General features: G+C 48.6%; 43 protein-coding genes (1 of these 43 running past the window's edge). 26 read left to right on the forward strand and 17 right to left on the reverse strand.

The annotated features are described in order from the left end of the window. From B5X72_RS20860 to B5X72_RS18260, 10 genes are all read left to right on the forward strand, one after another. Positions 1-610: hypothetical protein (locus B5X72_RS20860; RefSeq protein WP_217698163.1), on the forward strand; the 610-nt coding region annotated here is incomplete at its 5' end. Further along, positions 607-2,223 carry an L-type lectin family protein gene (locus tag B5X72_RS18220; RefSeq protein WP_079718366.1) on the forward strand — a complete coding sequence of 539 codons (1,617 nt, stop codon included), beginning with the start codon at positions 607-609 and terminating at the stop codon, positions 2,221-2,223. The genes B5X72_RS20860 and B5X72_RS18220, both read left to right, overlap by 4 nt. Positions 2,224-2,282: 59 nt before the next feature. Then, on the forward strand, positions 2,283-3,806 hold the full coding sequence (locus B5X72_RS18225) for a T9SS type B sorting domain-containing protein (RefSeq protein ID WP_176146261.1): 1,524 nt from the start codon (positions 2,283-2,285) through the stop codon (positions 3,804-3,806). Between the two features lie 17 nt (positions 3,807-3,823). Then, entirely contained in the window at positions 3,824-4,831 is a 1,008-nt protein-coding gene (locus tag B5X72_RS18230) for a PorP/SprF family type IX secretion system membrane protein (RefSeq protein WP_079718368.1), read from the forward strand. A 53-nt stretch (positions 4,832-4,884) separates the two neighbouring features. Beyond that, complete coding sequence (locus B5X72_RS18235; protein ID WP_233632769.1) at positions 4,885-5,343, forward strand: VOC family protein; 459 nt, start codon at positions 4,885-4,887, stop codon at positions 5,341-5,343. Between the two features lie 170 nt (positions 5,344-5,513). Next, positions 5,514-6,071, forward strand: coding sequence for an RNA polymerase sigma factor (locus tag B5X72_RS18240; protein WP_176146262.1), 558 nt, complete (start codon positions 5,514-5,516; stop codon positions 6,069-6,071). Beyond that, positions 6,068-6,886 (forward strand): hypothetical protein, encoded by an 819-nt coding sequence (locus tag B5X72_RS18245; protein ID WP_079718370.1) that lies wholly within the window; start codon positions 6,068-6,070, stop codon positions 6,884-6,886. The genes B5X72_RS18240 and B5X72_RS18245 overlap by 4 nt, the downstream gene beginning before the upstream one ends. A gap of 29 nt (positions 6,887-6,915) precedes the next feature. After that, complete coding sequence (locus B5X72_RS18250) at positions 6,916-7,848, forward strand: DUF4097 family beta strand repeat-containing protein (RefSeq protein ID WP_079718371.1); 933 nt, start codon at positions 6,916-6,918, stop codon at positions 7,846-7,848. A gap of 343 nt (positions 7,849-8,191) precedes the next feature. Then, positions 8,192-8,443 (forward strand): hypothetical protein, encoded by a 252-nt coding sequence (locus tag B5X72_RS18255; protein WP_079718372.1) that lies wholly within the window; start codon positions 8,192-8,194, stop codon positions 8,441-8,443. 41 nt (positions 8,444-8,484) lie between these two features. Next, the gene (locus B5X72_RS18260) at positions 8,485-9,381 is read left to right on the forward strand and encodes a DMT family transporter (protein WP_217698164.1); all 897 of its coding nucleotides are present in this window, start codon (positions 8,485-8,487) and stop codon (positions 9,379-9,381) included. A gap of 9 nt (positions 9,382-9,390) precedes the next feature. On the opposite strand, the gene B5X72_RS18265 is transcribed toward B5X72_RS18260, so the two are convergent. Together B5X72_RS18265 and B5X72_RS18270 are read right to left on the reverse strand one after the other, a co-directional pair. Next, positions 9,391-9,861 (reverse strand): DUF7004 family protein, encoded by a 471-nt coding sequence (locus B5X72_RS18265; protein ID WP_079718374.1) that lies wholly within the window; start codon positions 9,859-9,861, stop codon positions 9,391-9,393. 9 nt (positions 9,862-9,870) lie between these two features. After that, positions 9,871-10,371 (reverse strand): GNAT family N-acetyltransferase, encoded by a 501-nt coding sequence (locus B5X72_RS18270; protein WP_079718375.1) that lies wholly within the window; start codon positions 10,369-10,371, stop codon positions 9,871-9,873. 203 nt (positions 10,372-10,574) lie between these two features. Here B5X72_RS18270 and B5X72_RS18275 point away from each other — a divergent pair, with 203 nt between their 5' ends. After that, the gene (locus B5X72_RS18275; protein ID WP_079718376.1) at positions 10,575-10,901 is read left to right on the forward strand and encodes a hypothetical protein; all 327 of its coding nucleotides are present in this window, start codon (positions 10,575-10,577) and stop codon (positions 10,899-10,901) included. Between the two features lie 130 nt (positions 10,902-11,031). On the opposite strand, the gene B5X72_RS18280 is transcribed toward B5X72_RS18275, so the two are convergent. From B5X72_RS18280 to B5X72_RS18315, 8 genes are all read right to left on the reverse strand, one after another. Continuing rightward, positions 11,032-12,792: a hypothetical protein gene (locus B5X72_RS18280; RefSeq protein ID WP_079718448.1), complete on the reverse strand. Its 1,761-nt coding sequence runs from the start codon at positions 12,790-12,792 to the stop codon at positions 11,032-11,034. Next, positions 12,785-14,041: an MFS transporter gene (locus B5X72_RS18285; protein ID WP_079718377.1), complete on the reverse strand. Its 1,257-nt coding sequence runs from the start codon at positions 14,039-14,041 to the stop codon at positions 12,785-12,787. Before B5X72_RS18285 ends, B5X72_RS18280 begins: the two co-directional genes overlap by 8 nt. Before the next feature lie 19 nt (positions 14,042-14,060). Continuing rightward, on the reverse strand, positions 14,061-15,110 hold the full coding sequence (locus B5X72_RS18290; protein ID WP_079718449.1) for a glycoside hydrolase family 130 protein: 1,050 nt from the start codon (positions 15,108-15,110) through the stop codon (positions 14,061-14,063). Between the two features lie 5 nt (positions 15,111-15,115). Then, positions 15,116-16,609, reverse strand: coding sequence for a RagB/SusD family nutrient uptake outer membrane protein (locus B5X72_RS18295; RefSeq protein WP_079718378.1), 1,494 nt, complete (start codon positions 16,607-16,609; stop codon positions 15,116-15,118). A gap of 22 nt (positions 16,610-16,631) precedes the next feature. Continuing rightward, positions 16,632-19,715 (reverse strand): SusC/RagA family TonB-linked outer membrane protein, encoded by a 3,084-nt coding sequence (locus B5X72_RS18300; protein WP_245827014.1) that lies wholly within the window; start codon positions 19,713-19,715, stop codon positions 16,632-16,634. A gap of 122 nt (positions 19,716-19,837) precedes the next feature. Next, positions 19,838-23,950, reverse strand: coding sequence for a hybrid sensor histidine kinase/response regulator transcription factor (locus B5X72_RS18305; RefSeq protein WP_079718379.1), 4,113 nt, complete (start codon positions 23,948-23,950; stop codon positions 19,838-19,840). A 187-nt stretch (positions 23,951-24,137) separates the two neighbouring features. Next, positions 24,138-25,034: a hydroxypyruvate isomerase family protein gene (locus tag B5X72_RS18310; protein ID WP_079718380.1), complete on the reverse strand. Its 897-nt coding sequence runs from the start codon at positions 25,032-25,034 to the stop codon at positions 24,138-24,140. Between the two features lie 343 nt (positions 25,035-25,377). Beyond that, positions 25,378-28,161, reverse strand: a complete 2,784-nt coding sequence (locus tag B5X72_RS18315; RefSeq protein ID WP_079718451.1) for a M14 family zinc carboxypeptidase — start codon at positions 28,159-28,161, stop codon at positions 25,378-25,380. A 510-nt stretch (positions 28,162-28,671) separates the two neighbouring features. Here B5X72_RS18315 and B5X72_RS18320 point away from each other — a divergent pair. From B5X72_RS18320 to B5X72_RS18330, 3 genes are all read left to right on the forward strand, one after another. After that, positions 28,672-29,280, forward strand: coding sequence for a DUF4833 domain-containing protein (locus B5X72_RS18320; protein WP_079718381.1), 609 nt, complete (start codon positions 28,672-28,674; stop codon positions 29,278-29,280). Next, the gene (locus B5X72_RS18325) at positions 29,277-29,969 is read left to right on the forward strand and encodes a protein-L-isoaspartate(D-aspartate) O-methyltransferase (protein WP_079718382.1); all 693 of its coding nucleotides are present in this window, start codon (positions 29,277-29,279) and stop codon (positions 29,967-29,969) included. Before B5X72_RS18320 ends, B5X72_RS18325 begins: the two co-directional genes overlap by 4 nt. Positions 29,970-30,073: 104 nt before the next feature. Continuing rightward, a complete protein-coding gene (locus tag B5X72_RS18330; RefSeq protein WP_079718383.1) occupies positions 30,074-31,393 on the forward strand; it encodes a PepSY-associated TM helix domain-containing protein in 1,320 nt (439 codons plus the stop codon). Between the two features lie 14 nt (positions 31,394-31,407). Here B5X72_RS18330 and bshC read toward each other — a convergent pair whose 3' ends face one another. The 6 genes from bshC to rpmB form a co-directional block, all read right to left on the reverse strand. Beyond that, complete coding sequence (gene bshC, locus B5X72_RS18335; protein WP_079718384.1) at positions 31,408-32,997, reverse strand: bacillithiol biosynthesis cysteine-adding enzyme BshC; 1,590 nt, start codon at positions 32,995-32,997, stop codon at positions 31,408-31,410. 48 nt (positions 32,998-33,045) lie between these two features. Then, positions 33,046-34,380 (reverse strand): 30S ribosomal protein S12 methylthiotransferase RimO, encoded by a 1,335-nt coding sequence (gene rimO / locus B5X72_RS18340; protein WP_079718385.1) that lies wholly within the window; start codon positions 34,378-34,380, stop codon positions 33,046-33,048. Between the two features lie 21 nt (positions 34,381-34,401). After that, positions 34,402-35,364: a signal recognition particle-docking protein FtsY gene (ftsY, locus tag B5X72_RS18345; RefSeq protein WP_079718386.1), complete on the reverse strand. Its 963-nt coding sequence runs from the start codon at positions 35,362-35,364 to the stop codon at positions 34,402-34,404. A gap of 87 nt (positions 35,365-35,451) precedes the next feature. Beyond that, complete coding sequence (locus B5X72_RS18350; protein WP_079718387.1) at positions 35,452-35,637, reverse strand: DUF4295 domain-containing protein; 186 nt, start codon at positions 35,635-35,637, stop codon at positions 35,452-35,454. A gap of 45 nt (positions 35,638-35,682) precedes the next feature. Further along, positions 35,683-35,865 carry a 50S ribosomal protein L33 gene (gene rpmG / locus B5X72_RS18355; protein WP_079718388.1) on the reverse strand — a complete coding sequence of 61 codons (183 nt, stop codon included), beginning with the start codon at positions 35,863-35,865 and terminating at the stop codon, positions 35,683-35,685. Positions 35,866-35,916: 51 nt separating this feature from the next. Beyond that, positions 35,917-36,150: a 50S ribosomal protein L28 gene (gene rpmB, locus B5X72_RS18360; protein ID WP_079718389.1), complete on the reverse strand. Its 234-nt coding sequence runs from the start codon at positions 36,148-36,150 to the stop codon at positions 35,917-35,919. Between the two features lie 222 nt (positions 36,151-36,372). On the opposite strand from rpmB, the gene rbfA reads away from it, so the two are divergent. Together rbfA and aat are read left to right on the forward strand one after the other, a co-directional pair. Then, a complete protein-coding gene (gene rbfA, locus B5X72_RS18365) occupies positions 36,373-36,744 on the forward strand; it encodes a 30S ribosome-binding factor RbfA (RefSeq protein ID WP_079718390.1) in 372 nt (123 codons plus the stop codon). A 5-nt stretch (positions 36,745-36,749) separates the two neighbouring features. Next, positions 36,750-37,379 (forward strand): leucyl/phenylalanyl-tRNA--protein transferase, encoded by a 630-nt coding sequence (aat, locus tag B5X72_RS18370; RefSeq protein ID WP_079718391.1) that lies wholly within the window; start codon positions 36,750-36,752, stop codon positions 37,377-37,379. Between the two features lie 31 nt (positions 37,380-37,410). On the opposite strand, the gene B5X72_RS18375 is transcribed toward aat, so the two are convergent. Further along, positions 37,411-38,154, reverse strand: coding sequence for a segregation and condensation protein A (locus B5X72_RS18375; RefSeq protein WP_079718392.1), 744 nt, complete (start codon positions 38,152-38,154; stop codon positions 37,411-37,413). A 210-nt stretch (positions 38,155-38,364) separates the two neighbouring features. Between B5X72_RS18375 and dxs the strand changes: the two genes are divergently transcribed. From dxs to B5X72_RS18425, 10 genes are all read left to right on the forward strand, one after another. Further along, positions 38,365-40,293 (forward strand): 1-deoxy-D-xylulose-5-phosphate synthase, encoded by a 1,929-nt coding sequence (gene dxs / locus B5X72_RS18380; RefSeq protein WP_079718393.1) that lies wholly within the window; start codon positions 38,365-38,367, stop codon positions 40,291-40,293. 101 nt (positions 40,294-40,394) lie between these two features. Next, the gene (gene pafA, locus B5X72_RS18385) at positions 40,395-42,044 is read left to right on the forward strand and encodes an alkaline phosphatase PafA (RefSeq protein WP_079718394.1); all 1,650 of its coding nucleotides are present in this window, start codon (positions 40,395-40,397) and stop codon (positions 42,042-42,044) included. 139 nt (positions 42,045-42,183) lie between these two features. Beyond that, the gene (locus tag B5X72_RS18390) at positions 42,184-43,809 is read left to right on the forward strand and encodes a DUF6377 domain-containing protein (protein ID WP_079718395.1); all 1,626 of its coding nucleotides are present in this window, start codon (positions 42,184-42,186) and stop codon (positions 43,807-43,809) included. Between the two features lie 232 nt (positions 43,810-44,041). Then, complete coding sequence (locus B5X72_RS18395) at positions 44,042-47,032, forward strand: SusC/RagA family TonB-linked outer membrane protein (protein ID WP_079718396.1); 2,991 nt, start codon at positions 44,042-44,044, stop codon at positions 47,030-47,032. A 13-nt stretch (positions 47,033-47,045) separates the two neighbouring features. Next, positions 47,046-48,569 carry a RagB/SusD family nutrient uptake outer membrane protein gene (locus B5X72_RS18400; RefSeq protein ID WP_079718397.1) on the forward strand — a complete coding sequence of 508 codons (1,524 nt, stop codon included), beginning with the start codon at positions 47,046-47,048 and terminating at the stop codon, positions 48,567-48,569. An 18-nt stretch (positions 48,570-48,587) separates the two neighbouring features. After that, a complete protein-coding gene (locus B5X72_RS18405) occupies positions 48,588-50,093 on the forward strand; it encodes a glycoside hydrolase family 30 protein (protein ID WP_079718398.1) in 1,506 nt (501 codons plus the stop codon). 11 nt (positions 50,094-50,104) lie between these two features. Continuing rightward, positions 50,105-51,439 carry a DUF5125 domain-containing protein gene (locus tag B5X72_RS18410; RefSeq protein WP_079718399.1) on the forward strand — a complete coding sequence of 445 codons (1,335 nt, stop codon included), beginning with the start codon at positions 50,105-50,107 and terminating at the stop codon, positions 51,437-51,439. Between the two features lie 209 nt (positions 51,440-51,648). Continuing rightward, entirely contained in the window at positions 51,649-54,459 is a 2,811-nt protein-coding gene (uvrA, locus tag B5X72_RS18415; RefSeq protein ID WP_079718400.1) for an excinuclease ABC subunit UvrA, read from the forward strand. A 302-nt stretch (positions 54,460-54,761) separates the two neighbouring features. Continuing rightward, positions 54,762-56,600 carry a gamma-glutamyltransferase family protein gene (locus tag B5X72_RS18420; RefSeq protein ID WP_217698165.1) on the forward strand — a complete coding sequence of 613 codons (1,839 nt, stop codon included), beginning with the start codon at positions 54,762-54,764 and terminating at the stop codon, positions 56,598-56,600. A 67-nt stretch (positions 56,601-56,667) separates the two neighbouring features. Then, positions 56,668-57,671 carry the 5' portion of a Gfo/Idh/MocA family protein gene (locus tag B5X72_RS18425; RefSeq protein WP_079718402.1) on the forward strand. Its footprint extends 364 nt past the window's final position, so 1,004 of the gene's 1,368 nt are visible here — the first part of the coding sequence; the start codon lies at positions 56,668-56,670; its stop codon lies beyond the right edge, outside the window.

The following is a 57,671-nucleotide window of genomic DNA, read 5'->3' on the forward strand; positions in this document are numbered from 1 at the left end:
GTCTCTGGCCGTCGCGGATGGCAAACTGGTGCTGACCGACAGCGACGGCAACTCCGTAGAGGCCCCAATGGACGACATCAACAAAGCTTCCAATGGATTACATATCGAAACGGATGACGAAAACACCTCCGGCGCAATAAAACTCGGCGGAGAACTCACCAAGAAAACGACCATCGTTACGGATGCCACTAACACCCTTGCCATTGCAGGCCTGCAAAATGGCTCGATCGTAAATAACGGTACTGTGACGAATAAGATAGTAGTGGTGGATGAATATGGTATACTCAAACAAGTTAAAGCCGCCATGCCTCGCTTTTTCTATATGCCATCCATCGCAATTCCTACCGACGTACGCGGCATACCAAGTACGATAGAGCTGTATGAGATATATGAAGAGCAATTCGGAACTCCTATGGCGCAAAACCCCGGAGCCACGGCGTTGCCAGTATTGAATGCCGACCAACTCAATTATTATATCACATATTACGATACAAACGTATTCGAAGACGTATCGATAAATAACCTTGGCGTAATGACCTTTACAGTAAAAGCAGACGCCGATCTTACCGTACACAGTTTCATGAATATCGTTTTTGAAGTAAAACCATGATTTACTCCGCCAAATACAACGTCTCGCTACCCCTGTCGCTCAACAGGATGGGACGGGGATATCCATATTGGTATATCATAGCTTTTCTTCCCTTACTTTACCTATCCGCACTAAGTCATTCAGCCACCGCTCAAACGTCCATTTATGGGGACTTCCCTTACTATCAACCATTTACTTCAGGAGACCCAGAAGATTACCCGGAAGTGAGCTTAGCCACGGGTTCCGGTACAAACGATGCAACATTTACCACGGATGGATTGCGTTTGACCAGAGCAAACCCGGATTTATTCGGGGCTGTATTTGTTAACAGCCTAAAATTCAGCTCTGATAATGGGATAAAAATCGCGTTCGAATTTGCCATGTATAATGGCAGTGGCGCAGACGGTATATCAGTCTTTCTATTTGACGCGGATGTGGTATCCCCTTCTGCAGGATCCAAAGGTCGGCAATTGGGCTATGCTTATAATTGGGCAAGGAATAATAATCAACGCCGACCCGGACTAACCGGCGCTTATCTCGGCATCGGGTTAGACGTCTTTGGAAACCACAAACAAGAGTATTTTTCGGAAACAGAACGGATAAATGGTGTTCCTACCCCCCTCCCTGACGGATGGGCAGAACAAGGTAAAAGTCATGTAACACTTCGTGGTGCAGAAGGAGTACCTTTAGAGGGTCGGGGGCAAGGATTTACCGGTTACCCCGTCTTAATTACACAATCAACCCTCGGCACGAATAATCGAAGTGGTGCGGTATTAAAAACATCATTAAACGCAGAAGACATAAACGAACCATATATTTACACGGGCGCATTACCGGAAAATTTCACCCTCGGGATCGGTGAGGATGAGACTTTCTCAACCGACCCCAGTAGTCCTAATTACCGCAAGGCTTTTATCGACCTATTGCCCATGCCTCCGGGCATCGGGGGCTTAAGCATCACCGTCCGTATTCAACATGGAAATACCATTACCACGGTCATCGACAACTATCATTACCGAGAGTCATTTGAGTATGTAGAGAATTCAAATGGCAACCAGCAAAATGAAACTAACGCGAGGTCCTATACGCTAAACGCCTCCATTCCCCAATTCTTCCGCATCGGTTTCGCTGCTTCAACCGGCGGATCCACTAATATCCACCTTATCCGGGAACTTACTGTTGAGCTGCCTTATGTAGCGGAAGTAGAAGACGACCAAGCCGAGGTCTGCTTAGGCGGTCGTGTCCTCATTGATGCCCTTGACAATGACATTGCGTATTCTAAACACGTATCGGACCCAATCCATGGCAGTGAATACATTGATCCTGCAACATTTCGGTTTTATGACGAAGAAGGCAATCTCGCGGAAAACCCACATGAATATGAAAACAGCTTCGGTCGATGGATATTCAACGCTGTGACCAGGCAAGTACAGTTTACACCGATCGGTATTTATGAAGGAGAGGCCTCGGTAAATTATTCGATAAAGGGCTTTAGCAAGCCAGGACGCGGCGAGCCTTACGGCGACGAGGCTTATCGGTCTTCGAAAGCGACCATTACGGTACATGTCAAGCGTTGCGCCGTGATTACGAATCCGATGTTGCCATCGAAAACAATACAACTCAACGAACGATAATAAGTGGCTGAATGATTGCCAAACGGATAAGCATAAGATTTTTTTTTGGAATATGCTACTTGATAGTTATATGGAGCCACGGTATTGTTCTCGCCCAAACCGGCGTCGGCAGCACCACGGCCGACAATTCTACCGTGGTCATCGACCCCGAGACCGTGGAACTGCGCTATGCCGAAACCAGCTACTTTGGCCCCAACTCCCATTGGATCATCAACGGTACACTTGAAATCTGGAGCAGCAACATCTGGATTGCTCCTACAGCGACCTTTAGCGGTACGGGCAAAATCATCATTCATGATCCTGGCACCAATCCTTTTTATGAAGACATGCCGGCCGGCCCTACACGAATTGACGGGAACAATGGTAGGCCCATTATTGTACCCATAGAGCTACGCAACCCGAATGATCTTATCTTGGAGGACCTGGCGGATCCGGGCTACAACACCGACAACCCTGATGGCCCGTTAGCCGCCGCTTTGCATATTAACAGCCAATTCAACTTTGCTGTAGACGGTGGCAATGTGTTGCTCAACGGCCACGACCTCCTCATCGGTACTCAGGGTCTCTTAGCGGGCTACTCGCGGGAGCGCATGATCGTCACCGGCAATAGTGTGGCCGGGCATGTTGTCAAGACTTATGCCGCCGCCAATCCGTTCACGTTTCCCGTCGGCATAGCGGCAGGGGATTATACACCGGCGACCTTATCTCCGGCCAATGCTTCCATCACCTTGCACGTAAGCGTGCAAGACTATGGGGCAGACCGTAACCGTATTGCACGGCCTGAAACAGGAATGGACCGCATGTGGCATATCTATGCCGACAAGGCGGTGTATATGGCTTATACCCTCCAGCACAACAGTATCACCAACGGCAGCGCTTATGTGGATGCCCAGGCCCAACTGATGCAATATGCCGGTAGCGGCAACTGGATAGGTGGCAATACGCAGCGACTTGCTCAAGGAATACATGCACGCGACTGGATAGCTGCAGCGCATCCATCCGCCGATGACAGTTGGCTCACCAAATTGGTGTCGAATAGCCGTGGGCCGCAAGCTGTCGATGATATGATGACCGGCCCCTCCGGTAGACGGCTGACCGTGGTCGTATTAGAAAACGATCGCCCTGGGGATAGTCCGCTGGATGTGGCCAGTGTCCGCGTGGTGATCCAGCCCCGTAACGGTACGGTAGCAGTCAATACCGATGGTAGCATCACCTATACATCCAACCTTCATTATCTTGGATCGGACGATTTCGTGTATGAAGTAACTGACGAAAACGGGCAGCGAGATATCGCCACTGTACGGATGACGATTACATACGCCGAACTACTTATACCAAATGCGGTAACGCCCAATGGCGATGGTAAAAACGACCTGTTTGCCATCCAGGGGCTGGAAAACTACGACGCGGCGGATCTTACGATTTTCAACCGTTGGGGCAACGAAGTTTACCGGAGCCGCAACTACCAACAAGATTGGGGCGCTGCGGGCGTGAGTGATGGTACATATTACTATCGGCTGGTATTGAGGAAGGATGGCATAGAAACCATTCATAAAGGATGGGTATTGGTAAAACGGCAATAAACGCGACAACAATAACGATGAGGACAGGATGGAAAATTTGGTTGCTATTGATTCCCTTGGGAATAACATGTGGCGTGCACGGCCAACAAAACATCCAATTTACACAATATGTGTTTAATTCAATGAGTGTAAATCCCGCCTACGCCGGTTATAAGGAGGAACTCTTTGCTCAATTGGGTCTTCGGAGCCAATGGGTGGATTTAGATGGTGCTCCCCAGACAGGCCTGCTGTCATTCGACGGTCTGCTCGACCTGTATGGAAGACGCCGCCACGGTGCCGGCGTACAAATTATTGCTGACGAACTCGGTCCGCAACTCGCTACGTCAGCATACCTCAACTATGCATTCCGCATCCAGCTAAACCGCGAGGATACCGAACGCCTGAGTTTCGGACTTGGAGCCGGAGTAACGCAATATAGCCTGGATGGCACCAAAATAGTCGTTTTGGAGGATGGCGATGCCGTACTCCCGCCCGGTAAGGTGAGTAGTTTCGTGCCCGATATCCGCTTTGGCATTTACTACCACAACGCCAAATGGTATGCAGGCATTTCTGTCATGGACCTGCTTGCTGCAACGGGAGCTGACAACCTTTTCCGTTGGGATCAAACGACGATAGATCACATCAGACGCAGGACTCATCTTTACATAATTGGCGGGCTATTGTTCGATTTGGATGAAAATACCGTATTGCGACCCAGTTTGCTATACAAAGATGACCTATCTGGCCCACCGAGCTTAGATCTCAATGCCATGTTCATCTTCAACGACCGCCTTTGGCTGGGAGGAGGGATACGTACTGGCGTCTCAGCATTTCGGCGCGATTATAAACGGTTCACGGGAGACCGCTTGAATGGACTTAACTCGGTGTCGGTTGTGACGCAGGTTTTTGCTACCGAACGACTCCGCATCGGGTATTCCTATGATTACATGCTGAGTCGACTCAGTGGTTTGCAGAATGGTTCGCATGAAATCACACTCGGGCTTACGCTCGGTAGGCCACTAGACCGGGTTAGGTGTTACTTCTGACAGCGATGGCTGGCATGATTTGTATATCCCATCGATTTATGTAAGTTTGTGCTATGAAACACATCCTGTTGGTCGGTTCACTCATCTGCATAAGCTTCGTTGGCTCATCGTGTCTTGTACTGGCACAGGATCGGCATCCTGTACTTAACCACATGGCGCTGTCCGTTTACAACCTTGAAAAAAGCACGATATTTTACCGCGACGTGCTTCAACTGGACACTATACCCGAACCCTTCCGTGATGGCAAACATACCTGGTTGAAAATCGGCCCTCATAGTCAATTACATTTGATTGAAGGCGCCAAGGAAATTACCACACATGACATCGCTACGCATTTATGCTTCAGTGTACCGTCTATCACGGCATTTATTAACCGCCTGAATGATTACAACATACCATACATTAACTGGCAAGGTGAGAAACAGCAGGTGACAGTCCGGGTCGATGGCATCAAACAGCTCTACATCCAAGATCCGGACGGACATTGGATAGAAGTCAATGACGACTACTAACTAATCGCCCTTTATTTTTAAGCAAATCTTCCAATTACCCTACCGCCCGCATTCATGATAGCAAGCAGCATGTAGCGGCTGATCGCATGTTTTTTTTATAATAACCATTTTTCCATGCAACATTATGGAGCAATTGACGACTAACCATTGAATCACATAAGTTAGGTCACTTGCAACCAGTAGAAAAGAAAGATGAAATCGAATTGATTGCTTTATGCCGGGAGGGGCATGAGGTTGGCTTTACGGAATTGTATAATAAATATGCCAGGTCGGTATACAATTCTATTTGCCGCATCATATCGCATACCGGCGAAGCGGAAGATATCTTACAGGAATCTTTTTACCATGCCTTTGCGGATATCCATCGTTTGCATAATGCTGCAAGCTTTGGCGCCTGGGTGAATCGTATTGCACTCAATCGTTCGATTACCTATCTACGGAAACAGAAAGTCTTTTTTACTGATGCAGAAGAGATGGACATTGCTGACGAAGAAGGCTATGATGAAGAGGCAAATACGTTGTTTGACTGTAAAGTGGATGATGTGAAGAATGCCATTGAGCAATTGCCTCAAGGATATAAAACAATATTGAGCCTGTACCTTTTTGAAGATATTCCGCAGGAGGAAATCGGCAAAATGCTTGGTATTTCCCACACCACGGTGCGCTCGCAATATCATCGCGCGAAGAAAAGAATAATTCAATCGTTGAAAGACAAGACATTATCATGAATGACCCGATAAAAAAATTTATTCAAGAACATCGTGAAGCCTTCGATAACCTCGAGCCGTCAGCCGATGTATTGGAGCGCTTGAAAGCCCAACTCCGGCCTACGCCGGTTGTAAAGAAAAGTTTCTTCAAGCGGTACCAGCGGACGAATTGGCTGGCGGCAGCTTCTCTACTCGTTGGGATGATATGTATTTATCTGTTGACTGAACGGCAAGGGCAAGGGGAGACTCCTCCGGACAATTCATTAGCGGCCGCGAAACAGCCTATACCAGCCGCGACTGCTGAGCCCATCGTAGTGCTTCCGACCGCGGCGGATTCATTGGCAACGAGGACAAAAAGCCACCCTGCGGCCAATGAAGGCAGTGCCCTCCCTAAAAAAAGAGAAAACCTCCATGTAGCAGACATGAAACGCACTAAACCGGCACCGGTTTCATTGGCGGTACGGCTAGCTGATAGCAGTTCGGCAAGTATACGGCTGGCAGCAATTTTAGAAATCGAACAGTCGGGAAAGATGGACGACAAAATCAGAACAATGCTTTCGACAACCATGAACAAGGACGCCAACACGAATGTCCGGCTAGCTGCGCTAGATGTACTTAGCCGCTATCTACAAGACGCCGATGTGGCAGCTGTCTTCGCCTCGTCGCTGGCTACACAAGACGATCCACTGGTACAACTCGGCATCGTCAAGGTGGCTGCTCAGATAGACCATGTAGGCATTGAAGAGGCACTCTTTGCCTTGGCACGCAGTCCGTACACCTTTGCCGCCGTAAAAGACGAAGTCTATGCTGTATTATTGAATCAGAACAAACTATAACAAAATGAGTAACGAATAAGGAGAATAACATGAAAAAGCAAACAATCATCTTGGCAATCTTTCTTTCCCTGTGCTGTTCGGCATGGGCGCAGAAAACATACAAAATCGGAAAACCGGCGGGCAAACTTTATCTAAACCTGAATAGTGCTTTTGTAGAAGGCTACGATGGAAATGAAATTGTCTTTTCCGGCATGGAGACATCCGATGAGGAAGAAGACAATCGCGCAAAAGGCCTGCAAGTCATTAGTCCGTCAGGCTATCGAGACAATACCGGCCTGGGCATCAATGTATCCCAAGAGGGTTCGGATATCCATGTCAATATCGTCGGCAACCATGGCATTGAAAAGGAGTCTTTGACTGTTCGGGTCCCGAAGGAAGTCGCCATCGTGTTCAGCTACGGTAACACCTTTTTTGCTGATTCGGTTGTCATCAAAAATATCAAGGGCGAAATCGAATTATCGGCAACGTATAATAATATTCTGTTGGAAAACAACAGTGGCCCGATGAATATTAAGACCGTGCACGGGAACATTGACGCCTCCTTCGTTAACGACATTAAAGGTCCGGTATCGATTATTTCCGTATACGGCCACGTCGATGTTGCGTTGCCGGCAACGACTAAGGCCAACGTCACGTTAGGCACTGCATATGGCAAGCTTTATGCTGCGGACGACTTTAATATTGCCATTACGCCAAAAAACAATAACGATGAGGATAAGCAAGATGGCTCACGTTCCATCGCCGCTGTAACTTCGGGCTCGGGAGCTATAACGTTGTCACCCGCACGGGTAGTCAACGTACCGCAACCCCCCATGCCCCCGGCTGCGCCGGAAGCTATTTCTGCGACAGGATTTGTTTACCGCAGTGGGCAGCAGCAAAATGTTGAAGGCACGATCAATGGTGGTGGCATCGATATTATTCTCAAATCTACGTATAAAAACATTTACTTGCGGACAAAGTGAAACGAACGAAGGCGTCTTTGATTGAAAGGACGCCTTCTTTTTACCCAAAGGCTTTTTATCAGCGGGCGGCAACGGTAATCTTAATACTATCTACAGCCAGGTCATCCGCACGTTTAATGGATTGGGCAAGATAGTGCTCTACAGATTTGGCCTACCGCCGTGTCTGTGCCAGTGCATCACATTTCCACACCAAAACCAAAACAAACTGATTTTCAATAAAATAAAAACATCAACACATGACAGCACTGTTCGATAACGAACAATCGGTTGTTCGTGTGCGAACAAAAACGTATAAACTTTTCGAGCCTCGCGTTGTTCTTTTCTTAAACAATTAGGAGGTGACATGGACAATAACGAACAAAAGAAAACACCCGTAGACCAAGATAAGCAGGAACGTGGAATCGCAGAGAATGAGCGGGCAAATTACAGTGGCTTCCCTGCGGACGAAGAAAATCCGGACAAGGAAAAGGATGATCCAAGCATTCGTGAGACGGACGATGTAAAAAAAACCGACACCGGGGCAAGTGACCTCGCAGGCACGGCTTCCGGCAATTTAGAACCTGACGATCTCCCGGATACGGACAACGACGAGTAGTACCAATAAATATTTCCAATTATAGCCGGAAAACATGAGATTTGCCAAAATTTTTAACCTTGTATCCGGCATATTTGAAATGGCTACTATTGGGAATCCTTACGTTAACGTGGGGTAGTTCCTTCATTTTAATTAAACAAAGCCTTGGTGTGTATACTCCCATCCAGGTTGGTGCGTTACGCCTGTGTGCAGCGGGAGTGGTTTTGGTTGTATTTGGTATCTTAAACTTTAAACATATTCCTAAAAAGTTGATGCCATGGGTGATTGCCGGCGGCGGAATGGGCAATTTTATTCCTATGTTTCTGTTTCCGCTCGCGCAGGAAAAAGTCAGCAGCTCGACGGCTGGTATCTTGGACTCATTGGTTCCTATCTTCATCTTGCTATTTGGTTATCTATTTTTTGGAATAAAAAGCCGATTGACGCAAGTCATCGGTGCTGTGATTGGATTTGTGGGCGCGGCCATGCTCATGGGAGCAGAAGGCAATGAGGGCAGAAACGACATGTTCCACGCGTTTCTCATCGTGTTAGCTACCGCCTGCTATGGCCTGAATGGCCTCATAATTAGTCGGTATTTATCCGGCATTCATTCCTTCAAGCTATCTGCTGTCGTCTTCACTATCTGGTTTGGTCCGTCATTGGTTATTTTGGGCTTTTCAGGGTTTTTCGGGCATTTCGAGGGCACATCGGTGCAATGGCAGGGATTGGGTTATGTAGCTGTTCTTGGATTGGTCGGTACGGCACTAGCGATGATGTTGTTCTATAAACTTTTGCAAATAACGTCTGCAATATTTGCTTCCATGGTCACTTACCTTATGCCTATTGTGGCGGTAATGTGGGGCGTGTTGGATGGTGAAGAACTGGTCTGGGGCCACGCGGCAGGCGGAGCAATGATCCTTTTAGGGGTATATCTTATCCAGCGAAAACCCAAGGAGAGATAGGTTTTGCATTTAAAAACCGTATGCGAGCATTAGCTTGTCAAGTTGCTTCCATGTTTTGCCTTTCGAAAAATCAGCGGCTATGGCCGGGTCCAACCCTTCATAGAACAATTGATAAATGCCTAGCCGTTTGATACGTTTGCCAAGCTTAGTATTGCGTTTATTTTCTTCTGCGATCATGCCATAGTATAAAACAGTAAACCACAGCTCAACTTCTTCGCTATCTTCGCCGTAACGTGCTGCTAATTTTTTAATCAACATCAAACAAACGGGATCAAGTTGATTCGACGTACGGTTATATATGGAAACGAAGTCGTTATATACTCGATCTGCGCCGTATTTACGTGCCCAAGCGAGCAATATCGAAAAGTACTCTCTATCTAATGGCGCATACCTATTGCCGTCAGCCCGTGTCAAAAACACACACCATTCATCAATTCTACCCTTGCCAAACTCCAACGTATACTTGTTTTTCAGCTGCATGTTCTTCGTTTAATCACAATGGTGCCAAGTCATCTTACGAATGTTATAAGTTCTCCCTAAAGCATGCAGAACAAACCGCTCGTCCGGGCTGAATACGAAACCTACTTTTTCATAACACCGTATTGCGGCCGTGTTTTCATCCCACACATTCAAATCTACACTATGGCAATAGTACAGCCGCCGGCATTCTTCCAGTAACGCCGCCACAAATTTGCTTCCTAACCCCAAACCACGCATTGAAATTTCGCCTACAAGTATACGACCAAGCCTTGGGTGTCCGCTTTCCTGAGGTATGATTTCGCCGAAGGCAAATGGGGTATCCTCCAACATCGCGACATAGAACCGCCTGGTGGGATACATGGACTGATACGCGGTAAGCTGATTAAGTGTAAGCGGATATTCAAATTCGGTACCTGCAAATTGTACCAGCAATTCGGCCGAGGTCACCCATCTTTTCAACCAAGAAAAGTCTGCTTCGTCGAACAGCCTTAGGATCGGTGTTGATTTCATACCGGACGCTTGATTTAAAACACAAATCTAAAGAAACTTCGTGTAAGGATGTAAAATTTTAGAGGCATCGCCAAAGACAGGCTTATATACGGCCGTACCGATAGTACCGAAGCAAACGGGGCAGGGAACCGATTCCAACATAAAGAGAAACCAAACCTTTTTCACTATTTACCGTTCTTAAAAAAAAGCATTTGTTCATCGAAATGAAAAAACAGGAAACAAACTCGGAGGAATATTTCTTCGCTCAGCCGTTACAAGTTCCGGCCAATTACGATCGGGATGACCGTATCGATCGGCAGGTCGTGTTTTCGCTGGCCGATCTGGGTGAAGGTACCGCAGAGGAAGTGGCCAAACACTGGGCGTCTTTGGATGGAAGTCTATCCACTGATTTTTGCCTGGAGCAAAGCAAACGTATACTCACGGCGCTTTATGAAAAGGGTTTGATCAATGGCATAGGTAGTGAGCGTTCGCGTCGTTTTAATCTCGCCAAGGTGACAAGGCCACACAGCGGGAGGGTGGACGACATCTAAAACAGATACCGTCCTACCAAATAGTATACACAAATTTGTAATACGTTAGCGTATCGAGCGCCGGGCTCATGGTTTGTGAAGTATGCCGGGCACGTTATTGCATTGACAGCTGCTAGCTGCCGTAACAGCCTTATTGCCCCTCTGCCCTGAATTGATAGTCTATCACCACGCCATCAGCAAGCAATTTACCATCCTTTTGCTGGATGGTCGCTCCAGCAGGAACGGCTACCAGCACCGCCGCACCCTTCGGCGTAAGTGACAGGCCTGCAGTGCCCGACACTCCACGTGTGACAAACCGGCCTTGCACGGCATCATACAGGTCTACGTGGCCACCAGTAGACGGAATGTTTACCGTGACTTCCTTTACTTCGTCATAGGGGTTGTAATAAAGGTAACTGGGGTAAGCCTTGTCCCGGAAAAAATCGGTCGCCAGCAAATCAAGCTGTAAAATACCGGATACATCCGTATGCCGGATGATGCTTCCAAATATCCCGACATGGGCACTTCCGTAAACGCTAAACTGCGACACCTCAGGGTTTTCACCCGGCACCCAATTAGGGCCATCGCCTTGCGCAACGGGTGCAGGAATGTCTTTATAACGGTCAAAAGTGGATTCCTTAACCAATCCCTCATAACCGATGACGCCTTTTGTCGCCTCAGCAAGCTGGGGTATTGTCTGGTGTTTTGCAGGTATATACTGCGGATAAAACAATCGCGACGCATTGGCAGCGTGCAGCATCCATTTGCCAATAGCGGTGGCATACGACTGATCATAACGGACTAGCGGCACCAAGGGAATGGCCGTATCAAATGTATTCATCAGAAAACCATAGCCCCCATGGTCTACGGTGCTGCCCACAATACCTGAAATATCAAAGCCATTCCACTGGCCTACTAACACGCCCCACCCTTGACGGCACACCGAGGTGCCGCTAAATGTCCAATCGAGAATTTTGCCTACGTTGAACTGCGTGCCAGCTTCGGCATTCATACGTGCAGCGGTATAAGCGCCATAGGGCATCAGGATTTCGTAAAAGCGATTTTCAGTTTGCGACTCAAGGGCCTGTTGCGCACGCTTTGCTGCCTGAAGATAGCGCTCGTCACCGAACTTCCGATAGGCAGCATAAAGCACCCAAGCATGGCCAGCGGCTGCATCTTCCTGGGCGCAGATCCAATTGGTCTGAGGTGTAAGCTTGGCATAGTCAAAAAAAGTATGGCTGTAATTGCCGGCCAGCACTGAGTCTGCCTTATAGAATTGTTCAGCCACCTGCCGAGCAAGGGTATCGAAGCCTGGCTCATCCGGATATCGGTCATAGATCGCATAAAACAGCACATTGGGATATACATCGTACCACCAGTCGCGGCCATAGCCGCCACCTAACAGCGCCACTTCCGGTGCTGTGTTGTTCATCATAATATTCCAACCGGTCTCACGATTAAAGTAATTTTTCAGCATACTTACATAATTGAGCCCATCCTGATTACTCTTGTCAATACCTATCAGCGTGGCCCCAAGTACGCCGCCCATAGTGGCCAGCGATTCGTGAAACATCCCTTGGTGGGCATGCGCCCCCTGCCTGACATCGCCCATGGCTGTATAAAGCCCAATTACCGGTTGATCAAAATTCCGACCGGTGCTGTCCCACCAAACCAGTGGCCAGTATGGGTCCGCTGCGGCGAAATCATAGACCGTGCTGTCGTAAGCCTTCGCCAATCGGTACCAATCAATGATCTGGAGAGGCTGTGGCACAGCAGCCATGGAGTCCACTTGCGCAATGCGCTGTTGCACAGCCGGAATACCTTGAATATCGGATTGGTGCTTACAAGAAAACAGCAGTAAGCCAATAACGGCTATATAACAGGCGTATCTGTACATAATCGATTTATTCATGAGTTGATAATTGTTTACGGAGCTGGGCATTGCCTTTCAGCAACTGCTTAGCTACAAAAATAGAGCATAATTGTAACAAGGCGATCAAAATGATGGCATACCGTAGAGCGGCTTCCTCACTGAAATACCATGCCAGCAAGATAAAGGTGAAGGCCCCTATGAAGCGTCCGATATACAAACCAGCCTCGTGATTGAGAATATAAGCAAATTCACTACGGTTTTCGATTCGCTTGACAATATCAATGACGCTGAACTGGATGGGGAAATAGGCGAGATCGAGCAATGGCTTGGCAATAAGAAGGAACAGCATAAACAGCAACACACCAAATGCGTTATACATGATTCCGTTGATTATAGCCGCCAGCGCAAAGCAGACCAGGCCAAACGCGAATATAGCCAGCCGGTGTGAAGGCTGAGCACGCCGCCCCAATACATACATGATGATGGCGGCCACAACGGCCCCCGCAGATTGCACGGTTCCCAGTGCACCCTCCTGCCCTACAAGCCGCATGATGAGCATCGCTGGTGCCGTGACAAGAAATCCTTGGGCAAGCCCCTTAAGCGCTGCTAAGATGAGTAACCTATTCCACTGCGGATGAAACCTGAAATAAATAAACCGTCGTTGAACGGGATTGGCAAATGTGCCGCGGAAACACATGACCGAGGCCAATACGGTAGTGACAAACACGGCACCAGTAACTATACGGTAGGCCACATTGGCCTCACCCCCGGAAAGCCCAACAAATTCGATAAACCAACCGATACCCACAGGCACCAGTACGGCTATTATCGTGTAGAAAAAAGTCTCAAGACCATAATAGTAGTTACGATTACCATCATGAGTAATCGCCAGCGCAAGGTAATCACGGTTTGCCCAGTAAAACCCAAAGGACATACCCATTGTAAGGCCAGCTATAGCGATACCGGCTAGGTCAAGCGTTTTTAGTGACATCATGATGGTCATTGAAACGGCGCTGAGCATCATTCCCACAGAATAAAGCGTCTTGATATTAAAACGGTTAAGCAGGTAACCATTAAGCAAGAAGGTGAGCGGAATGCCCGTATAAATCGTTAGCTGGTATACCACCACTTTAACTGGGTCATTGGAATTCCGCATTACATAAGCGGCCACGAAAATATCAATCACCGGTAGCACGAATGCATAAATAAGGTTAGTAAGCACCAACACTCGAAAATTGAGCGGCTGCTGCCGGAAATGGGCTACTTCTGCCCTAAGTTTTTTTAACATGAATGTCTGTATTGGGTCGTCAAAGCTGTGATAAGATTTCACGGATGGAGAAGCTGGCACCGCAAACATGCTCGTCTGCCGCTCCATAATAGATCGTGAGCCTGTCGCCATCCACCACATGGCCGTTTGTAAACACCACATGCCCAAAAAAGCCAGTAGTTTCATATGGAGCCGTGGGTTCCATAATGGGGTGCTCGGTGCGGCCAATGACCGTGGAAGGGTCTTCCAGATCGAGCAACAGCGCCCCAAGGCAATACCGATGATTGGCATCAGCACCGTGATAGATAGCCAGCCAGCCCCGATCGGTGCGGATGGGAGCCGCCCCAGCACCGACCCGTTGGCTATCCCAATATCCGCTACGCGTGCGAGCCAGCAGCCGGTGGCCACCCCAATGGATACCATCGGGTGAGCTAGCCAACCAGATGTAATTACCTCCAATGTCCACACTGCTGGGGCGATGGAAGGCATAATACCGTCCGCCAATTTTTTCTTCGAAAATCGCGCAGTCTTTATTGTGAGGTGGAAAAATTAGCCCGTGGCGGTGAAACGAGCGCCAATCGCGCGTGGTACGTAGTCCCACGGACACACCATTGGGTGATACAGCGGTAAAAGTGAGGTAGTATTCATCGGCAAGCTGGCTCACGCGGCAGTCCTCTATACCGAAGGTCTCGTACACACCCTGCCCCCAAAGCGGCCCATAGCCGGGCTCTTCCTTAAAATGGATACCGTCTTCACTACTCAATAAACGTAGGTGCGACAATGTAGTCAGGTAGTCGGTGCCACGGAAGTTAATGACGCGCGGGTCAGCAGCGTCCAGTTCTGGGTCTGCTTCATCGAGTTTAATAATCTCCATATCACCGTTAGGCTTTAGCACGGGGAAGGAGATGATACCGGCTTGCTGCGGAGGCCGCTCAGCTACCCGCACGACCAGCCAGATTTTGCCGCCGTACCGGAATACACCAGGGTTGAGCAAGCAGGCAATCTCCAGCCCCGCCATGGAGGGCTGGAGGTCCGCCGGCGACAGCAGGGGATTTTGTTCAAATCGGTTGGAAATGTCGTATGTCTGCATATTGATCAATAACCTTCGTTTTGTACAATGGTTCCGCCAGATTTATCTACTTCATTCTGAGGAATGGGATATAGGTAATTGTACGGTCTGAAATTTTTGCCAAGGGCCGAGAGTACCTCTTCGGCCAATTGCCAGCGGCGCAGGTCGCTTAGCCGGTGCGACTCAAAGCCAAGTTCTACCCGGCGTTCATGGATAAGCCATTGCTTGATTTGTGCCGGATCAGTCACAGCCGTACTACGGGCGGGCAACGTACCTGCGGGCGCTTGGCCCCCATCGATTGTCGGCGTGGTACGCGCGCGTGCGCGCACTTCATTGATAATGGATATGGACGCTGGATAGTTGCCCAATTCGTTGAGGGCTTCGGCTTTCCAGAGTAAAATATCGGCCCAACGTATGAAAATCCGGTTGTTAGGAGCATCCTCGTTGCCTTTGTTTCCGCCATTGGTGGCACCTAGTAGTTTATAAATGTTTTGGTTTTCGGTGTCCACGGTATAAGCGAGCCGCGGGTCGTTTGGCTCAAATTCGGCTAAGAAATCTGCCGATGGCGCCACAAAGCCCCAACCCATCAATGCTGTGAGGCCGTTGCCCCGGCGCGGCACCACGCCCTGCCGATGATCGTAGGCAAAGACAACTTCATTTTCGGCAAATTCCTTGCCCACGTCGAAGTTATCAAAATAATTAGCATTGAGGTGATAATACCCGAGTTGCTCAAGTTCAGCTACCTTGTCTACGACCTGCTGCCACCGTCCATTGTAAAGGGCTACTTTGGCCTGCAAGGCCAGCACCGCTCCCTGCGATACGCGCCACGGAGCGTTTGCATCTGCATATTTACCAGCGGGCAGCAACCCTTCCGCATTGACCAAATCCGTCTGTATCTGCTGCCAGATCTCTTCTTTGGGCACACGCTTGGCAGCTTCGTAGATTTCATTAAAATCAGTAAATGGCTGGAGCAGCAACGGCGCGTCCCCGAAGTTGACTACCAAATCGAAATAGTTGAAGGCCCTGAGGAAATACAGTTCACCTAAAAGCCGGTTTCGCAGCGCGGCATCCATACCTATCTGTGCCATGAGTTCTTGGTTTTCTAACTGCGCAATGGCACGATTGGCCCTCGTGATACCCTCAAATGCATATGCCCACGTACCGTTGAAGGCCGGGTTCTGCGCGGTAAAATTAAAAGAACTCACCTCATCCATCCATGCCTGGTCCCCGTCCGGCGCCCATTTTTTCAACATGTCGCCAGAAGCGATGTCTTCAATGATAAAATCGTTGCGGATGACAAGCCCGTCGTTCCAAGCCCAATCGCCCAACAGGTTAAGCGTACTTGAAAGCGGCACATAGGCTGCATCGGCTAATGCGGTTACTGTCGTAACAGACGGATCGGTTGTAATCATGTCCTCGTTTATCTGCCCAATAGGCGGACGGTCGAGATATTTATCGCAGCTACTAAGCACTACGACCATACAGGCCGTGGCAATGCGTATAGGGAATGTCAGTTTCATTTTCTTCTGCCTTTAGAATTCGTTAAAACGTTACATTAATGCCAAACAGGAATGCCCGGGATACTGGGTAAGTGCCCATATCCATTAAATCAGTCGATTCAGGGTCCAAACCCGTGTAGTTGGTATGCGTAAAGAGGTTTTGACCCGATGCGTACAGCCGGATGTTCTGCACTCCCCATCGAGTTTGCTGTAGCAGGTTACCAAAAGAGTAACCCAATTCTACGTTTTTCAGCCTCATATACGATGCATCTTCCACGAAGATGCTGGAAATGCGACTACTGCCGTTGTCGGTAAAACTCACCCGTGGAATGCTATTCGTGCTTCCTTCGCCATTCCAGCTGCCCAGCACGGCGGTCGTATAATTGAAAGGACGCGTATCATAATCGAGGATCTTTTTTGCATCGTTGTAGCGGTCTACTCCGGCCACGCCCTGCACCAACACGGACAAGTCAAATCCTTTCCAGGCAGCGGACAGGTTGACACCATAGGTGAGATCCGGAATAGGACTACCGATAAAAGTGCGATCCATATCATTGATAATCCCATCACCGTTTAGATCCTGAAAGCGAATATCGCCCGGCACGGCCGCAGGATTGGCAGTGCCATGCAAGTGCTGGCCGATTTCAGCCGTATTCTGGTAAATACCTTCCATGACGAAGCCGTAATAAGCGTTTAGCGGCTGACCCACCTGCGTACGGCTGACCGTGCCGGAAATATAAGGTAAGTTGGTATGCAGCTTCCTCACTTCGTTAGTCAGCGTAGCGAGGTTGGCATTTACAGCGTAGCTGAACCCGCCGGATGTGGCTCCCCGGTAACCGACTCCAAATTCCAAACCGGCATTACGTACCTCACCGGCATTGACGACCGTGGGATCGACATCGCCGCCAAGACTAGGCAAGCTGATGGGAAGCAGGATGTCCTTAGTCTGCTTGATGAAATAGTCTGCCGTAAAAGTCAACCTGTTGTTTAATAGACCAACATCCAACCCGACGTTATGCTGGGTAGTACTTTCCCATCGTAGGTCGGGATTTCCATAACGGGCAACGACAAAGTTTTCCCCGTCTCTACGGTACAGGGTCATGTAGTCGTAGTTGCCCAACGAAGCCTGATTACCTAACGAACCGGTACTTAGACGAAGTTTAAGGTTAGCTAGCCAATTCACATCCTGCATAAATGCTTCGCGTGAAATAACCCAGCCCGCCGATACCGATGGAAAATACCCCCACTGATTATTTTGGCCAAAGCGGGATGAAGCGTCGGCACGGAGGTTGGCTGTCAGCAGATAGCGCCCATCAAACACGTAAGTAGCGGTTCCAAACAGTGAGAATAGCGCCCACTCCGAGCCGATACCACCGTTCCAAAGATCAAGCTCAGTACCGCCAAGGTCTATGTACCGAAAGGCATTGTCTTCATATTCAAACCGGCTACGCGACGCATTGATGGATGATCCCGTAAACCGAATAAACTCTGTTCCCGCCAATGCACTGAACACATGCCTGCCACCAAATGTCTTATTATAGGCGAGTGTGTTGTTCCATGTAAATGTAAAGTCGTCGCCACGATCCTCGTTGAGCGTATTTGGCCGATTCTGACGTCCCAGCCCTTTATCCACCTCGTTACCTCCTCCGTCGTCGTCACCGAAATTACGGAAGAACGCCTTATTGTGGTTGAAGTTAATATCTACCCCAAAATTGGTTTTAAACGTCAACGATTTATCGCGCAACACATCAAACTCAGCAAACACATTGCCGAACGTCTTAAACTGTGTGCGGGTATTGTCGGTAAAATAAGCCAACGCTACGGGATTGGAGGTAAGTTCGTATTTATTACGCTGGTCGGCACCAACGCCCTCATAGAAAGGCAGATCAGTAAACGGATCATCCGCTCTATAATTCGGGTCCGAGGGATCTTTATATACGCTGAGTACTGGCGGGCGGAGCAAGGCATGCCGGATGATACCGGGAGCATCTCCTCGCGAGGAGAGCGGGCTCCGCTGCTCATAAGATAACTGTACATTCGTTCCGATGCGCAAGCGCTCCGATAAATCGCTGTTAACGTTGGTGCGGAAATTAAACCGCTGATACTTATCATTGTCAAATACAACGATGCCGTTTTGGCGGTAATATCCCCCGGAGAGGAGATATCGTGTCTTATCAGTACCACCGCTTGCTGTAACCTGGATGTTCTGCGAATGTCCCGTCTCAAAGAGCTCATCCAGCCAATTTGTGTTCGCCAGATCCGTACGGGCCCTATCGGCAGTGTAAGGATTAGTCCCGCTATATCCAGCATTATTCCAAGCCTCTTCCAATTTACCGAGATATTGTTGCGTATTAAGCATAGTGGGGAGTTCGGCAACACGTTGTATGCCGTTGAAATAATTGATATCCAAGGTCGTCTTACCAGCTTTACCTTGCTTCGTTGTGATGACTACCACACCGGCAGCGGCCCGCGCACCGTACATGGCGGCAGCAGAAGCATCTTTCAAGACATTCATAGACTCAATGTCTTGGGGGTTGATAAAGGTGAAGTTGGTAGAAGGCACCCCGTCGATGATGTATAATGGGTCGTTGCTGCCAATTGTTCCTACGCCGCGGATGCGAATATCGATAGGATCCCCTGGTGCACCGGTAGATTGGCTCACCTGCACCCCCGCGACCTGTCCTTGCAACATCTGACCGATGTCTGGAACACGCCGTTTGGATGCAGCTGCCATATCCACACTTCCAATAGCTCCGGAAATGTCCGTACGGCGCTGGCTCGTATACCCTACAATGACTACTTCATCCAAGTCATTGGCGGAGGGCTGTAACGTTGCGTTGATTGTAGTCTGATTTCCTACTGTTATTTCCTGGGGCGTGTAGCCAATGTAGCTAACGACCAGAACTTGTCCCGGCGACGCGGGAATCGTGAAGCGGCCGTCTTCGCCCGTGCTGGTTTTCTGCTCCCCCCCTTTTATCTCCACTGTTGCACCGGCAAGGGGCATACCGCTTTCATCGGTGACCCGGCCACTAATAGATGGCTGAGCCAAAGCAGGCTGAAATACCATACTGTACAGCATGCAAACAAGCAGCATGGGCTTGCGGAATAATCGTTTAATTGGTTCCATTCGTCATAAATTTAATATATGTATAACTGGCAAGGGCAAATGTAACAGCGGAATACAACACGTGTATTACACTATAGTTGCATTTTTATGTACTTTCAAGCAAAATGCTGACGAACAAATAGTTAAGAATTGATTTGAAGCCTAGAACGGTATTCATTTGGCGAGCAGCCGTAGTGCTTCTTGAATTCACGGAAAAAATACGACTGGTTGTTGAAGCCTATTTGGTAGAAGATTTCAGTAACAGTAAGTTCGGTAGTAGCCAGCAGGTGCGTGGCCTGCTTGAGCCGAACATGGCGGATAAACTCCGAAGGAGTCATTCCGCTAATGGTCTTTAGCTTGCGATAAAGTTGCATCTTACTCATGGACAACGCTTCTTCCAAAATGCCTGCATTCAACGCTGGATTCTCCAGGTGTTTCATAATTTGTGCAACCAGCGCTTCCAGAAAATCATCTTGTTCGGGATTACCCGTATGGACGAGGTTTTCAACTGAGTCAGCATGCCGGAGCCGTTGGTGTAAGCGATGTTGTTGCTCAAACAAATTTTTGATGCGTATAAGTAGATGGCTGCCATGAAACGGCTTGGCAATATAGGCGTCAGCGCCTACCTCGTAGCCCTCATTACGTTGCTCAAGAGCGCCCTTCGCCGATAGGATAACAAAGGGAATATGACAGGTGGACGGAGCGTTCTTAACTTTCTGGCAGAGGGAAAGGCCGTCCATGCCAGGCATCATCACATCACTAATGATGAGGTCCGGCGGATGATTGCGGATGACCCCGATTGCCTCCATGCCATCAGTAGCCTCATAAATAATGTAATAAGGCTTGAGCACCTCCCGAATCAGATAGCGGATATCCTGCTCGTCCTCAACAACAAGAACTGTTCGTTTATGTGCTTCGGTCAGCTTCTCCAACAGCGCTACTTTATTGTAGTCGGCGGCGTTGAGTAAAGACGGTGCAGCAGGCGTTGCCATTTCGGCATAGATCGATGGAAGGTAGCGCGAAGGCTCGTCAGCGGCCTGATGGTCATTCGCCGCAGGAATGGGTAATGCAACGCGGAAGGTAATCCACCCCTCCGCAATTGTCGCTTTGATTTCACCGGCGAGCAAACTCACCAATTCTTTGGTAAACGCCAGGCCAATACCTGTACTATAATGCCCGGCATTGTGTGTCTTTCCGGTCTGGAATTTTTCGAAGATGCGTAGGGCTTCGCCGGGTGCCAACTGGCAGCCAGAATTGGATACCTGCAACTGGAGGACCCGTAGCGATTTATTCAGCGAGGCCGAAAACACGATGTGCTCATGCGAACCGGCATGCTTGAATGCATTAGACAGGAGGTTAAACGTGATTTTTTCCAGTTTGTCGCTATCTGTGGCCAACTGCAGTCCGTCTGGCACATGGTACTCGTAAGTAATATGCTGCTGCTCACTCATCGGCTCGAAAAGCTGGCAAAGGTTGGTCAGCAGTGCCGTCACGTCGAGCTGACGATAATCTGTTTGTAGGTGACCGGCCTCGGCTTTACGGAATTCGAGCAATTGCTGCACCAAATAGGTGAGGCGCGAAGCCTGCTGCCGCAACATAGCGATGAGCGCCTGACGCTTGGCAGGCTGGGATACGGACGGGGCATTCTCCAGTTGTTCGGCGACTCCCATAACCAGCGTGAGCGGCGTTTGTAATTCATGTGCGATGTTGGTAAAAAAGTTTAGCTGGTTTTCGTGCAACGCTTCGTCTTTCTCCCGCAAGCTGAGCTCCAATTGCAGGCGATGCTGAATTTCCAACCTGTTCTTGTGGTTGTTGTACAGCCAATAACCGATGGATACCAAAACAAAAGCTGCCGTCAAGAGTGCGGGCCATGTCAGCCACCAATATGGAGAAATATGCACATCGAGCATCGGCGTAGCGGCCGTCCACACCCCACTACCGTTTGACCACTTGACCAATAGCCGATAGCTGCCTGGCGGCACATTGCTGTAGCTAATCTTCCCGTCTGCACCATGATATTGCCATTCGATATCGTGGCCCTCCAGTAACCAGGCATAGGCACACTTATCAGCTTGAAGGTGGCTCAATGCATGGATTTCTGCCGAAAAATAGTTCTGATTGCGAGACAACGTAAACAATGGTGGCGTGCCACCATTCGGTTGTAACACCTGATATTCAGCATCTCCCATACGCCAACCACCAAGTTGAAGACGCTGGATGACCAAATTGGGGAGATCCGTATCATTAGGAATTTGCTGCGGCTGGAAATAGTTGAGCCCGTAAATGCCCCCGAAATAAAGGAAGCCAAGGGGATCCTTCCAAACCGCCCCGTCGCTGAATTCGGCGCTCTGCAGGCCGTCGTTTTGCTGAAACTGCACAACCAAGCCGCTTTCAGGCTGAATACGTGCCAACCCTTTATTCGTGCTAATCCAGATGTGCCCCTCCTCATCTGAAGTAATTGCGTGAATAGTATTGTTGGGGAGGCCATCTGCTGCAGTAATTCGCTGAAATGCAGGAACGCTGTCGTTTACATCATGCAACGATATCCAATTAAGCCCAAAACTGGTCCCTACCCACAGCCGATCGCGCTGATCGCGATACAGCGACAATACGTCGTTATTTGACAGACTGCCCACATAGGTGAAGGCCTTAAAATTGGTAATGTGACCGGTAGCTTTGTCCAACAAGCTCAGCCCCCCATAGCGACAAGCCACCCAGAGCTGGTTATCCAATCCCAGGCAAAGTGAGTACACGATGTCATTGGCAAGCCCTTCACCTTGAGGAACATTCTGATATTGCCGAATAAAGGTGACATGCATCCTACCAGCCGCGGTTTCATCCACGCGGAGGTGGAGCAGGCCGTAACCGCTTGTCCCCACCCATAATGTCCCATCATGATCTTCGACAATGGCATAAACCGATCCGAATTCAGGAAAGTTTTCGTGCCCTTCCAACGCATCCCAATTATATAGCTTTTGTCGGCGGCGGTCATACACGGCCATCCCACGCCCATCGGTACCAATGTATACGAGGCCCTTCGTTTGGCTGCCAACAATGGCAAAAACGTCGTTATTTACCAAATTGTTGGTCGTTGATACCTGCCTCCAATTGTCTTGATGTGAACGCTGTGGCACAAAATCGCGAAGGATAGCAATACCACCTCCCTTAGTTCCTACCCAGAGATCTCCGTCTACTTCCAATATCGCCCTCACTGGGGCACGTGAAGCCATGCTCTCGGGCGAGATTGTATAAAAAGGGTTGTTGCGCGGGGACACACGGACAAACCCGTTACCATCAGTGGCTACCCAAAGTAATTGATCCTTGCCGACAGCCCAGTCGCGCACGTTCATTGCCCTAAGCACACCAATGCCAGCATCCAGCGGCTGAGGAGCAAACGAAGCGTCCAACGCCAGTATACCTTGGGTCGCCAACGCAATGTAATACCGATCATCATACCATACCATGGTACCAACCGAGTGCCCCAATGATGCGATATGCTGATAGTTGAGCATACCGGGGGTGATACGGTAAAGATTGCCCAATCGATCGCTCAGGAAGATCGCACCATTGGCCTCGTGCAGCCCGGTAATGGGGTACTGTTTTACGGGAAACTGGTAAACCAAACGAAACGTATCAGTTGAAGCCAATTCGTAGACGAAAGCTTCGCCAGTTTGCGTAAGCGTCCAAAGCCGATTAGATGAGTCTATCCGGATTTTTGTAAGCGGTACGGAAGCACCGGGCAAGGTGCATGCCAAAAATGTATCGCGCCCCGCATCATAGCGCGCCAATCCGTGCTGTGGAGTACGGGCATAAACCACTCCGGCGGTGTCTACGGCAACCTCAAACTCATCTTCCCGAATACCCTTTGCAACTGGCTGATAAAAATAATGTTTGAACCTGCCGGACGACTTGTCATAACTTGAAATCCCCTCGACGGTGCTGATCCATATCCGGCGTTGACGATCCTGAGCCAGCCCTTGCACAATATTGCTAATTAACCCTTGTGAACGAGCTTTGATCTGGTAGTTGAAAACGTGAAAGTCTTTACCGTCATAACGGTTCAATCCGTCCCATGTACCTATCCATAACATTCCATCAGCATCATGAAGTAGGCAGTTAACCGCGCTATTCGATAACCCATATCGGTTGTCAAATTGATGAATGTTATAGGCCGGCTTCAAATGCTGGGCGTAAGTAGTATGCCCCAGGATCGCCCCCAACACTACTAAAACCGAAAAGGTTAGTCTACCGCCCATATTTCAAAAATAAGGATCTTTACCGGAATCACACCTAGAAAACCTGTTTATGTCAAGACCGCCGAAAACAATTTTTTTTTAAATTTTTTTTGCTTAGTGTACATTTTACACTATCTTTGTGGCATCATAATTTAGGTTTATAATTGGTTAGTTAAAAAGTCTCCATCCTCCCCGTTTGGAGACTTTTTTATGCCCCGTCGCAAATCTGTAGCGCCTGCTTTAGCGATGCTAGTGCGTTTGGCCGCTTTGGAATGAATTCTTGCGCTACATAGCCTTTGAATCCCGTCTCTTGAATAGCTCTCATTATCGCAGGGTAATTGAGTTCTTGCGTGCTATCAATTTCATTTCTGCCAGGCACGCCGGCGGTATGAAAATGGGCGATGTATGCATTATACTTCTGTATGGTATCGATGATATTACCTTCCATAATCTGCATATGGTAAATATCATAAAGTAGCTTAAAATGATTGGACCCTATTTCGTCACATACCGCTACACCCCAAGCCGTATGGTCGCATTGGTAGTCAGGGTGGTCAACTTTGCTGTTCAGCAATTCCATCACCAGGGTAACGCCATATTTTTCAGCGGTATCCATCACCCGTTTCAGACCGGCGACGCAGTTTTTAATACCTTGCTCGTCATCTAGCCCATTACGATTGCCCGAAAAACAGATAAGCTGATTGTAGCCAGCGGCAGCGACCTTCGGAATCATCGCTTCATAACTCGCTACGAGTTCGTCATGGAGTCTTGTGTCATTGAATCCTTCAGTGATACCTCGCCCTGCTCCATGTGGCAGGGCCGCGTGTAGGCCATACTGCTGCAATACGGGCCACTCGTCTGGTCCTACCAAATCAATGCCCGATATGCCTATTTCCTTTGCCGCTTGGCATAAATCTGGCAGAGGGATAGACGGATAACACCACCGACAAACCGAATGATTGATTTTACCTTTCAACACCGGAGGAAGGGCAGCATTGGAAGCAGCGATGTGAGGAAGCACCCCGCTTGCCAATATTGTAGCCCCCGAGACCGTCACTGTCTTTAGCGCACTTCTCCTAGACAATATTTGCGGTGCTGGTTTCATGGTCAGTCTTTTTACAATGTGTGCCAAACTTAATGAAAGTTATACAGAAATGCAATTCTCGCCGGTTTGCCGTCATCGCTTCCCAGTGATGGTTATTATCTTTCTAAGCCGCCCACGCCTACTTCAAAAAAATAAATTTTATTTTGCATAGTGTAAAAAATACACTACCTTTGCAGTATCATAATTTAGGTTTATAATTGGTTAGTAAAGGTTTCCATTCTCCCCGTTTGGAAACCTTTCGTTTTTTTTATCCGCCGCCTTTCACAACCAATCAGTCGTCATTGGCTGAGGGCTACAGATTCTTTCGATCACATTGCTTAGCGGATGTGTGTTCATGGCACATCTATTCTTTATCTAAATGGTTCCAGTTGATAATTGAATTCCACACCATCGGCGCATCGTGGTGATTTAAGTAGCGGTGTAGCGGATCAAACGTAAATCCCACAACACGCCCTTTTCCGACCGGCACATTGAAGATGGCTCCTTCTCCGAGAATAAGCTCTTCATTACGCACCATACCTGATAACACATACGGATAATCCTTCGGTGAATAATTTTTCGGTTTTTCGGCCTGCTTCGTTGGCGCTCCTTGCAAGCCCAAGATAGGACCTGTGTATTCGATATCCTGCTTGGCGGTAGGAGCGCCGTATTGCAAGACTAGTCTATCCCTGTGTTGCCTTTCAACCTGCAATACCGGTCCATTGCCACGGAAGATAGGGAACAATTCGGGATAACCATAAAGAATGGGGCTAGAGGGAACCCGTGCACGTGCCTGCACGACCGAACCGGGGTGTAGCATATTTGCCGTGGATTTTTGGCTCAACCCTTCAGCTACCCCTACCTCAGCCAACATCGCGGTAGAATTGTCGAAAGCAATGAGAGCACCTCCATTATTGACAAAAGCATGCAGGTTAGCTACTCCGTCAAAACCAGGACCGCCGGTCATGTCATCTGTGGAATCGGGATAACCGTGGGACGGATAGTCCTTAGTCTTGGTAAATGGCATAGGGCCGAGCTTCCTATCGACGTCATGAATAAAATCCTTGCCCGCCCCGCGCAAGCGGGGCACCAAAATAACATCAAAGCGATCATTCAGCTGGCCTTGTTTGAGATCATCCTTATCAATGGACGTGTAGGGGATACCCCGTTGCTCAAACGTGAAACGTGTCCATCCTTCATCCTGGGTGTATGACCAGCTATGGTAAACTGCGATGCGCGGCAAACTTACGGGGTGTTTATCGGCGCTTATCGTTTCATCGGTAGCCAACAGGTCCAGGCCAAACGTGGCGGCAAGTTCTCTCGCCCGCAAAGCATTTAAGCCGCTAAATAGCACACTACCGCGACCAAGGGTGTCTGCGCCCAGCACCACGTCGGCGTCCAGCACCTCGACGCCCACCTTCGGGTCGTTTGCCTTAAGCCAGAAAAGGCTTGAAAGCACAGTTTGCTGAGCCTTGTAAGGGATCAGATACGTCGATCCAGTGCCGCGCACACTACCTCTGTAGACCACGTTTTCCGTCAACAGCCTAAGCGTGTTGTCCGGATAAAAATCTGCATCGTTGGTCTGCAGCACATCCACGCCGTACAACAGACCAAACGTCCAGGCAATATCATCATATGGTGGAAATTCAGCGTCTTTCGGAAATCGCTGTTCGGTCAACAGCGATACAGCCAAGTTGCGATAAGGTTGGTCCAGCTTTACCACGTAATCCCCTCGGTTTGCACCGGATATGGCTTCATGCACCTCAATAGCTTGGGCCCGCAATTGGTTTACCAAGTAAGCAGCCATGCCCGGATCGCGCTGCGTCTTAGGGATTATAAACGCCTTTAAGGTATCCGTTTTACCTTTTTCTATAGCTTTCACTCCTTTTTGATAGAAATTTTCGAGCAAAGTCTTTCCATTAATTGATGCAAACCGCAGGCCAGCAAGTACGCCAGCCTGCATATAATTAACGTTGTTCCGCAAGGACCAGATGACCTTTGCCGTGGCGGGCTCAGGTCGGTACCATTCACGGCTCGTTGCCGGCTTGCCGGCGTAGTTACTTGTGGCAATATCCCTCAAGAAGGTATTTGACCCAGCATTGCCAAATGTCTCATAAAAGCGACCAATACTATTATGATTATTAGCTATCCAGAAGAGATATCCCGGATACCATCCATCGTAAAAACCCCACGTAAACACGCCAGGAAGGCCTTGGGCCGCGAGCTGGGTCATCTCATATTGAGCCAGCAACGACCACTCATTGATCGTCGTTGGGTCAAGATCAGCGTTATACGGCCCTGTGCCGACCGAAATATAAAGCAAAGGCACGGATTCATGGAGGTCGAGCAACACGGTGGGATGCCACTCATAATATACTCGGTAAGCAGCTTTAGTGAGTTCTTGGGAAATTTGTAAGCCGTCTCGATTGTTGTCATGCACGGTATATTTCCCCCAATACGGTGGCCGCGACGGCATCCCGTCATCCCAATCGGTACGGGATTTGGTGTAACGGTTGTACCAATCGGTCTGCTTATCCCAGCCATCCGGTTCAGAAACTGGATTGATGATAGTGATGACCCGCTCACGGATGTCCTTTATGTATGCAGCGGTATCGGTAGCCAAGCGATAGGCCAGTTCCATGAGCATATGCGGGGATCCCGTTTCGGGAGAGTGCAAGCCGCCGTTGAGGAAATAAACCGGCTTGGCTTGACTGATAATAGCGGCAGCTTCCCCAGCCTGTACTTTTCGGGGGTCAGCCAATTTGGCGAGCAAGGCTTTATATTGATCCAGGTTTTCCATTGTATGCTCGTCGGCAATAACCACCAAGTGTAATGGGCGGCCCTCTTCCGTCATGCCGATTTGCATCATATTCACTCGCCCAGAGGTCTGTGCAAGCTTATCGAAATAACCATAAATCTGTGTTGTATTATACATGATGCCAGGCGCTCCGATAATTTCGCCGAAGTGCTTCAAAGGCGACGGCACCCTAGGATCATCAAGCAGGTTGAGCACTGATGAAGGCAAAAAACGCCCATCAGTCGTATACTCCTTAATTTTTTGATTGTAAACCTCATCGATCGGTTGCGCATAGCCAACGATGTACGCCAGCAACATGCCAGAGGTTAATAGAATAAATGGCCTTTTCATAATTTTGGGAAATTTGGGAGCAATATACACATTACACCGCTCATTTTTATACGCTTCGTTTTGCAGGGCATTTGCGTTTGCATTGACTTCAAACAAAGAGATAAAAAGCGACAAATATTTCGGTCATGCCATCAATGATAAATTTTCAATTTTTCTTTGGTTAGTGTAAAAAATACACTATCTTTGTTGCATCATAATTTAGGTTTATAATTGGTTAGTAAAGGTTTCCATTCTCCCCGTTTGGAAACCTTTCATTTTTTAGGCCGCCCAACCTTCCGCTTAACGTGACTCATGGACGGTCATACAAAGTGGCTTCCGTACTCCAAGCGTCCCAACCAACTATGTTACATAAGTTTAAAGAAAAACATATTTCCGTCATCTTAGTTAATCATTAAAGGCTAATGCATAGCCCGCTATCGCGCCCATGCTACTCCCAGAACCGGCAAGATGGTTCGTATAGGTAAGAGCGATTAAAGAAATTTTCATTATTTTTGAAAAAAGAGGTGTACTATGCTATCAAGTTTGTTTCTTAAACAACATACACTGAAAAACGCGAAACAGTACATCTGGCTCAAGAGCAAGATTAGCATTGCTTTCCTTTTTTCCGCGCTGGGCCTTATAGCGCAAGAAAACAAATTTGAAAAAAAGGTTGTCTTAGAAAATCTGCCTGTACCCAAGGAAAAGAAACAGCTTTTTTACCTGCAACGCGACCCGGACGAAAATACGGTCGTATATCAACTCAACATGAAAGGCAACATGGTGGATGCTGATGAGCCGGTAAACGTCTATTGGATACGATACGCAGAAGGAGGCGTACGCAAAGACCTGAATTTCGTACAACGTACGATGGCCTATGGCATTATCCACAAAGCGCTCGACAACGGGGACTTCGAGTTGCGTCTAACTGCATATAAGAATCTTCCTTTACGCCTGTCATACTGCAGTAAAAGCAAAGCATATGTTGTCTACGCCCCTATCAATAATCGGGAAGCGATTCTAGAGCGAATCTTCGTCCGCATCAATGGCGGCAGCATGTTTAAGCCCGATATAGCTTATTTCGAACTCGTTGGACGTGATACCGCGACCATGGCCAAGGTAACCGAACGGATTAAACCATGAAGGTACTAACCGCCATATTATCCATCATGCAGGTGGCTTGCCATGGCCAACTTTCTTCAAATTATACAGACTTACGCTACCACATGGTGGGCAACCAGCTTACCACACGCGGGATCAGTCACCCGGCAACCTTAAAAGCCATGCAAACCGTCGAAAGGCACCTATTCGTGCCAATGTCACTTCGAAAACACGCTTACGACGATACGCCGCTACCCATCGGATATAACCAAACGATTTCCCAACCGTACATCGTTGCCTACATGACACAGTTACTAGCCCCAAAGGCTAGCGATCGGGTACTTGAAATCGGCACAGGCTCTGGCTACCAAGCAGCGGTGCTGGCAGAAATTGTGAGGGAAGTTTATACCATAGAAATTGTCCCTGAGTTGGGCAATCGAGCCAAAAACCTGCTGCAGCAACAGGGTTACGACAATGTAACGGTCATCATTGGCGACGGTTACAAGGGGCTTGAACCCAAAGCCCCATTTGATGCCATTGTAGTTACAGCCGCGCCAGAAGAAATACCACCTGCATTAATTGAACAATTAAAGGACGGCGGAAAAATGATTGTGCCTGTAGGCCCCCCTACCGCCGTACAAACATTGGTATTAATCGAAAAGAAGCGCGGCAAGGTTATTCGGACGGAGCTCTCTGCAGTACGGTTTGTCCCTTTCACCCGGGAAAAGTAAAAAGTACACGACAGATTTCTTTTTTTTAATCTAAATATCTTTTATTTGCATCTTTATTTAGATTGTTTCAATATTAATAGCTTCAGCGAGAATAACACCTTTCCATGGCAAGCGCAACCCCAAACACCTGGCAAAAAATCAGAAAGCTTTTTAATGACATCCATCTTTGGCTAGGTTTAACCAGCGGCTTAATCATTTTTGTAGTCTGCCTATCCGGCACCATTTATGTCTTCAACAGCGAGCTTACGGAATGGGGCGCTCCCCATCTTTATAACGTCAACATCCAGCCAGATGCCGAACGAAAATCCCCCGATGCCTTTTTACGGCAGGTAGAAGCGCATTCCGGAGGAAAAATTACGTCTGTAAACGTCCCGCACGATCCAAAAAGAAGTTATACGTACATGGTAAAAGTAGCCGGTGACAACAGCCGCTTTGGCACAGCCTACATGGTAAATCCCTACACTGGTGAGATCCTCGGATCGTCCAACGACAAAAATACAGTCAAGGATTTCATGAGTATGATGTTCAGCCTTCACCGGTGGCTGCTATTGGACAAAATTGAGCAGCCTATTATTGACGGCCTTGAAAACAGGCGGCTGGGCAGCATCATCAGTGGTTGGGCCACCATCATCTTTACGCTGGGATGCATCACCGGTCTGGTCATCTGGTTTCCTCCAAAAGTGAAAAACTGGAAACAAGGGCTTAAAATAAAGGTTAGCGGCAATTGGAAACGCACCAACCACGACCTACATAATTCGCTGGCTTTCTATGCGCTGGCATTGCTTTTGATAATGGGCATCACGGGACCACAGTGGTCATTTCCCTGGTACCGCACCGGATTACAGAAGACCCTCGGCACTTACAAGCCCGAAGGGGGTTCCTCGGGCGGAGGGCCAAGGTCACAGCACGGATCGGCGACTCATCGCGATGGCTCATTGGATATCGCCGCCCAATTTGCAGCCGCAGATACGGTGCAGCAGGCTCCGCCCTTGGCCTTACCAGCGTTGATCGCTTCGGCTGACACTCATTTGCCGTATGCCGGAGACTACGCTATTTCCCTCCCAACAAGCCCAGATGCTCCCACCCAAATCACCAAGACCAAAGTTGGCTTTTTTGCACCAGCCGCTGGCGATAAGATTTCGTTGGACACACAGACCGGCGCGCTCCTTTCGTTGGACATATTTTCCCAGAAGCCCTTCAACGAACGCATTGCGGGCTCCATCAAAGCGCTTCATGTCGGCAACGTATACGGGACGTTTTCGAAAATACTTTACTTCTTCGCTTGCCTGATTGCTACTTCACTGCCCGTCACCGGAACGCTTATCTGGATTAATAAAATGAAGAAAAAGTCAAAACGCGCAAGGAAGGTTCACGTCGCCGGAAGGGCTTCCACCACTCCGTTAACCACGCGCTCGGCCTTATAGCGCATTAATACTAATCAATAGATGATAGTAAACTTGAAGTCCAATGGCCGGAAATGCCGCAACAGTTCGTCGATCAATTGGTCTCCATATTTGACATAAAGTAGCCCAAAGTTTTCGGACCGCTCCTGCAATGCTCCGTCAGGAAAAAGCCTGTCTTTAATGCGATCTATCTGAATCAACGCGTCCTCGTGGTTTCGTTTATCTGCTTTCAATAATTTTTTTTCCAGGTTGTTGATGGCTTTTTTGAGTCTGGCCTTTACCGCATCGGTACTTGGGCCCAGGCTGGGGTCAATTTTATGCGCCCGCAACCGCAGCCTACTGAATATGGCATTAAGCTCCATCCACTCATCGTTGAGATTGAGCCGATGTTTCGTGTGCCTCCTTACATATTCTTTTTTCAGCTCTTCCGTATCCTTGAAGATACTCTTAAACGTCAGATCGAGGCGAAGCACTTTCACCGCCATATTGTCGTCGGTCACCATGGCCGAGTTGCGAGGCACAAGGATGGGATAGTCTACCTTGTAATGTTGGAAGCAGGCCTTTAGTTGCATCCAATACACCATTTCGGCTCCACCACCAACATAGGCGAGGTTCGGCAAAATGACTTCTTGGTATAACGGACGCATTACCACATTTGGGCTAAATCGCTCAGGATGGTTTTGTATCTCTACTTTGAGCTCTTCTTCCGTAAAAAACATGTTTTGATGGAGTACTTCGTAGCGTCCATCGTCCAATTTGACGATCCGTTCCCGAAAAGCCTCAGTTAGGTAAAAAAAGTTGATTTCACGTGCGTGCACCTGGGTATTAAAGCCCGCCGCTTCAAGAGCCTTTGAAGTTTGCGTTATTGCCGCATGGCTATGTTCACTCAATATATCTTGTTCAACCAACGGCGCGAAATAACGCTTTAGCGACGTGTCGTCGGCGTCCATAACGACAAGCCCATGCTTTCCGAACAGCGCATGGACCAAATAACGGGTAGCTGTCGCCAAATTATCTTGGCGTAGGTAAGCCTCTTCCATTAGCTTCGCTAACTTTGAAGAATTGACCGACAGGCCAAGGAAGCTTTGGTATTGACGCACGGCTTCAGCCATTCCCGAAATCGTTAACCGGCCAGTGGCACCCTGTGCCGGAGCGTCCCACGCAATTTTTTTGCCGTGGAGCCGCACGTGGTTAATTTCGGCAAAGTCATGGTCTTCCGTGGCCATCCAATATACCGGCACGAAAGTATATTCCGGAAACGCCTCTTTAAGATCCCGAGCCAGTTTGATGGTGGTAACAATCTTAAAAATGAAATATAGTGGCCCAGTGAAAATATTGAGTTGATGGCCCGTAGTGACGGTAAAGGTTCGCTCATCCAGCAATGCCGCTATGCTGGAAGCGACTTGGGATCCCTCTTCCAACAACGTGCCGTACTGCCTCCTCAAACTTTGCACCAACAACATCCGGTCGGTCTTGCCCGCTTTGGCTTGTATTTGGTTAGCAAAGCCGGCGATATCTGGCCTATTGCCCGTAAATGGTTCCAGCGCAGAGTCGTTATCTAAATAAGCCAACAGCGTTTTAGAAAAGCTGTTCGTATCGCGATAGTCTATGTAAGTCGCCTTCATTGGTAAACAAAGATAATGCTTGCCTGTAAAAGCGACGACTAATAACGATTATTTGACAATCGCTCCATACAAGTCGAAGTCTTCGGCATGCTCAATATGCACACGGGCAAAACTTCCCGGAGCGACGTAGTGGCCATCGGTAGGAATAAGCACCTCGTTGTCCACTTCCGGCGAGTCGTATTCAGTACGCCCTACAAAGTGTGCCCCATCCACTTTATCGATTAACACCTTATAAGTCTTTCCTACTTTCGTTTGATTGATAGTATATGAAATGTCCTGCTGAATCTCCATGATCTGTTCTACGCGTGCGGCTTTTTCATCATCCGGCACATCGTCCGGCAAATTATACGCATGCGTTTTTTCCTCATGCGAATAGGTAAAGCAACCCAAACGGTCGAATCGCGTATCAGCCACCCACTGTTGCAGCTCCTCAAAATCTTGTTCCGTTTCGCCCGGATAGCCGCAAATAAGCGTTGTGCGTAGGGAGATCGCTGGCACGCGATCACGGATCGCGTTGACCAAGTCAATGGTCTTTTGTTTCGTGATACCCCTGCGCATGGAACGCAGCATGTTGTCGCTGATATGTTGCAGCGGCATGTCAAGGTAGTTACAGATGTTGCTACGTTCGTTCATCACATCAAGGATATCCATGGGGAACCCTGAGGGGTAAGCGTATTGCAGCCGTATCCATTCAATACCTTCCACATCTGAGAGTCTACGCAAGAGTTCCGCCAAATTGCGTTTGCCATACAAATCCAGTCCATAGTACGTCAGGTCCTGCGCAATAAGGATAAGCTCCTTCGTACCATTTTTAGCCAGGTACCGGGCTTCATCCACCAAGCTCTCCATCGGTTTGGATATGTGTTTTCCCCGCATAAGCGGGATGGCACAAAACGAGCAAGGCCGGTTGCAGCCTTCGGCAATCTTAAAATACGCAAAATGCGAAGGCGTAGTAAGCATACGTTCACCCAGCAACTCATGTTTATAATCAGCCCCGATGGTTCCAAGCAGATTTTGCAGGTCATTAGTTCCGAAGTATGCGTCCACATTGGGAATTTCGGCTTGCAATTCGGGCTTGTACCGCTCGGAAAGGCATCCTGTTACGATGACCTTGCCTACCCGGCCTTCACTCTTGAGTGCGCTATATTGCAGAATGGTATCAATGGACTCCTGCTTGGCGTTGTCTATAAAGCCGCAGGTGTTGATGACCACGATATCATCTGTCCGAATGTTGGTTGCTTCATGCACCACTTCCATGCGATTACCTCGCAATTGCCCCATGAGGATTTCACTATCATGGATATTCTTCGAACAGCCCAAAGTCACCACATTTACACGGGGTGAACCAGCTTGGGGGGCTGGTTTAACAAGTTTTGTCTTCATCCGCTATACGTCGCCCCTTAATTACTTAAATAATGAATCGACAAATTCCTTTTTGTTGAATAACTGCAGGTCACCTACTTTCTCCCCCACACCGATATACTTCACAGGAATTTTGAATTGGTCCGAGATCCCGATGACCACGCCACCTTTGGCCGTACCATCCAGCTTAGTCAGTGCCAGCGCATTGACATCGGTAGCCTGGGTAAATTGTCTGCATTGTTCAATGGCATTCTGCCCCGTTGAAGCATCGAGCACGAGTAGTATCTCGTGCGGGGCACCGGGCACTACCTTTTGCATGACCTGTTTGATCTTGGTCAGCTCGTTCATCAGGGCCACTTTGTTGTGAAGCCTTCCAGCGGTATCGATGATAGCCACGTCATCTCCGTTTGCTACGGCAGATTTTACGGTGTCGAAGGCCACGGAAGCCGGGTCCGAACCCATGGCTTGCGCCACCACCCGCACTCCTACCCGTTCGCCCCAGAGTCTGATTTGGTCTACCGCGGCAGCACGAAAGGTGTCTGCGGCGCCCAGCACCACGCTATTGCCGGCTTCTTTAAGTTGATGGGCTAGTTTTCCGATAGTCGTCGTTTTGCCTACGCCATTGACCCCCACCACCATGATGACATACGGCTTGTGTTCCCCGTATTCGAAATGCTCAAAATCTGAGCTGTTGTTTTCGGCAAGAAGTGCTTGGATTTCCTCACGCAGGATAGCGTTCAGCTCGCTCGTGTTTACATATTTATCGCGTGCTACACGCGCTTGGATACGCTCAATGATTTTGAGCGTCGTACTTACCCCTACATCAGACGTGACCAACACCTCCTCCAGCTCATCCAGCACTTGGTCATCTACAGTGGATTTACCCACCATCGCCTTAGTAATCTTCGACAAAAAGCCTTCTTTGGTCTTTTCCAACCCCTTGTCAAGGGCCTCCTGTGCTTCAGGGGTCTCCTGCTTTTTTTTGAAAAAATCAAATAGTCCCATGCTTCTAACCTAAGTGACAAACATAACAAAAAAAGCCCTTCCGGTAGACCCCCGAAACGGCTTTCTAAAATGCTACAAACACAAAGACTACTGTGCGGCCGTCTCTGTTACGGTTTCGCGAGCCACTTCTATGGCTTCTTTGACGTGGTCATTGTGCGCAATCAGTTCCTTAAAGGTGTATGCACCGGTCTTCGGAGACCGCACGGCAGTGATTACCTTTGTATAGTCCTTGCCCTTACCTGTTTTGAGTGATGCTACTGCTTTCTTTGCCATATCGTTAATGAGTTATGCAAATTGCTTTGGAAAGCAATTGCGGATTTACTTAATCTCCTTGTGAACGGTCACACGCCGCAGAACGGGATTGAATTTCTTCAACTCCAACCGTTCAGTCGTGTTCTTCTTGTTTTTCGTCGTGATATAACGCGACATCCCAGGAAGACCGCTTTCCTTGTGCTCGGTACACTCCAAAATCACTTGTACCCTATTTCCTTTTTTAGCCATTGCTTTATATGTTATTATCCGCTGAAATCAGGCGGGCGTATACTTGTATAATTAAACGTATCCTTTTTTGATAAACTTGTTAATGACGGCCGTAATACCGTTTTTATTGATGGTTTTTATCGCCGAGGTGGATACTTTCAGGGTAATCCAACGGTTTTCTTCGGGGATGAAGAACCGCTTGGTTTGCAAATTAGGATAAAATTTACGCTTCGTTTTCACGTTTGAATTGGAAACGTTGTATCCGTTCATCGCCCCTTTTCCTGTTAAATCACAAACTCTTGACATGATTGTATGCTGTTTTTATCTTATTAATCGCCTTTTTGCAAAGAGCTTGCAAATATCGGTATTTGTTTTTTATTATACAATTTTTTTTTAAATTGCATGTTTAACATTAATCACCGACCGCTTTTTGCGGACGGAGAACGATGAGGGGATTAGTGTTCAATAAAATTTGTTACCTTTGTGTTGAGTATTGGTTACTACCTCTAAATGTAAAGCACCTATACCATGAGCACAGAAAGCAAAAGGCAACAACGGTTTGCTGGAGTAATCCAGCAGGATTTGGGAGAGCTCTTCCAGCGCGAAGGCAGTGCATGGGCTCCTGGGGCGTTCATTACGGTCACCCGGGTTCGGGTAACTCCCGATTTAGCAATTGCGCGGGTATATCTCAGCTTCCTCAACACAAAACAGGCTAAGGAGCATTTGGCCAGCATCAAATCCCACGTAAATGAGATTCGCTATAAGTTAGGTGCCCGCATCAAAAACCAGGCACGGATTGTTCCGCAGCTTGAGTTTTTCTTAGACGACACCAACGAGTATGTGGAACACATGGATAAGCTGTTTGATGAAATCAGTAAAGAACCCCGACAACCGGAATAGACCGGATGATTTTCGAGCTTAACCCCAATGATATCCACTTCCCCAATCCAGCACTTGCTGAACCAGATGGGCTCTTGGCTATCGGAGGTGACTTACGCCCCGAACGGCTCATAGCAGCGTACAGAAGGGGTATATTCCCTTGGTATAGCGATGACACCCCCATTCTTTGGTATTCGCCACACGAACGGTTTGTGCTGTTCCCCAGCGAATTGAAGATCAGCAAGAGTATGCGGCAAGTGCTGCGTTCCACCCGGTTTACTGTCACCTACGACCAAGCTTTTGCACATGTAATCGCCAGCTGTGCTTCGCAGCCGCGTCGCGGGCAAGATGGCACCTGGATTACGGATGATATGCGGCGAGCCTATATCAGGCTGCATGACCTCGGAATTGCCCATGCAGTGGAAGTGTGGCGCGACAGCAAACTGGTCGGCGGACTTTACGGTGTAGCCGTAGGTCAGGTCTTTTGTGGCGAAAGCATGTTTAGTCGGGAAGCAAATGCCTCCAAGGTGGCATTGGTTTCGCTCTGCCAATCCGGCGAATATAAGCTGATTGACTGCCAGGTCTATACAGAGCATCTTGCTTCGATGGGCGCCAGAATGATCTCACGGGAAGAATATGTGGCGTTGCTCTCATAGCACTTCGCATACCACTTAGTGCTTAGTTGGGTTACCCTTTTTCAGTCACCCAGAAATTATTGAATCCGAGTCCACTCTGCAACTCCAGCAGCTGCTGTTGGAGCATCTCCAAGATAGCTAAGAAGTTATAAACGAACTGCACCTTGTTTTCAGAGTTTTTGACGATAACACTAAAATCCAGTTTTTTATTGATTGCTAGCAAGGAAGCGATGGCTTTCTTCTGCTGTTCTATCGTATAAGGATATTTTACCACAGTGTGCCGTACTTCCTTACTTCTGGCGGTGTAATTATACATCAACTTCTCGTATACGAGCATAAGCTTATAGAGATCAAAGGAGGTAAGCTCCTCCCCCTGTCCTGCATATTCACCGATGATACGCAAATCTGTCGAGATATTTCCGCGCTTGGCCTGCATAAACCGTTGTTCTTCCAATAAGCGCAGTTCCTCAGACACCTCTTTGAACTGCTTATAAAGAACCAGCTTTTGTATTAAATCCTGCTTTGGATCGATTTCATTACCTTCTTCGTCCAGCTCGGGCCTGGGGAGCAACATTTTGGCCTTGATACGCATCAGCGTTGCCGCTACAAAAATAAACTCGCTGGCCAACTCCATGTTAAGCGCCTGCATATGCAGGATATAATCCAGGAAATCGTTCGTAATTTTAGCAATCGGTATATCATGGATATTCAACTCATCGCGCTCAATAAAGAACAACAATAAGTCAAATGGCCCCTCAAACTGCGGGAGCTTTATTTCGTATCCTTCCACTTGCATCTTGCTTTGCAAACTTACTTAACTTACGCATGCTATGCAAGTTGGTAATTTAACCGTACCGCCAAACAATGTGGTTTGCTGCTTGTTTTTGTTTCGACTGGATTTGTTAAAAAAGGACACCTGCCAATTAAACAGCAGCAATGGACAATTTGATACACCACCATTGAATAATTATTAGTTACTTTGTACCGTTTTTCCAAACCGGACACTATGGAGATTGAAGCCGGAGAACTACTCAGGAAGATAAATACACCCGCAGACCTCAAACGACTTGGCCAAGCCGATTTGGTCAAATTATGCGGTGAATTACGCCAATACATCATTGACACCGTGTCCGTCCACGGCGGGCATTTTGCGGCTAGCCTTGGCGTTGTAGAGCTCACGGTGGCCTTGCATTATGTGCTCAACACACCATACGACCAACTCGTCTGGGATGTCGGCCATCAAGCTTATGGTCACAAGATCCTCACGGGCAGGCGCCATGTATTTCATACCAACCGCGTGCTGGGAGGCATTAGCGGTTTCCCCAAACGGGGTGAGAGCGAATATGATTCGTTCGGCGTGGGTCACTCGTCAACATCCATTTCGGCGGCATTGGGGATGGCTGTAGCCTCCCACTACAAAGGCGAGACCGACCGCCAGCACGTCGCTGTAATTGGTGATGGTGCCATGACTGCCGGCATGGCTTTCGAAGCGCTCAACCATGCCGGCATTGAGAAGTCCAACTTACTGGTCATCCTCAATGACAATTGCATGTCCATTGACCCCAATGTAGGGGCGTTAAAGGAATACCTCACAAGCATTACCACCTCTAAGTCTTGGAACCGATTCCGCGATGATATTGCTTATGTGCTCACCAAGTTATCGGAAATCGGGCCAGATGCATTAGGCGTGGCAAAAAAAATTGAAAAAAGCATAAAAGGCACGCTTCTCAAAAACAGCAACCTGTTTGAGTCGCTCAACTTCCGCTATTTTGGGCCGGTCGACGGGCATGACGTCAAGCGCCTAGTGCACATCTTGGATGATTTACGCGATATTCCTGGCCCTAAACTCTTACATTGCATCACGGTGAAAGGCAAAGGTTATGCGCTGGCTGAAAAAGACCAGACAACATGGCATGCCCCGGGCTTATTCGATAAGATCACCGGTGAAATCAAAAAATCCAAGGCAGATAAACCTGTTGCGCCGAAATACCAGGACGTCTTTGGGCACACATTGGTCGAGTTAGCCGAAGTGAATGACAAAATCATGGGCATTACCCCGGCTATGCCTTCAGGCTCTTCCATGAACATCATGATGAAGGCCATGCCCAACCGAGCCTTTGACGTTGGCATCGCCGAGCAGCATGCGGTGACGTTTTCTGCCGGGTTGGCGACACAAGGTATGATCCCCTTTTGCAACATCTACTCCAGCTTCATGCAGCGCGCTTATGATCAAGTTATACACGATGTAGCCATCCAGAATCTCCACGTGGTTTTTTGCCTTGATCGTGCTGGTATCGCCGGAGCAGATGGCCCTACTCACCATGGCGCTTATGATCTTGCTTACATGCGCTGCATTCCTAACCTTGTTGTGGCAGCTCCTATGAATGAGGAAGAGTTACGGAATCTCATGTATACCGCACAGCAGGACGGCATAGGGCCCTTTGCCATCCGGTATCCACGTGGGCAGGGTGTTATGCCCGATTGGCGTAGACCGCTCAAGGCAATAGACGTGGGCAAGGGCCGCAAGCTCTGCGATGGCGAAGACGTTGCTTTGCTCAGCATCGGCCATATTGGCAATGAGGCTACGAAAGCATGTATTACCCTAAATGAGGAAGGTATTTTCCCTGCGCATTATGACCTGCGTTTTGTAAAACCACTGGATGAGGCCCTTCTTCATGAAGTATTCGGTCAATTCAAAAAAGTCGTTACAATAGAGGACGGATGCATCCAGGGCGGCATGGGCAGCGCTGTGCTTGAGTTCATGGCAGACCATGGTTATCAGGCATCGGTAGTCCGGCTGGGCATTCCCGATGAAGTCGTGGAACACGGTGAACAGCAAGAGCTCTGGCGACTATGCGGTTATGATAGTGAATCCATTGTCCAAACCGTACGGAAGATAGCAGTGAGCCGTAAAACGGACAGCTTGGCTGGATAACGCGTTTGTTACGCCCAGCTTTTTGTTTCGATTCAGGATTTACTAATTTAGCCGCCCATACCACATTGGTATTTGACATCCATTTCTCAGAATAAAGCATCATGAATATAACGAAGCTGCGCGTTGTTTTTTTAGCGATATCCTTATTTTCCGTACAAGCCAACGCTCAAGAATCGGTGCCACGCCCAAAACTGGTGGTCGGGCTTATGGTTGATCAAATGCGTTGGGATTATCTCTACCGCTTTTACGATCGCTATGGCGCAGGAGGCTTCAAGCGCTTACTTAGCGAAGGATTTTCCTGTGAAAACACCTACATACCCTATGTACCCACATATACAGCCATTGGCCACAGTACGGTGTACACAGGCAGCGTCCCAGCCATACATGGCATAGCCGGCAATGATTTCATCATCCAGCAAACCGGCCAGCGGATGTATTGCACCCAGGACGATAATGTAAGCGGTGTTGGTACCGATGAAGCCGAAGGCAAACAATCACCTCGCAACCTGCTTACTTCCACAATCACCGACCAGCTCAAGCTGGCTACCAACTTTCGCTCCAAGGTCATCGGCATCGCCATCAAAGATAGAGGCGGTATCCTTCCGGCGGGGCACTTCGCCGATGCGGCCTATTGGTTTGAAGGCAATTCGGGCAATTGGGTATCCAGCACCTTTTATATGCAGGAATTGCCCGAATGGGTGCAGCAATTCAATGCGCAAAAGCTAGCTGAAAAATATCTTCAGCAAGATTGGAATACGCTTTACCCCATTGAAACCTATGAGCAGAGCATCGAAGATGACAACGCCTATGAAGCCACTTACCGCGGCGAAGCATCGCCCGTATTTCCGAAGCGACTCGCGTCTTTGATGAAAGACAATGGCCTGGGGCTGATACGTACCACGCCATTCGGCAACACCCTGACCCTTGACTTGGCTAAGGCAGCCATTGCCAACGAACAGTTGGGCCGCAACCCCCAACGAGTTACCGATTTCCTTTGCCTGAGCCTCTCTTCTACCGATTATGTCGGACACCAGTTTTCCGTGAATGCTATTGAAATCGAAGACACCTACCTGCGGCTTGATAAGGAACTGGAAGCGTTTTTCGCCTATCTCGATGAGCAGGTCGGACCAGGTGAGTATACCCTATTCCTTACTGCCGACCACGGCGCATCGCACAACCCGCTGTTTTTTATGGATAAGCGGGGCAACGCCGGTTATTTTGACGAACGCAACGCACTCACAGGGCTCAATACCCTCCTATCCGAAAAATTCGGGCAGGAGAAAATCGTCCGCAGCCTGATGAATTATCAGGTACACCTCAATTACGAAATTATTGAAGCAAACGATTTGGACGAAGAAGACATCAAAGAAGTGGCCATTAAATTTCTACGAACCTTAGACGGCGTGGCTTTTGTGACCGACATGGAGAAGGCAGGATCATCAAGCATCCCTGCACGTATACGCGAACGGATTGCCAACGGATACAACCCCAAGCGAAGTGGATGTATCCAAATTATCCTCGAACCGCAGTGGTATAGCGGCTCGCCCCGCTCGCGCGGCACCACCCATGGCACCTGGGCCTCCTATGATGCCCACATTCCATTGGTATGGATGGGCTGGGGTATCAAACACGGCACGACTAACCGCGAAACACATATGACCGATATCGCATCCACTGTGGCGGCGCTATTGCACATTGAGGAGCCCAACGGAAACATCGGAAATCCAGTGGTCGAGTTGTTGAATGACTAATAACCAGGGGAAAGGCATCGGTTATCGTAATCAAAGTTAACAATCTTCGGCCGATTGAAAACCTCAAATGTTCTGGGTTTTTGAATATTGCGCATCGCCAAACCCCTAAGAGCTCAGCCGTTTTTATACTTTTACAAAGATGAAGCTCAGGCCCGCTCTGTTTTTGCTACCCCTGATAGCCCTGGCTGTGTGTCCCACTAAGGCCAACGACACGGTATTGGTGCAACTTCAGCAAGTATTGCGCAATAAGGCGTTGTACGATAGCACGAAAGAACGCAAGATCAACTCCATCAAGCAGCACCTGCAAAATAGCTCCTTGAGCCTGGCCAAGCAATACGAAGTAAATCGGCAACTTATTGAAGCCTATAAAAAATACAGAGCGGATTCTGCTGTATTCTATGCGAAGCAAAACCACCAGATTGCGACAAAGTTAGCTAACTCATTTTTCAAGAATGAAACAGCAATTCAGTTGGCTTGGTTATACTCATCCGGAGGCCTTTATATCGAATCAAAAAAACTGCTGGAAGGAATCGACCGTATTTCATTGCCGGACCGGCTCTTGCCGGAGTATTATGAAACGTACCTTGCCTTCTGCAGTCACTACGGGCAAAGTAACGGCAACAACGCATATTACCAGAAAAGCGAACAATACCGTGATTCGCTATTAGCTGTTCTTGATACAGCGTCCCTAAAATATCAGATTACAGCAGCTACCCGAACGCTCTACGAAGGGAAACAAACGGAGGCAGAAGCGATGTTACTGGCCTTGCTTGGCCAGACTGACGACCAAAACCCCGAACAGGCGCTCATTACCTACCTGCTTGGTGTCATCAGTAAAAACAGAGGTGATATTGCACAACAACTGCATTATTTTGCCATGTCTGCCATTACCGACATGATAAATGCTATCAAGGACAACGCTTCCCTCCAAAGCTTGGCGCTTACATACTATGACATGGGCAACATAGCACTAGCATATCAGTTTATGGAAGCCGCTATCAACGATGCCATTTTCTGCAACGCACGGTATCGCACCGTAGAAAGCACGATTTACTATCCCATCATCAATGCTTCCTTCAGAGAACTGGAACGCGAACAGAAAGCTGAACTCCGATTATATTTGGTGTTAATCAGCGTTTTATCCATCGGACTCATCATTGGCATTGTTTATAGTTATATACAAATGAAGCGCCTCGCGAAGACACGAAAAGCACTTTATCTGACAAACCAGCAACTCAGCCAACTAAACCTAGCGCTTCAAAAAGCCAACGACAATTTGTTTGAAGCCAACCATATCAAAGAAGAATATATCGCTCATTTTTTCGACATCTGCTCGGCCAACATTGAGAAACTGGAAAACTATAGGAAATCCCTTCACAAAAAGGCGGTTAATAACCAATACGATTTGCTGTTAAAAGAACTGAAATCTACAAACCTCGCCGAAAATGAGTTAGCAGAACTGTATCATAATTTTGACACTATCTTTCTCAACCTATACCCTACGTTCGTATCTGAGTTTAATAGCCTTCTTTTACCCAACGAACACATACTTCCGAAATCCGGTGAGTTGCTCAATAACGAGCTACGGATATTTGCGTTAATGCGCTTGGGCATTACAGACAGCGTAAAAATTGCCGGTTTCCTGCGATATTCTTTACGCACCGTGTATAATTACCGTACCAAGATTCGGCATAAAGCGGCCGTTTCACGTGAGGAATTTGAGGCTCAGGTCAGGCAAATCGGCACCTTAAGACAGATTATCTAAGCCAACTGATGGGATAAATAGTTACTTTTTCAACCTTCCGCGATCACATTAAATAACTGACTATTAGCTAAATATTCATTTTCAGATTTTACTTTTTCGCTTCACTTCTGCGGTAGTATAGATTTCTGCCATTGCGTGTTTCTAATTTTGTCAGACATAAGTGATGGTCGCTTATGCCATGGTTGGGATAGCCAATTAAAAACCCAATTTAACCTGTATTAAAATCAACGATATGGAATTTTTCTTTATCCAACTAAAAAGGGGTATTTTCCCTATCTTTCTACTATTTACCTGGTTCAATGCTTCGCCAAGTCTTGCCCAGATCAATCTGCGCGTTACAGGAACGGTGACTGACGCCAGCAATGGGGAGCCGATGTTTGGGGTATCAGTGTCCCAAAAGGGGGCATCCAATGGCACTACAACAGATGACAATGGACAATTTGTATTAAACAACGTACCGGAAGGAGCGATCGTTGCTATTTCATTTATCGGCTATGACCCATTAGAACTACCTGCAACCGACAACCCAATGAACGTCCAATTAAGCCCGTCGTTGAACATGCTGGAAGATGTGGTCGTCATAGGTTACGGCTCGGTGAAACGGAAAGATGTCACAACCGCCATCTCAAGTGTATCGATGGATGACCTCAACGAGCGGCCCATCGTATCAGCGGCACAGGCAATACAAGGCAGGGCAGCCGGTGTATCAGTTATCCAGCCTAATGGCGCACCGGGAGGCGAAACATCCATCCGTATCCGGGGGACGACGTCGTTTAACGGCAGTAACGACCCCCTCTACGTCGTAGACGGCGTACCCGTAGACAACATCAACTTTCTCTCTCCGCAGGACATCGCTGACATGCAGATTTTAAAAGATGCATCTTCAGCGGCAATATATGGGTCGCGAGCAGCCAATGGCGTAGTCCTCATCACGACCAAAAGAGGAGCTGAGGGTGGCGCAAAAATTTCTTTAAGTGCACAGGCAACACAAAACCGGGTAACGAATAAAATCGAGCCGCTAAACACTGAACAATACCGTGAGCTACAAAACGAAATCGGCCTGATAAACCTGCCGGAAGGACTCACCGACCAAACCAACTGGTTCGACGAAGCATATAACACCGGGCATATCCAAAATTATCAAATGTCCATCTCCGACGGCACGGAAAAGCTGAAATACTTCCTTTCAGGTGGGTACCTAGACGAAAAGGGCGTATTAGCCACCGCATTTTATAAACGTTATAACTTCCGCGCCAACATTGATAACCAAGTACGTGATTGGTTGAATATCAGTGCCAACGTATCGTATTCCGATTACAACAACAATGGTATTATATCTGGCACCGGTGCCAATCGGGGGGGCGTCGTACTATCAGTGATCAACACACCTACTTATGCACCGATCTGGAATCCTGAAAACCCCGCCCAATATTACAACAACTTCTACGGGATAGGCAACATCACTAGCCCATTGGAAAACATGGCGCGCAGCAAAAACAATAAGGCCCGCGAAAACCGATTGCTCGCTTCAGGACACGCCACGCTACTGTTTACACCGGAGTTGCAGCTTAAATCATCATTCACGGTAGACCGTCGCAATGCAGTGAGTACCGCTTTTCTTGATCCCGTTTCTACAGCTTGGGGTCGCAACCAATATGGTGAGGGATCAGACAACCGCAATATGAATACGGTGCTGACCTGGGATAATATCTTAACGTATGCCAGAAGCATTGACCGACATAACGTTGAAGCGATGGGCGGTACGTCGTGGACGCAATCTGAATATACCAACAATTGGATCAGCGGATCGCACTACCGTAATGATCTAATTCCAACATTGAATGCAGCAAATAAGATCGCTTGGAATGGTACTGGTTCGGGTGGTTCGGAATGGGGAATCATGTCCTATTTCGGCCGAGCATCGTATAATTTTGATAGCCGCTACCTCGTCACCGCTAACCTCCGCGCAGACGGGTCGTCCAAGCTACATCCCGACCACCGTTGGGGGGTATTTCCATCGGTATCTGCGGCATGGCGCCTGTCCGCTGAGCCATTTATGGAAAACGTAACCTGGTTGGATGATCTAAAAATCCGCGGGGGATGGGGACAAACGGGTAACCAATCAGGCATTGGCGACTATGCCTACCTGCAACGCTATACCATCAACCGCATCGAGTGGTTCGTTGAGGGCCAGGAAAATGCTTTGCCCGCTATCTCTCAAGCCAACCTACGTACGCCTGACTTGACCTGGGAAACCACTACGCAAACCAATATCGGTCTTGACTTTATGGCGCTCCGGAATCGGCTGACCGTCAACCTTGATTATTACTATAAACGCACCACGGATATGTTGATGTTTGTGTCGCTGCCCGCAGGTGCGGCAGCGGCTAATTCAATTGTTCGCAATGAAGGAGTGATGACCAACCGTGGGGTTGAAATCACGGTCAACAGTCAGAACTTCCGCGAAGGCGAATTCCGCTGGGATACAGACTTCAATATATCCTTCAACCGCAATAAGCTAGAAAGCCTTGAGCTACAGCAAATCTATAGTGCCGCCACCACCAGCGAAGTGGTTAACGAAGCCGTAGTCCGCAATGAGCCTGGCAGGCCTCTGGGTGGATTCTTCGGCTATATCAGTGACGGCGTAGACCCGGAGACCGGTGAGCTCATGTATCGGGACCTCAATAATGACGGCCGACTTTCCTCTTCAGACCGCACCTACATCGGTAATCCCAATCCAGATTTCACCTTTGGTCTTACCAATACGCTTTCCTACAAAAATTTCAACTTGAGTATCTTCTTACAAGGATCTTATGGCAATGATATTTACAACGCCTCGCGCATGGAAACCGAAGGCATGTATGACGGCAAAAACCAGTCAACCCGCGTACTCGACCGTTGGCGTATACCCGGCCAGATTACCGAGGTGCCCAAAGCAGGGTTTGACATCCGAAACTCCACTTACTTCATAGAGGATGGCAGCTATTTACGGGTCAAAAACGTTGCCCTGTCGTACAATATCAGGGGCAGCCTGCTGACGCGCTGGGGTATCAATCGCCTACAACCATACGTGTCAGCAACCAACCTACTCACGTGGACCAACTACTCCGGTATGGACCCGGAAGTAAACCAATGGGGAAACAGTGGAGCAGTGCAAGGCATCGACTGGGGGACCTACCCTCAAAACCGTTCATTCGTAGTAGGGATTAATGTTGAATTCTAAAAACCATAGACCAATGAATACCAAATATATATTTCCAATAGTGTTGAGCAGTGTTCTGCTGTTTATGAACTCCTGCTCATTAATCTTCGAGCCGGTAGACACCTATTCTGATGTGACAGAAGGCATCACCGAGGGCGGCGATGAGGTGGTTTTTCGCGACAAAGCGGCCGTGGAAGGTCATCTGGTGACACTCTATAACCAATTAAGGGAGCGTCAAGAGCATTGGTATCTGGACTTGTTGCTAATTGCAGAAGCTCATGCGGATAACGCCTACGCGGGTACGACTGGCGCCGAAGTGGTGCCCTTTGAAAACAATGCCATTGAGGGTTCCAATTCCGTCATCAACCGTGATTGGAACCGCTATCTTGAGGATATTGCACGAGCAAACCGTCTCATCGTCAATATTGACGGCGTGCAGGACGCATCGCTAACCATAGCTGAGCGCGAACGGTATAAGGCCGAGGCCAAAATTTTCAGGGCAATGATTCTTTTTGATATGGTCCGTCTTTGGGGATCGATCCCCGTCATCACCACCGAAGCAGAAGATATTACATCGGAAACCATCGGAGAAGTATATGATGATTATTTTCCCTCTCAAGCTACAGAGGAGGAGGCGTATCGCCAAATTGAACAGGACTTATTGGACGCATTAGGTGCGGCTCCGGACAATAACCCGTCGGACAAAACACGCTTCTCTAAATCTGTGGCTAAAGCACTGCTGGCCAAAATATATGCCGAGAAACCCATTCGAGACTATAATAAAGTCATCCAATATGCGGACGAACTGGCTGCCGATGGCTTTGACCTTGTAAGCGATTACAGCGACCTGTTCGGCATGAATGCCAGTAATACGGATACAAAAATGCGTAATACCCAAGAATCAATCCTAGAAGCACAGTTTTTCTCCGGCGGCGGCAACTGGGTAACGTGGATGTTTGGCCGCGACCTGACCAACTGGAACAATAATTTTACTTGGGCAAAATGGGTAACCCCTTCGCGCGACCTTATCCGCACCTTTCAAAATGAAGGCGACGAAGTACGCTACCGAGAATCCATTGTATATTATGAAACCAGCTGGAGCAATTATTACCCTTCAAGCAATTACCCCTTTATGTACAAATGCCGTTCAGCGTTCAGCAGCATCATCAAATACCGATACGCCGACATCTTGCTGCTCAAGGCCGAGGCTCTCATTATGCGCGATGGGGCCGATTTGGCTGCCGCCGCCGATATTATAGACCGTATCCGTCAGCGGGCCGGTGGTCTGCCACGATTGAGCAGCTCCGTGCGTGCCAGCAAAGAAGCCATGTTGGATGCGCTCTTGAAAGAACGGCGCCTGGAGCTGGCTTTCGAAGGGCAACGTTGGTTTGACCTGGTTCGACTGAACAAGGTGGAAGAGGTGATGAATGCCGTTTTTGCCAACGATTCAGGAAGACGGCCACAGGTCTATCCATTTAGTGAAAACTCCTATCGCATGCCTATCCCACAGGCTGTTCTGGATCAGAATCCCAATTTAGTTCAAAACCCCGGCTATTAATCCGATAAAACATTTTCCATGCAAGTATTAGCCTTCTTAAAACGTGTTTTCACCACATTATTTGCTTTTTGTATACTGGTTTCAGCGTGCAGCTCGGACAAAGTCAATGAATCGCCCCAACCTCATGAGGAGGACAATCCTGAGGTGACGGGCGATGTGACGATTTATGTAACCACAGCCAATCTATCTCACGATTTAGCTAAACAGGCTGTGGATTTCAGCACATCATCCAACATGTCACCAACAACCATTACACTCAATCCCTCCCAGCGTTATCAAACAATGGACGGGTTTGGCGCGGCAGTGACTGGCTCTTCCAGCTACAACCTTATGCAAATGACTGCCGAGGATCGGGCGAAATTCCTTAAGGAAACATTCTCCGAAGCGGACGGTTACGGACATAGCTATATCCGTATAGCCATTGGCTGTTCAGACTTTTCACTCAGCGAGTATTCGCTCTGTGACAATCCGGGTATTGAAAATTTTGCATTGCAAAGCGAGGAGCGAGATTATGTCATTCCTGTCTTAAAGGAAATTCTGGCCATCAATCCTTCCATCAAAATCATCGGTTCGCCATGGACCCCCCCTCGTTGGATGAAGGTGAATAACCTCGTCGACCGGCAACCTCACAACTCATGGACTAGTGGCCACCTCAACCCTGCTTACTATCAGGACTATGGGCTGTATTTCGTCAAATGGATACAAGCCCTACAAGCAGAAGGAATTCCCATCTACGCCGTAACGCCTCAAAACGAGCCACTCAACCGGGGCAACTCAGCTTCCCTATTCATGGGCTGGCAGGAGCAGCAAACATTTATCAAAGAAGCACTCGGTCCACAGTTACAGGCCGCAGGTTTGGGAACAAAAATCTATGTCTTCGACCACAACTATAACTATGACAACATGGCCGATCAAGTTGATTATCCCATCAAAATATATCAAGATGATGTAGCGGCGTCCTTTGTGGCCGGCGCGGCTTATCACAATTATGGGGGTAACCGCCAGGAGCTGCTTGACATTCACCAACAACGCCCCGATAAAGAGTTAATTTTTACAGAAACATCCATCGGCACATGGAACGACGGTCAGAACTTACCCTCCCGCCTGATGGATGACATGGAAGAAGTTGCCCTCGGCACGGTAAATAACTGGTGCAAGGCCGTCATCGTTTGGAATCTGATGCTCGATAGCGAGCGCGGTCCTAATCGCGACGGCGGATGCCAGACCTGCTTCGGTGCAGTAGATATCAATAAAAACGATTACAAAACCATCCGTAGAAACTCACACTATTACATCATCAGCCACCTTTCAGCGGTGGTCAAACCGGGGGCAACCCGTATCGGGACCAGTGGCTATTCCGCGGCTGGCGTAACGCACGCAGCATTTGAAAACCTTGACGGTAGCTATGCTGTCGTATTACTCAACAATACAAACGAAACAAGGCGCATTACATTCGCAGATGGCACAAACCACTTCCGTTATGAAATCCCGGCAAAATCAGTAGTCTCTTATCGTTGGAATTAGACCGTAAAATTATGAGAAAACCATTAATAACTTTTTTAATTCTCTTCGGCGCAGTCACGATGAACGCCTGCAAAAAGGAAGAGCAGAAAGCGCCGGGAAATCCCGTTATAAACATCAAAACGGAATTCTCTTCTGCCTATTTCGGCGATAGTCTTCAATTCACTGTGGGCGTCTCAGATGAAGCGCGCATACCGCTATCTACGTTGAAAGCACACTTGTATTACAGTGATGAACTAGTATCTGAAACGGTCATCCGTACGAAAACGGAGGGCGATTACACCGGCAAAATATATATCCCTTATTATGCTCATGTACCGAATGGTACGGCGACCCTTAAGCTGGTATTGCAAAACATCAACTTCACGACGCGTGAAGAAACCCTTGAATTGCCCGTCGAACGTCCCGATTACCCGTATTTAACATTGATTGCAGAAGACACCGAATATCGTATGGAACGCACAGGCCTATATACGTACGCCGCCGCTACTACCTTTCCGGCGAAGGTAAACGGATACATCAAAACACCAGCTTACGGCGACAACGGAAATGAGCTGACGTTTGGCTGGGAAGAGCATACTATCAAGGAGGGCAGTATCAATAATATTCCGTTCTCCAATGCATTCTCGGGCGACTATACCATTATGTTCAATACCTTGAACTATGAAGCCTCTCCGTTCATCATCGCATACGCCATTAACCAAACAGTAATGGATCGGGTGGACGATAACATGTATCGGGTCGATCTTGCTTTGAATCGTGAAGAGCAAGTGGTAATTGATGGTTTTGACGACTTAGATGCGTGGTGGTTCGATCCGGATTTCTTTACACGCGACGCCTCGGGTAACCTTCTATTTCAAGCGAAGAGCGGCAATTATCGAATATCGGCAGACTTCAATCATGAGTACTTCATCGTAGAAGCACTGACCGGCACAAACTTATCAACATTACAAGCTGATGGATCCGGCGCAGTGTGGGTCATCGGCGAAGGCATCGGAAAACCCTCAATAGCGACAAATGCTGTCGGTTGGACTACTGAGAAAGCGCTTTGCATGGCCCCGGTGGCAGATAAGATTTATCAAATCACCGTGGTTGCTGGTACCACCGTCTCGGCGAGCGATATCAATTTTAAATTTTTCCATCAAAAGGGTTGGGGCGGCGAATTTACCAATGCAGCCCTCAGCACCACCAGCGATCTTATCTTCGTGGGTGACGGGAGCAACGGCCGGGATCCGGGCAATCTCGGCATTACCGAAGGACAAACATTAGAAACCGGTGCCACTTATGTCTTCACGCTAGACCTTACCGGAGGCAACGACAACGGCGTTTTAACCGTCGAAAAGAAGTAGTCCCCCCTTCTTCCCCCCTTACAACCCCTTGTTATGCAAAAGCATTAACAAGGGGTTGTTGATACTAAAAAAATTATCCGTACTTTTGTATGCCTCCGCATAGGCCAGCCTACGGAGTGGTTATCCACATGAACCCTGCTGTGACATCGCAGACTCAGAAGGCGATGAAAGGGCGGGGTTCATGAGGCCGTAAATGCAATCATGCACGAATGAATACAGCAATAGCAACGCTTGATCCCAAAACACATATTATCATTAAAGGTGCACGCGTACACAACCTTAAAAACGTGGATGTGGCCATTCCGAAAAACAAGCTTGTGGTTATTACAGGCATGTCCGGGTCCGGCAAGTCCTCGCTTGCCTTTGACACGCTTTATGCTGAAGGCCAACGCCGCTATGTAGAGAGCCTTTCGTCTTACGCCCGGCAATTTATGGGGCGCATGAGTAAGCCCGAGGTTGACTACATTAAAGGCATCGCGCCGGCCATTGCTATCGAACAGCGGGTCATCACCAGCAATCCACGCTCTACGGTAGGCACTTCCACGGAAATCTACGATTATTTGAAATTACTCTATGCTCGTATCGGCAAGACATATTCCCCCATATCCGGCAGAGAAGTAAAGAAGGATACCGTAACGTCGGTGACCAACTTTGTTACCGCATTGCCCCAAGGCACCATAGCTACCGTGACTGCTCCTCTGCATCCCAGCAATAATCGCAAGCTTAAAGAAGAGTTGGCCATCCTCTTGCAAAAAGGTTTTGTACGGGTAGTATACAAAGAGAAGATACAAAAAATAGAGTCCTTGCTGGAAGATACCGCCATCGAAAACCAAACGGCCATAGTTGGAGATTTATCCATCGTGATTGACCGCATCGCGGTAGATGGGGAGGAAGACACCGCCAGCCGCATTGCAGATTCGGTGCAGACAGCATTTTTCGAGGGCAAAGGAGATTGCTACATTGACGAAAACGGCAAGATCCATACATTTTCAGACCGCTTTGAGTTAGATGGCATGACGTTTGAAGAGCCATCGCCCAATTTTTTCAGCTTCAACAACCCTTACGGCGCGTGCAAACGCTGCGAAGGCTACGGTCGCATCGTCGGCATCGATCCGGATTTAGTCATCCCAGACAAGAGTCGCTCGGTATACGATGGCGCCATCGCTCCTTGGCGTGGCGAAAAGATGGGTCAATGGCTCCAGCAACTTGTTCGCAATTCCATAAAATTTGATTTCCCTATCCATAGGGCGTATCGCGATCTTACCGATGCTCAGAAGGAGTTATTATGGACCGGCAACCACTATTTTGACGGGTTGAATCGCTTTTTCGAAGAACTTGAAGAACAAACTTACAAAATTCAATACCGGGTCATGTTATCCCGCTATCGCGGAAAAACCAATTGCCCCGAATGCAAAGGGACACGTCTACGCAAGGATGCGGCGTATGTTAAAATAAATGGGAAGTCCATTTCCGATGTCGTGTTAATGCCGTTGGACGCTGCGCTGGCTTTCTTTCAAAATCTGGATTTGTCGGAGGGTGAAACGAAAATCGCACAACGCCTGCTTACCGAAATCTGCAATCGGCTCCAGTTCCTCACAGACGTAGGGTTGAGCTACCTGACATTGAATCGCTTGTCCAACACCTTATCAGGTGGCGAGTCCCAGCGCATTAATTTAGCTACATCGCTCGGCAGCTCGTTGGTCGGTTCGGTATATGTACTTGACGAGCCAAGTATCGGCTTGCATCCCCGGGATACACAGCGCCTTATCGGCGTACTTAAGTCATTACGCAACGTGGGCAATACCGTGTTGGTCGTGGAGCATGAGCAAGAGATGATGCAGGCCGCAGACTACCTGATTGACATAGGGCCCGAAGCTGGAGTGAATGGTGGCCGCCTCATATTTAACGGCACTTATGGCGAAATCCTAAATGACCCGCAAAGCCTGACCGGCAAGTACCTCAGCGGAAAGGAACGTATTCCCGTACCAACAAGCCGCCGCAAGTGGCACGATGCCATATTGGTCAAAGGCGCGCGTGAAAACAACCTGAAAGGAATTGATGTAAGCTTCCCTTTGAATGTATTTACCGTCGTGACAGGCGTGTCCGGCTCAGGTAAGACCTCTTTGGTGAAGCGTATTTTATATCCAGCATTACAAAAGGCGCTTGGCAACTACGCAGGCGAGCAAACCGGCCTGTATGATGGCATCGACGGCGACATCCAGCGACTCGAACATGTCGAGCTGGTTGACCAGAACCCAATCGGCCGCTCATCGCGGTCCAACCCGGTGACATACGTCAAAGCGTGGGACGAAATACGCACATTATACAGCGCGCAATCCGCCGCCAAAGCTGCTGGACTCAAGCCTGCGGCTTTCTCCTTCAATGTGGAGGGGGGGCGATGCGATGTGTGCCAAGGTGAAGGTGAGGTCAAAATCGAAATGCAGTTCATGGCGGATATCGTACTCACCTGTGAGGCCTGCGGTGGTAAGCGCTTTAAGCAGCATGTATTAGACGTCACTTGGAAGGAAAAAAACGTGTCTGATGTTTTAGACCTCAGTGTGGATGAAGCGCTTGAGTTCTTTTCCGGTCAGTCCAAAATTCTGGCTAAGCTCCAGCCGCTGGCCGATGTAGGCCTCGGATATGTAAAGTTAGGCCAATCATCAAGCACACTGTCTGGTGGCGAAGCCCAACGTATCAAACTGGCGTCTTTCCTCATCAAGGGCAATAACAGCAAAAATACGCTGTTCATCTTTGACGAACCCACAACCGGCTTACACTTCCACGATATCAAAAAGCTATTGAAATCATTTGATGCGCTCATAGCACAAGGCAACAGTATCCTCGTCATCGAGCACAACATGGACATGATCAAAAGCGCCGACTGGGTGATTGATATCGGCCCCGAAGGTGGCGAAAGAGGCGGAGAGCTTGTTTTCGAAGGGACTCCGGAAGAAATGGTAAAAAATGCCAACACCCATACTGCCCATTTTCTGAGTAATTACTTAGGAAGCCTTACTTGATAAAATTTTCCGTTTTGTTTGACCAAATTGGTCAAAACAAAACGGGTATCAAGCGTTTCTTGACCGCCACGTGCTACCTAACCAACTATTTACAATCCCTTCTTGCCATTTTCAGGGGATAAACCCTACCTTTAGGACTTGAGTGCATGCTTTGCACAATTGTTTGTAGCATATTGTTATTTAACCAAGTATTTTATAAAAGAATGAAACGTTGCCTACTGTCCACAATGCTAAGCTTTTTGTTTTTTAGCACAATCATAGCCCAACCCACTCAAAAACCTCCTCTCCACGGCAAACACTGGATGGCCATTACTGGCAAGCCCTTGGCTGCTACTGCAGGAGCGCTCATTTTCGAGCGGGGCGGCAATGCCGTGGATGCCGCCTGTGCAATGCTGGCAGCCACCTGCACCATGTGGGATGTATTGAGTTGGGGTGGCGAGACACAGGCACTTATTTACAACCCGAATACCGGAAAAGTTATTGCCATCAATGCCCTGGGCGTTGCCCCGACCGGCGCGACACCGGAGTTTTTCAAAGGAAAAGGATACAATTTCCCGCCAGAATACGGTCCCTTAGCCGCTGTTACTCCCGGAACGCCTGGTGGCCTGTGCTATATGCTGGCTGAATACGGCAAATTAAGCCTCAAAGACATCTTAGCGCCGGCAATGGACATGGCTGCCGGGTACCCTATTGATGCGCAAACAGCCAACAGCATAGAGCGGGGCAAAGAACGCATCAAGCAGTGGCCATATAGCAAGGCCGTCTTCCTGCCTCACCTCGGCGAGGAACGGGAAGCTCCGGAGCCCGGCGAAATCTTCGTGCAAAAAGATCTGTTGGCCACCCTCCAGAAGATGGTGGACGCCGAGCAAGAAGCCCTAAAACAGGGCAAGTCTCGCGAAGAAGCAATCATGGCCGCATATGACCGCTTTTATAAAGGCGATATCGCGGAAGAAATCGTACGCGGAAACCAAGAACAAGGCGGGCTTTTCACCATGGACGATCTCGCCAATTGGAAGCCCATCGAAGAGGAGCCGTTAATGACTTCCTACAAAGGTATTGATGTATACAAGCTGCAGGAATGGACACAGGGACCGGCACTTTTGCAGGCTTTGAATATCCTTGAAAACTTCGATTTGAAAGCCATGGGCTACAATTCGGCTGAATACATCCATACCCTATACCAAACCATGAATCTGGCATTTGCCGATCGCGATTTTTATTATGGTGATCCCTATTTTACTCCCCGCCCCCCCATTAAGGGCTTGTTGAGCAAGGCATATGCGCAAGAACGCGCCAAACTGATCAACCCCGATCGCAATGATCCCAATCCGCAACCGGGCGATCCTTACGTTTATGAGGGCACGACCAATCCATTCAAATCGCTGCTGGCCCAGCGCCAAAAGCTCTTGGCTGACACTTCCGGTCTCGGCGAACTGGAAAACTTCGTGCCCAAACACGATGCCATCAGCGCATTGAATGGGGCTCTGGAATTTGATTATGCGACGACGGCAAGTGCAGATAGCCTTTACAATGATCGGCTGCTCCGGGGCACAACTAGCGTAGAAGCGGCAGATGCAGAAGGGTGGGTCGTTTCGATCACACCGAGCGGAGGATGGCTACCGGCTTGCATCGCTGGCCGCACCGGCATTGGGATGAGCCAACGAATGCAAAGCTTCGTGCTTGACTCCATCATCGACCCGTTCAACGTTGTTGCTCCCGGCAAACGCCCACGGGTGACGCTGACACCATCGATGGCTCTGAAGGAAGGCCGCCCCTACCTCGCTTTCGCCGTGCAGGGGGGAGATACGCAAGAACAGAACCTCCTGCAGTTTTTTCTCAACATGGTGGAATTCGACATGACGGTGCAGCAAGCGACGGAAGCAGCCAACATCAATAGCAACCAGCTGTGGCTTTCGCTGGGCGGCACCCTGTTCAAAGATCGCATGCCCCGTCCGGGAAGCATCTTACTGAGCAATTCCACCGACCGAGAAGTCGCAGACAGGCTGAAAGCCATGGGCTATACCGTTCGGCAGGGCAACCGCACCAGCGGTCCCATCAATGCCATCTTTATCGATGAGGCTCATGGCTCACTATGGGGCGGCAGCAGCAACAACGGCGAGGATTATGGAATAGGTTGGTAGATTTCCTATCCATGCTGGTGCGCTGATAGCCGTGCCCGTATTGGTATTAAACGCTAATAACAATATCATGAACAGCAATTCAAGAAGAGCTTTCCTCAAAAAGCTTGGCGTCGGCACCGCTGCACTCTCGTTGGGAAACAACATTCTGGCCAGCAATCCTGTGATGGGTTTTTCAGCTAAAAGCTACCGCAACATTATCGGCGCCAATGAACGGATACATGTGGCCACTATCGGTGTAAACAGTAGGGGAAGCAGCATGAGCGGCACCTTCGCTCGCCATAAAAATGCAGAAGTGTCCTGTGTCTGCGACGTCGATGAACGAGCCATTCGCAAGGCAATCAGACGTGTGGCCGAGGCAGGCCAAACTGTTGTACCGAAGGCCGAAAAAGACCTTCGCCGGGTACTCGAAGATAAACATATCGATGCCATCTATACGGCAACGCCCGACCATTGGCATGCTCCGCTCACCATTATGGGCTGCCAAGCGGGGAAGCACGTATACGTTGAAAAGCCTATGGCACACAATCCCGCCGAAGGTGAAATGGCTGTCGCGGCCGCTCGGAAATACAACCGGGTGGTACAAATGGGGGCGCAAAGGCGTTCAGCCCCTGTGCTTACAAAGGGCATTCAACACTTGCACGACGGAGCTATTGGAAAAGTATACATGGCAAAAACGTGGTACACCAACACCCGCAAAGCCACATTTTTAAAACCCGGCCGCGTCCCTTCCTGGCTGGATTATGAATTGTGGCAGGGCCCTGCACCGCGCATGCCTTATCAGAAGGGACTGATTCATTACGACTGGCACTGGTTCTGGCATTGGGGCACCGGAGAAGCCCTCAACAACGGCACTCACGAAGTAGACGTCGCCCGGTGGGGTCTTGGTGTCGAGTTTCCTTCACGAATTAGTTCCATTGGCGGCCGTTACCATTTCAACGACGATTGGGAAACTCCGGACACCCAAGTTGTTACGCTTGAGTATCCCCAAGCCGTGATTGTCTGGGAAAGCCGCAGTTGTAATGGTCGAAAAGTGGAAGGGCTAGACCGCGGAGTCATTTTTTATGGCGAAAA

Source organism: Parapedobacter luteus (genome assembly GCF_900168055.1).
Taxonomy (GTDB): Bacteria; Bacteroidota; Bacteroidia; order Sphingobacteriales; family Sphingobacteriaceae; genus Parapedobacter; species Parapedobacter luteus.

Excerpts from the sequence above, each read along its gene's own strand:
- B5X72_RS18220 (WP_079718366.1), top strand. The coding sequence starts at position 607 with ATGATTTACTCCGCCAAATACAACGTCTCGCTACCCCTGTCGCTCAAC.
- B5X72_RS18230 (WP_079718368.1), top strand. The coding sequence starts at position 3,824 with ATGAGGACAGGATGGAAAATTTGGTTGCTATTGATTCCCTTGGGAATA.
- B5X72_RS18235 (WP_233632769.1), top strand. The coding sequence starts at position 4,885 with ATGAAACACATCCTGTTGGTCGGTTCACTCATCTGCATAAGCTTCGTT.
- B5X72_RS18245 (WP_079718370.1), top strand. The coding sequence starts at position 6,068 with ATGAATGACCCGATAAAAAAATTTATTCAAGAACATCGTGAAGCCTTC.
- B5X72_RS18250 (WP_079718371.1), top strand. The coding sequence starts at position 6,916 with ATGAAAAAGCAAACAATCATCTTGGCAATCTTTCTTTCCCTGTGCTGT.
- B5X72_RS18255 (WP_079718372.1), top strand. The coding sequence starts at position 8,192 with ATGGACAATAACGAACAAAAGAAAACACCCGTAGACCAAGATAAGCAG.
- B5X72_RS18265 (WP_079718374.1), bottom strand. The coding sequence starts at position 9,861 with ATGCAGCTGAAAAACAAGTATACGTTGGAGTTTGGCAAGGGTAGAATT.
- B5X72_RS18270 (WP_079718375.1), bottom strand. The coding sequence starts at position 10,371 with ATGAAATCAACACCGATCCTAAGGCTGTTCGACGAAGCAGACTTTTCT.
- B5X72_RS18275 (WP_079718376.1), top strand. The coding sequence starts at position 10,575 with ATGAAAAAACAGGAAACAAACTCGGAGGAATATTTCTTCGCTCAGCCG.
- B5X72_RS18280 (WP_079718448.1), bottom strand. The coding sequence starts at position 12,792 with ATGAATAAATCGATTATGTACAGATACGCCTGTTATATAGCCGTTATT.
- B5X72_RS18285 (WP_079718377.1), bottom strand. The coding sequence starts at position 14,041 with ATGTTAAAAAAACTTAGGGCAGAAGTAGCCCATTTCCGGCAGCAGCCG.
- B5X72_RS18290 (WP_079718449.1), bottom strand. The coding sequence starts at position 15,110 with ATGCAGACATACGACATTTCCAACCGATTTGAACAAAATCCCCTGCTG.
- B5X72_RS18295 (WP_079718378.1), bottom strand. The coding sequence starts at position 16,609 with ATGAAACTGACATTCCCTATACGCATTGCCACGGCCTGTATGGTCGTA.
- B5X72_RS18300 (WP_245827014.1), bottom strand. The coding sequence starts at position 19,715 with ATGGAACCAATTAAACGATTATTCCGCAAGCCCATGCTGCTTGTTTGC.
- B5X72_RS18305 (WP_079718379.1), bottom strand. The coding sequence starts at position 23,950 with ATGGGCGGTAGACTAACCTTTTCGGTTTTAGTAGTGTTGGGGGCGATC.
- B5X72_RS18310 (WP_079718380.1), bottom strand. The coding sequence starts at position 25,034 with ATGAAACCAGCACCGCAAATATTGTCTAGGAGAAGTGCGCTAAAGACA.
- B5X72_RS18315 (WP_079718451.1), bottom strand. The coding sequence starts at position 28,161 with ATGAAAAGGCCATTTATTCTATTAACCTCTGGCATGTTGCTGGCGTAC.
- B5X72_RS18320 (WP_079718381.1), top strand. The coding sequence starts at position 28,672 with ATGCTATCAAGTTTGTTTCTTAAACAACATACACTGAAAAACGCGAAA.
- B5X72_RS18325 (WP_079718382.1), top strand. The coding sequence starts at position 29,277 with ATGAAGGTACTAACCGCCATATTATCCATCATGCAGGTGGCTTGCCAT.
- B5X72_RS18330 (WP_079718383.1), top strand. The coding sequence starts at position 30,074 with ATGGCAAGCGCAACCCCAAACACCTGGCAAAAAATCAGAAAGCTTTTT.
- bshC (WP_079718384.1), bottom strand. The coding sequence starts at position 32,997 with ATGAAGGCGACTTACATAGACTATCGCGATACGAACAGCTTTTCTAAA.
- rimO (WP_079718385.1), bottom strand. The coding sequence starts at position 34,380 with ATGAAGACAAAACTTGTTAAACCAGCCCCCCAAGCTGGTTCACCCCGT.
- ftsY (WP_079718386.1), bottom strand. The coding sequence starts at position 35,364 with ATGGGACTATTTGATTTTTTCAAAAAAAAGCAGGAGACCCCTGAAGCA.
- B5X72_RS18350 (WP_079718387.1), bottom strand. The coding sequence starts at position 35,637 with ATGGCAAAGAAAGCAGTAGCATCACTCAAAACAGGTAAGGGCAAGGAC.
- rpmG (WP_079718388.1), bottom strand. The coding sequence starts at position 35,865 with ATGGCTAAAAAAGGAAATAGGGTACAAGTGATTTTGGAGTGTACCGAG.
- rpmB (WP_079718389.1), bottom strand. The coding sequence starts at position 36,150 with ATGTCAAGAGTTTGTGATTTAACAGGAAAAGGGGCGATGAACGGATAC.
- rbfA (WP_079718390.1), top strand. The coding sequence starts at position 36,373 with ATGAGCACAGAAAGCAAAAGGCAACAACGGTTTGCTGGAGTAATCCAG.
- aat (WP_079718391.1), top strand. The coding sequence starts at position 36,750 with ATGATTTTCGAGCTTAACCCCAATGATATCCACTTCCCCAATCCAGCA.
- B5X72_RS18375 (WP_079718392.1), bottom strand. The coding sequence starts at position 38,154 with ATGCAAGTGGAAGGATACGAAATAAAGCTCCCGCAGTTTGAGGGGCCA.
- dxs (WP_079718393.1), top strand. The coding sequence starts at position 38,365 with ATGGAGATTGAAGCCGGAGAACTACTCAGGAAGATAAATACACCCGCA.
- pafA (WP_079718394.1), top strand. The coding sequence starts at position 40,395 with ATGAATATAACGAAGCTGCGCGTTGTTTTTTTAGCGATATCCTTATTT.
- B5X72_RS18390 (WP_079718395.1), top strand. The coding sequence starts at position 42,184 with ATGAAGCTCAGGCCCGCTCTGTTTTTGCTACCCCTGATAGCCCTGGCT.
- B5X72_RS18395 (WP_079718396.1), top strand. The coding sequence starts at position 44,042 with ATGGAATTTTTCTTTATCCAACTAAAAAGGGGTATTTTCCCTATCTTT.
- B5X72_RS18400 (WP_079718397.1), top strand. The coding sequence starts at position 47,046 with ATGAATACCAAATATATATTTCCAATAGTGTTGAGCAGTGTTCTGCTG.
- B5X72_RS18405 (WP_079718398.1), top strand. The coding sequence starts at position 48,588 with ATGCAAGTATTAGCCTTCTTAAAACGTGTTTTCACCACATTATTTGCT.
- B5X72_RS18410 (WP_079718399.1), top strand. The coding sequence starts at position 50,105 with ATGAGAAAACCATTAATAACTTTTTTAATTCTCTTCGGCGCAGTCACG.
- uvrA (WP_079718400.1), top strand. The coding sequence starts at position 51,649 with ATGAATACAGCAATAGCAACGCTTGATCCCAAAACACATATTATCATT.
- B5X72_RS18420 (WP_217698165.1), top strand. The coding sequence starts at position 54,762 with ATGGCCATTACTGGCAAGCCCTTGGCTGCTACTGCAGGAGCGCTCATT.